This window comes from Streptomyces sp. NPDC004266 (assembly GCF_042874095.1).
GTDB lineage: Bacteria > Actinomycetota > Actinomycetes > Streptomycetales > Streptomycetaceae > Streptomyces.
In genome coordinates, this window is sequence record NZ_JBIAMM010000016.1 from 104,823 (window position 1) to 162,493 (window position 57,671).

Genomic DNA, 57,671 nt, shown 5'->3' on the forward strand with positions numbered 1-57,671 from the left:
GAACGTCGAGCTCCAGGTCATGCCGACCGAGTGCGAGGACAATGCGGGCGTGAACGGGCCGTTCACGGTCGTCACGCGCAAGGACGGAAAGAAGTTCCTCTGCGTCGAGGCGCAGAACACCAGCTCCATGGCAACCGACCCTGAACAGACCGTTCTTGCCTCCGCGCGCTATGGGATCATCCGGTCGCAGGCTCTCGCTCCGCAAGAGTCGCTTGCGTTCATCGAGAAGTTGCTGGGAGAGCTATGAACAACGCCGAGCCCCTCGCCTGGTTCAAGAGCAGCTACAGCGGAACCGAAGGCGGTCAGTGCATCGAGGTCGCGGCCGGCGCGGGAACCGTTCACATCCGGGACTCCAAGGACGTGGCCCGGCCGGCCCTGCGGGTCTCGCGCGAGGCGTGGGCCGGGTTCGTCGGGCTCGCCTCGGCGGAGTAGTACAGGCCGCCGTTGTACGTGGGGGAGCCCTGCTCGTCCGAGTCGGACGAGCAGGGCTCTCCGGCCGGGCGCCGGTGCGTCAGGCGCGCGCCAGTTCCGCGTTCGCGCGTTCGGTGACCAGGGCCAGGACGCGGCCCGCGACGGCCAGGTCCTCGGCGGGGATGTCCGCGTAGAGGCGGGCGGTGATCTCGGCGGTCTCGGCGGTCGTGGTGTCGAGCAGTTCCTGCCCGGCGGGCGTGAGGCGGAGCCGGGACGCGTCGGTCGGGTCCGTCTCCAGCAGCCGCGCCGCCGTCAGCCCGTCGACGACCTCCCATACGGCCGACTCCTCGATCTTCAGCGAGTGGACGACGTCGGCGACGAGGTGGTCCGGGGTGACGGAGCCGCCCGCCAGGGAGACGGACTTGAGGGTCACGCTCTGCTGGAACGTGGTGTCGTGGCGGGTCAGCACGCTCTCCAGGACCGCGCGGGCGGCGTAGTGGGCGAGGGCGATGACGCGGCCGTTGGTGGTGAAGGCGGTGGTGGTCATGACTGCTCCTTCTCGTTCTCGGCGGTGCGGGTCGGATCAAGAGGTACGTCGAGCAGGGTGGCCAGCTCGCGGGCGAACACGTCCGCGCGGGGGCCGTGTCGGCCGCCCAGGGGCTCCAGGAGCTGGTCCAGCAGCGCCTGGATCACCTTGATGGCGCGGCCGGTCACCTCCCGGCCCTGCTCCGTGAGTTCGAGTCGCATGGCGCGCGGGTCGTCCGGGTCCCGGGTGCGGGCGACGAGTCCCGAGCTCTCCAGGGCGCGGGCCAGTTTGGACACGTAGAGCGCTTCGAGCCCCGTGTGATCGGCGAGCTCCCGCTGGCTGGGACGCTGACCGGAGCGGCCCAGGCCGTGCAGCGAGGCCATCACGGCGTACTGCGCGTGGGTCATCCCCAGGGGTGCGAGGGCCCGGTCGACGGCCACCCGCCACTTCACCGACAGGCGCCAGACCAGGAAACCGGCGGTGGCGCTCTCGGCTGCTGAGCTCATGATGAATACAGTACATGGCTACTATGTACATGGCTACTGTTTTCTGGAGGGGGTCGCGGGGAGGAGCGCACGGGGCCCGCGCCTCCTCAGCCGGCCGGGTCCCGGCGAGGCGCCCCCTGCTCCTCTTCCTTCAGGACCGGGAAGCGGCGGGGTGCCAGCGTGAGGAGGGCCAGGAGGGCGAGGGCCGCCGCTGCCGCCGCGCCCCAGTAGACCCGGTCCACCGCCGCGTCGACCGCCCGGCGGATGCGGTCGGTGGCGTCGAGGGAGCGGGCCAGGGTGTCGAGGTCCGTGTCGGCGCCGAGGCGGGAGGCGAGGACGCCGTTCGCGACGGCGCCGAAGAGCGCGGCGCCGACGCTCTGGCCGACCTGGCGGCAGAAGAGGACGGAGGCGGTGGTCGTGCCGCGTTCCTCGTACGGGACGGTCGACTGCACGCCGACGATCAGGGGGAGTTGGAAGAGGCCCAGGGCTCCGCCGAGGAGCAGCATCAGGAGCGCGGGCTGCCAGGGTTCGCCGGGGAACGGCAGGAACGGGAACGCGAGCAGCAGGAGCAGGGCGAGCGAGATGCCCACGATCGCGGTGAGGCGGAAGCCGATGCGGGTGTAGACCCGGTTGGAGAGCGCGGCCGTGATGGGCCAGCTCAGGGTCCACGAGGACAGGACGAAACCGGCGGCGATCGGGCCGAGGCCGAGGACGGACTGCGCGTACGTGGGCAGGAAGACCGTCGGGGCGACCATGAGCAGGCCGAGGGCGCCGAGGGAGAGGTTGACCGCGGCTATCGTGCGGCGGCGCCAGACCCAGCCGGGGATGATCGGTTCGGCCGCGCGCCGCTCGACGGCGACGGTCAGGGCGGCGAGGGCGGCGGCGCCGCCGAGGAGGCCGAGGGACGGGGCGGAGAGCCAGGGCCAGGCGACGCCGCCCTGGACGAGCGCGGTGAGCAGCAGGGCGCCGGTGGCGAAGATGGCGAGGGCGCCGGCCCAGTCGACGCGGACGCGTGCGCGGGGTGCGGTGCGGGCGGGTTCGCGGAGGTGGCGGCCGATGAGCCAGAGGGCGATCAGGCCGACGGGGACGTTGACGAGGAAGATCCAGCGCCAGTCGGCGTAACCGGCGAGGAGGCCGCCGACGGCGGGTCCGGCGACGGAGGAGGCGGCCCACACGGAGGACAGCTTCGCCTGGATCCTGGGGCGTTCCTTCAAGGGGTACAGGTCGGCGGCGATGGTCTGGACGGTGCCCTGGAGGGCGCCGCCGCCGAGGCCCTGGACGACGCGGAAGGCGATCAGGGAGGCCATGTTCCAGGCGGCGGCGCAGAGCAGGGAGCCGACGAGGAAGAGGACGGTCCCGGCGATGAGGACGGGCTTGCGGCCGAAGGTGTCGCTGAGCTTCCCGTACACGGGCAGGGTGACCGTGACGGCGAGCAGGTAGCCGGAGAAGAGCCAGGAGAAGACGGAGAGTCCGCCGAGGTCGCCGACGATCTGGGGGACGGCGGTGGAGACGATCGTCCCGTCGAGGGCGGCGAGCCCCATGGCGAGCATGAGGGCGGCCACGACGGGCCCGCGGCGGGCGGCGGCGGAGGCGGGCGCGGGCGCCGGATCGGCTCCCGCCCGGGTCGTCGACGGTTCCGTCACCGCACACCGTTCCTTTCTTCGTACACCTAAATGTGCGCGGCCAGGGTCTCACTCGACCCCAGGGTGGAGAAACCCCTAGGGGCCCCTCCCCCATGCGGCCCAGGGATCGTTCGTACCGGCGGAGGAGGAGAAGTGCCGTGCCCGCTTCTTAACTTGAACCTACAAACCCACCCATCGCTCCAAGGAGAAATCCGTGACTTCGGCTGTGACCATCCCCAGGCACGGGGGTACTGGCGAGGGGACGGCCGTCGCGGCGCGGGCGCGGCAGGTCGTCAAGGCGTACGGCTCGGGGGAGACCCGGGTCGTCGCGCTGGACTCCGTCGACGTGGACATCGCCCGCGGTCGGTTCACCGCGATCATGGGGCCCTCCGGCTCCGGCAAGTCGACCCTGATGCACTGCCTCGCCGGGCTCGACACCGTCACCGGCGGGCAGATCTTCCTCGACGAGACCGAGATCACCGGCCTCAAGGACAAGAAGCTCACCCGGCTGCGCCGGGACCGGATCGGCTTCATCTTCCAGGCGTTCAACCTGCTGCCCACCCTGAACGCCCTGGAGAACATCACGCTGCCGATGGACATCGCCGGGCGGAAGCCGGACGCCGAGTGGCTGCGGCGGGTCGTCGACACCGTCGGGCTCGGCGAGCGGCTCAAGCACCGTCCGAACCAGCTCTCCGGCGGACAGCAGCAGCGTGTGGCCGTGGCCCGCGCGCTCGCCGCCCGGCCCGAGATCATCTTCGGTGACGAGCCGACCGGAAACCTCGACTCGCGGGCCGGCGCCGAGGTCCTCGGCTTCCTCCGCGCGTCCGTGGACGAGCTGGGGCAGACGATCGTCATGGTCACCCACGACCCCGTCGCCGCCTCCTACGCGGACCGGGTGCTCTACCTCGCCGACGGACGGATCGTGGACGAGATGGAGCGGCCCACCGCCGACGCCGTCCTCGACCGCATGAAGGACTTCGACGCGCGCGGGCGGACGTCGTGACCGTCCTCAAGACCTCGCTGCGCAACTTCTTCGCGCACAAGGGCCGCATGGCGCTCTCCGCCGTCGCCGTCCTCCTCTCCGTCGCCTTCGTCAGTGGGACGCTCGTCTTCACCGACACCATGAACACGACGTTCGACAAGCTCTTCGCGTCGACCGCCTCCGACGTCACCGTCAGCCCGAAGGGCGCGGCCGGCGACGACGAGATCCCGCAGAACGGCCGCCCCGAGTCCCTGCCCGCCTCGCTCGTCGAGAAGGTCAGGAAGGTCGAGGGCGTCAAGGACGCGCAGGGCTCGGTCACCTCCATGAGCGTGACCGTCGTCGACGCGAAGAACCAGAACGTGGGCCCGACCGGCGGCGCGCCCACCATCGCCGTCAACTGGAGCCCCTACGAGCTCCGTTCGGTCGAGCTGGCCTCCGGCCACGAGCCGCGCGGGCCCACCGACGTCGTCGTCGACGCCGGCACCGCCGAGAAGCACCACCTGAGGATCGGCGACACCCTGCGCACGATCGCCGTCACCGGCGACCTCACCGCGAGGATCTCCGGCATCGTCGAGTTCAAGGTCACCAACCCCGGCGCCACCGTCGTCTACTTCGACACCGCCACCGCGCAGCGCGGACTCCTCGGCAAGGAGGGCCTGTTCACCCAGGTCATGGTCGACGCGAAGCCCGGTGTCGGCGACGACGCCCTCAAGGCGGAGGTGGCCGCCGCCCTCGGCGCCGACGCGAAGCACTACAAGCTGCACACCGCCGCCGAGGTCGCCGACGCGGGCCGCGAGGACATCGCCGGCTTCCTCGACGTCATGAAGTACGCCATGCTCGGCTTCGCCGGGATCGCCTTCCTCGTCGGCATCTTCCTCATCGTCAACACCTTCTCCATGCTGGTCGCCCAGCGGACCCGCGAGATCGGCCTCATGCGGGCCATCGGCTCCAGCCGCAGGCAGGTGAACCGTTCCGTCCTCGTCGAGGCGCTCCTCCTCGGCCTCGTCGGCTCCGTCGCCGGTGTCGCCGCGGGCGTCGGCCTCGCCGTCGGACTCATGAAGATCATGTCCTCGATGGGCATGGAGCTCTCCACCCGCGACCTCACCGTGGCGTGGACGACGCCGGCCGTCGGCCTCGCCCTCGGCATCGTCGTCACCGTCCTCGCCGCGTACGTCCCCGCCCGCCGCGCCGGCAAGGTCTCCCCGATGGCGGCCCTCCGCGACGCGGGCACCCCCGCCGACGGCAAGGCGGGGCGCGTACGGGGCGTGCTCGGGACCGTCCTCACCGGCGCCGGAGCGGCCGCCCTGGTCGCGGCGGCCCGCGCCGCCGAGGCCGGCCCCGGCTCCCTCTGGCTCGGACTCGGAGTCGTCCTCTCCCTCCTCGGCTTCGTCGTCGTCGGCCCGCTCCTCGCCGGCGGGGTCGTCCGCGCCCTCGGCGCCGTCGTCCTGCGGATCTTCGGACCCGTCGGCCGCATGGCCGAGCGCAACGCGCTGCGCAACCCGCGCCGCACCGGCGCCACCGCCGCCGCCCTGATGATCGGCCTCGCGCTCGTCGCCGCCCTCTCGGTGGTCGGCTCGTCCATGGTCGCCTCGGCCACCGAGGAACTGGACCGCTCCGTCGGCGCCGACTTCATCGTGCGGTCCGCCACCGGACAGCCGATCGTGCCGCAGGCACAGGCCGCGCTGGAGAGGACGCCCGGCCTGGACCACGTCACCGAGTACAAGTGGGTCGACGCCGAGGTCACCGACCCGCACGGCAAGGTCTCCACCGCCGACCTGGCCGCCACCGACCCGACGTACACGAAGGACCTGCGCCGCGAGACCACCGCCGGCACCCTCGCCGACGCGTACGGCAAGGACGCGATGTCCGTCGGCAGCGACTACGCCGCCGAGCACCGCGTCAAGGTCGGCGACGTCCTCACCGTCGCCTTCAAGGGCGGCGACACGGCGAAGCTGAGGGTCGCGGCGATCACGGCGGACGTCGGCCAGGTCGACAAGGGCGCGATGTACACGAACGTCTCCACCGTCGCCCGCCACCTGCCCGCCGAGCGGGTGCCGAACAGCCTGCTCGTCCTGGCCAGCGCCAAGGACGGCCAGGAGGCCCCGGCGTACCGGGCGCTCAAGGACGCCCTCGCGCCGTACCCGCAGTACAAGGTCAGCAACCAGGCCGACTACAAGGAGGAGCTGCAGAACCAGGTCGGGCAGCTGCTCAACATCGTGTACGGGCTCCTCGCGCTGGCGATCGTCGTCGCCGTCCTCGGCGTCGTGAACACCCTGGCGCTCTCGGTGGTCGAGCGGACCCGCGAGATCGGCCTCATGCGGGCCATCGGCCTCTCCCGCCGGCAGCTGCGCCGCATGATCCGGCTGGAATCGGTGGTCATCGCCCTCTTCGGCGCGCTCCTCGGGCTCGGCCTGGGCATGGGCTGGGGAACCGCCGCGCAGAAGCTCCTCGCGCTGGAGGGGCTCGGCGTCCTGGAGATCCCCTGGCCGACGATCGTGACGGTCTTCGTCGGCTCGGCGTTCGTGGGGCTCTTCGCGGCGCTGGTCCCGGCGTTCCGGGCGGGGCGGATGAACGTCCTGGGGGCGATCGCGAGCGAGTAGACGTCCTGAACGCGGCCGCGGGCGAGCGGCGGCCGCGGGACGGAACGGGGGGTGCGGCCCCGGCGGATCCTGCCAGGTCCACCGGGGCCGTACGGCTGTCCGGAGATCGGGCGTGAAAACAGCGGAACCCTCGCGTCGGCGGGAACGCCCGGACCCGCCGTGAATCGGCCGGGCGCGGGCATCGAGCCGGAACTCCTTTCCCCTTCGGGTGTCAGGAATGGAAAAGATTAATTGTTTGTTTCCGCTTCGGATTTGATCATAGGATGCCGGACAACGGGCGTACGACACATGCGACTTCGTCATGCCCCCGCGTCGACTCGGACTGACCACCGAGTTCTGTCATCGACAGGAGAAGCGGGGCCATGACAAATGTAATGGGCCGACCGTGCGGGGGGAATGAAAATCGGTTACGCATGGCACTGCCTCGGCGCGGAACGCGCCACAAGGCTTGAGCACATGAAAACGGACGACTACGAGAACGACGTCGTGATCGACGTGCGTGACGTACGCAGGACCTACGGAGCGGGAAGCCGGTCCGCGTACGAAGCGGTGCGGGGCGTCAGCCTGCAGGTCCGCCGGGGGGAGGTGTTCGCGCTGCTGGGAACGAACGGCGCGGGCAAGACCTCGACGGTGGAGCTGATGGAAGGCCTGGCGCCGGCGGACAGCGGACACGTGCGCGTCCTGGGCCGTGACCCCTACCGGCAGCGGGCCGAAGTCCGCCCGCTGACCGGGGTCATGCTGCAGAGCGGTGGTTTCCCGGCGGACCTGACGGTGGAGGAGGTCACCCGCTTCTGGTCCAGGTGCTCCCCGCCGGCGCGTACGGTCCCCGAGGCGCTGGACCTGGTCGGGCTGACCGGCCGGCGGACGGTGCCGGTCAAGCAGTTGTCGGGCGGCGAGACCCGGCGGCTGGACCTGGCACTCGCCGTCATCGGCGGCCCGCAGGTCCTCTTCCTGGACGAGCCCACGACCGGCATGGACCCCGAAGGGCGCCGCGACACCTGGGACATCGTGCGGCAGCTGAGGCAGGACGGCACGACGGTCCTGCTGACGACGCACTACCTGGAGGAGGCGGAAACGCTCTCCGACCACCTGGCCATCCTGCAGAAGGGCCGCGTGGTCGCCGAAGGAACCGCCTCCGAGGTCATCGCCGGCCAGCCCTCGCGCATCAGCTTCGCCCTCCCCGCAGGACGGGGCCCCGAGTCCATGCCTTCGCTGGAGGGCGTCACGCACCGGGAGACCGACGGCCGGAGCGTCGTGCTCCACACCCGGGACCTGCAGCCCGTCCTCACCCGCCTGCTGAACTGGGCCGCCGAGCAACGCATCGGTCTGGAAGGGCTGGACGCGCGCACCGCCTCGCTGGAGGAAGCCTTCCTCGCCATGACCGTCGGCGCGGAGCCCCACCCCGCGAGGAGCGGCTCATGACCGCCGACGCGTTCCCCGGCCCCGTCTCCCGCAGGAGCAGGATGGGGGCCCTGGGGCACATCGAACTGATCATGCTGCTCCGCAACAGGAGCGCCCTCGTCTCCGCCCTCGTCCTGCCCCTCGGTTCGCTCTGGCTCCTGCACACCGTCACGCCCTCGACGTTCGCCGCCGGGGACGGGGAGCGGGTGGCGGCCGGTCCGGCCCTCGCGACGGGCACGATCGGCATGGTCCTGCTCTTCGTCGTCTATTCGACGCTCGTGGGCGCGTACGTCGCGCGCCGCGAGGCGCTGGTCCTGAAGAGACTGCGCACCGGGGCCCTGACGGACGGCGAGATCCTGGTGGGGACGGCGCTGCCGGCGGCGGGAGTGGCATGGGCCCAGTGCGCCCTGGTGATCGGCGTCGGCATGACGATGCTGGACGTGCGGGCGCCGGCGAGCCCGGAGCTGTTGGTCGTCGGGGTGGCCGTCGGGACGGTCCTCGTGGCGGCGCTGGCCGCGTGCTCCGCCGTGTTCACGAGGACGGTGGAGATGGCACAGCTGACCACGATGCCCTTGATCCTGGTCTCGGTCGCCGGCTCGGGACTGGCGATGCCGCTGGAGGCCATGCCGTCCTGGGCCGCAGAGGCGTGCCGTTTCCTCCCGTTGACCCCGGTGATGGAAGTGGTGCGGCTCGGCTGGCTCGGCACGGACGGCGGCGCGGCCGCGTGGTCCGCGGCGCTGCCCCAGCTCGGGGGCGCCCTGCTGTGGACGGGCGCCGCGGTGTGGGGCGCACGGACCTGGTTCCGCTGGGAGCCGCGTAGATGACCGCCTCACAGGGCCCTCGGGGGGAGTCCCCGCACGGGAAGCGCCGGCAGCGGTGGCGCGGCGCCCTCGCCGCGCGGGGGAGGGTGGAGGGGCAGAGCAGCTCCGAGCGGTTCCACCTCTACACCCGTGCGTCGCTGCACCTGCTGGGTCTGCTCGAACCCGTTCTCGTGGGCATCTGGCTCCTCGACACCCGCGCGGAGCAGACCACCGGCGTGTTGCCCTGGGCGATCGCCGCTGTCTGCGCCGTGCACACGGCCGGGTGCGTGAGCCTGCCGTACTCGCTGCCCGCCCGCCCCGAGCTCCGCAACCGGGCGCGGGTGGGCGGCGCGGCGATCGCGACGGTGGGAGCCTGCGCGGTCGCACTCGGGCTGAACACCGATCCGGCCCGGCTGGGTTCGTCGTCCACCGAGCTGCTGGTGGCCGGGGCCCTGGTCTTCCTCGCGGGCCCCTTGTCGGTCACCTGGCCGCCGAAGGCCACGGCCGCCCTCCTGCTGGGGGTCGCCGCCTGTGTGGCCCTCATCGGCGGTGTCCTGGGGACCGGGACCCGCGTGCTGTCCGGGGCCGGGCTCCTCGCCCTCATCGGCGCGGGCGCTTTCGTACCGGCCTACCGGTTCTCCGCCTGGGCGGTCGGCGTGGTGCGCGAGCTGGGGCGGTCCCAGGAGATCCAGGCCCGTCTCGCGGTCGCCGAGGAGCGGTTGCGGTTCGCCCGTGACCTGCACGACGTCCTAGGGCGCAACCTCACCGTGATCGCGTTGAAGAGCGAGCTCGCGGCGGCCCTGAGCGGTCCTGGCGCACCGGCCGATCAGATGGTCGAGATCCAGCGGATCGCGCACCAGTCGCAGGAAGAGGTGCGTGCCGTGGTGACGGGCTACCGCGCCGCGGACCTGAGCACCGAGCTGGAGGGTGCCCGCGCGGTGCTGCACTCCGCGGGCATCCGATGCCGGGTCAGCGATCCGGAGGGGATCGGGGCGGGGGCCCCGCAGGCCCTGGGGTGGGCGGTGAGGGAGGGCGTGACGAACGTGCTGAGGCACAGCGAGGCACGGCAGTGCCTCGTCGCGCTGTCCTCCCACGAGGACATGGTGACCCTGACCATCGAGAACGACGGTGTGCACGGGCCCCTGGTGCCCGGCACGGGCGGCAACGGTCTGGCCGGCCTGCGCGAGCGGCTCGCGCCGCTCGGCGGCACGGTGCAGGCCCGCGCCGACGACGCGGGCGACTTCCTGCTGACCGTCCGCATGCCGCGGCACACCCGATCGAACCTTCCCACCGACCGTGAAGCGAGAGCATCGTGACGGACCGCATCCGTGTTCTGCTCGCCGACGACGAGCACCTCATCCGCGGAGCCCTGGCCAGCCTGCTGGCACTCAACGACGACATCACCGTGGTGGCCGAGGCCGCCACGGGACCGGAAGCCCTCTCCATGGCCAGGGCGCACCGACCCGACGTGGCCGTGCTGGACCTGCAGATGCCCGGTCACGACGGCATCGAGGTGGCGCAGACGCTGCACAGCGAGATCGAGGGCTGCCGCACCATGATCCTCACCAGTTTCGGCCGGCCCGGGCACCTGAAGCGGGCGCTGGCAGCCGGTGTCCGCGGGTTCCTGCCCAAGACCGTCTCCGCGCACGACCTCGCCGACATCATCCGCACCGTCCACTCGGGCCGGCGCTACATCGCCTCGGAGCTCGCGGCCGACGCCATCAGCGCGGGGGACTCCCCGCTGACGCCCAGGGAGACGGACGTGCTGAGCCTGGCGGTCGACGGTGCCCCGATCGCCGAGATCGCGCAGCGCGTGGGCCTGTCGGCGGGGACGGTCCGCAACCACATCTCGTCCGCGCTTTCCAAGCTCGGGGCCGACAACCGACACGCGGCGGCCCGGATCGCGAAACAGCATGGCTGGATCTGACAGCCTCCGGCTCCACGAGGCGAGGGCCGGCCCGGCTCGTACGCCTCACCTCCCCTCTGGCAACGCTCTACAAGGATTTCGGAGAAGAAGATGGGACGCCCGGAAATACCGATCAACCCGGCCGACGGCCCCCTGCAGCGCTTCGCCCACGACCTGCGCGAGCTGCGGAAGGCGGCGGGAAGCCCCTCGTACCGTCTGCTCGCCGGCCGGGCCAACTACTCGGGGACGTCGTTGTCCGAAGCCGCCCGCGGTGTCTCCCTGCCCAGTCTCGACGTGACCCTCTCCTACGTCTCCGCCTGTCAGGGCGACGTCGAGTACTGGGAGAGGTACTGGAAGCGCACCGCGGCCGAGCTGTCGGCCGATTCCGCGTACGAGGAACCACCACAGGCGCGGATCGAGCGGACGCCCCGCCGTCACGGCCGTACCGCGCCGGCCACCCGGCCCGTCGCCCCGGCGGCGGCCTCCACGCGGTCCGGCCGTCCCGGCCGCCGCCCCGGGACGAGCTACGCGCGGATGGTCAGCCGGGCCGGGTCGGTGCTGAGGAAACCGGAGACCGTGTTCGCCCTGATGGCGGGCAGCTGGGCCCTGGCCACGGGTTTACGAGTGAGGAGGAGCGCTCATGGTGCGTGACGATATCCACGGCGGCGTCGAGGCCGGCGCGATGCCCCGGCGGTCGGCCCTCACCTGGTCGGGGACCATGCTCCGCGATCTCGGCGACTGGCTGACGCGCAAGCCCGTCGCGCTGCACGGCGCGCACCGCTCGATTCCGCACTCCGCCGATTCCCGGATGGTCGTCTGGGCGGTGACAGCGGCCGATCTCGTCACCAGCGTCGTCGTGGACGCGATCGTTCCCGCGGCCTACCGCCCCCTGCACCTCGCCTGGGTGATCCTCACGATCGTCCTGTCCGTCGGGTTCTGCGCGATGACCGCGCGCACCCCCCACCTGGTCGACGACCGGGCGCTGTACCTGCGCACCGGTCCCTTCCGGGCGCTCGTCGTCCCGATCGACCACATCCGGACCGTGCGCACCGCGCACGGCATGACCACCGGTCACGGGCTGCGCCGCCCGCTGGACCAGGACGACGCGGTGGCCTGTTCGGTCAGCAGCGCCACGACCCTGACCCTCGAACTCACGGAGCCGCTCCTGGTGCGGCTCCGCAAGGGCGACCCGGTCATGGCCCGCCGCGTCCACTTCGGCGCCGACCAGCCCGCGAAAGCGGTCGAAACCATCAGGAGCGCGATGAGCAGGGACATCCAGTCATGACGGTCACGCACCACGGTGCCGCGTCCGTACCGGCCACGGACGACGCGGCGCTCCGGGAGGTGGACGACTTCCTCGTACGTCTGGGGCTGGGGACGCTCGCCGGGCAGCCCGACCGCAGGTCCCTGCCCGGCCGCAACACCAACGTGAGCGGCACCACGGACACCGGCCGGGGCGTCTTCGTCAAGAAGCTGGAGGGCCCGCCGGACGTGGTCGCGACACGCATCCGGCAGTGCCTGGCCTTCGAGCAGCTCCTTCGGCAGAGTCCGGAACCCGGGCTCTCCTCGCCGCGCTGCCTGGGCTCCGACCCCGCGTCGCAGCTCATGGTGTTCGAACTGGTCGAGGACGCCGTGACCGCCGTGGAACTGGTCAAGAACCGTGAACTGACGGACGACCTCGCCCGCTCACTGGGCAGAACGGTCGGTCACCTCCACAGCCTGCCGGTCGACCGGCTCCGGCAGACCGAGCGGAAGACGCCGCTGCTTCCCTCCACCGAACTCCTCGACGGCATTCCGATGGCACTGTTCGAGGCATCGTCCGCGGCGGAGCTTCAGGTGTGGAACCTGCTGCAGAACGACGCCCCGCTGGCGGACGCCCTGCGGGTGCTCCTCGCGAGGGAGGCGCGGGCCGAACCGGTGGCCGCCCACTGCGATCTGCGCCTGGACCAGTTCCTGATGTCCGGCGACCGGGTCCACCTCACCGACCTGGAGGAGTTCCAGGCGGGTGACGCGGCCCGTGACCTCGGCGGCGTCGTCGGCGACCTGCTGCACCGGGCGGTGCTGGACGCCGCCACGGCGGAGGACCCCGACCGGGAGGCGGCGCCCTCGCGGGAACGGATGCTGGCGCAGGTCACGTCCGGCATCCGTGCGGCGCGCCCGAGCATCCGCGCGTTCTGGGACGGATACCTGGAGCGGCGGCCCGGGGCGGTCGCCCTGGCGGCGCGGGTGGTGGCGTTCGCCGGCTGGCACCTCCTCGACCGGCTGCTCGCGGGCGCGCGGACGGCCCCACGACTCGCGGCCCTGCCCCGCGCGGCCGCCGGCATCGGGAGAAGAGCGCTGATCACACCGGAGAAGTTCGTCCTGACCCTCGGACTCACGGAGGAGGTCGCATGAGAGACCTGGCCGAATCCCCGCGAACGGAAGGCCGGGAGGGGCGGCAGCCGGCACGGCAGCTGTCCGATCGGCTCCGGGACCTGCTGGACGTGGTGCACGTGGAGGCGGACGGACTCACGGCCGCGGTGGGGGAGAGGACCGTGACCGCGCCCTCCTCCCCGGCACTCGTCTCCCACCTCGCCACCGCCCTCTACCGGGTCGTCCACGTCGGCCGACCGGAGACCGACACCGAAGGGGAGGCCGCCACCGCCCCCGAGAGGGATCTCGAAGCCCTGCTGGCGGGGGCCGTGCCCCACCGTCACACCTCGTACCACGCTCCGGTGCTGTCCGCCGCGGAGGGCGGCCCGGCCGTCATCGGGCTCAGCGGCGTTCGCGTCCGTCTGGATCCGGACCGGCTCGTGTCCACCGGTCGCGACGGACGACAGGCGCACGTGCGCGTCTCGGCCGCCCGCCCCATGCTCTCTCCCGGCTTCTTCCTCGTCGACGGGTCGCTGCCCCTTCCTCCCGATGCCCAGGTCCTCAGGGTGTACCTGCACGTCGAGACGCCCGAGGCCGCCGTGGAGGCCTGGGGCCGGGCGCTGGAATGCCTGGAAGGCCGTGGTGTCGCCTTCCGGGCCAAGGCGTCCTCCTCCAGCGCGGCGCTGCCACGGCGCGACGGCGTGGTGGTCTACCTGGACGGGCTGGACCGGGATCTGCTCGCGTCCCTCGTCGGTGCCGTGGAGGGGATCGCCGGGCTGGGCGCCGGCTCCTCCCCCTTCACCATGCCCCTGGCCGCCGGGGTTGCCGTGGCCTGGGAACCGGACGACGCGCGGCCCGGCATGCGCCACACGAGTCTGGGCGAGCACCGCTCCCGGGCCCTCGCCTCGGGACTGGTCGATCACGCGGTGCGACCGGACGGGCGGACGCGCGCGGAGCGGGTGCGGGACGCCCTCATCGAGGGGGGAATCGACCCGTCCGCCCCTGCCCGCAATCTGTCGTCCCCGCATTTCCCCTGGAATTGACCGGCGCGGGGGCGGAATTGATGAAAAGCGGCGGCGTACAACCGGTCATCAAAAAGATCTTCCATGTTCGAATCATTCACGCCTAGATTCGAACTGTCGCCGGGGGGCATCCGGCCAGGACGTTCTCAGGGACGTTCCGTTCGGGTGGTGCCGGCTTTGTCCATCGAATCCTTTTGAGGAGTTCATCATGAACGAGATCGAACTGGCCGACGGCTTCGACACCTACGCCGACGTGAACGAGATGGTCGCCGAGGTCGCCACCGACGAGGCTCCCTCGCCGCAGACGATCGTCTCCCTGAGCATCGTCGCCAGCATCAAGTGGGGCTGCTGAGCCGGTCCGGCATATGCGTGCACGGCCGGCAGTCGCGACTGCCGGCCGTGCACGGCCTCCCGCGGTACCCATTCATGAGGTCAGGGTATGACGATTTCCATCCTCCTTCCTTTCATGCCGACAGAGGGGAATCAGGTACTTCCCTTCACCGACCTGATCCAGGAGGGCCTCGCCGAACGCCTGTGGACCGGACAGTCGCTGTTGCTCGAACCGCACACGGCACTCGCCCACGCCGCCGGCGCGGGCGCCCGCGTCCCCTTCGGCACCAGCGTGACGCTCCTGCCGCTGCGACACCCCTTCCAGGCCGCCCTCCAGGCACGGTCGCTGGCAGCCCTCAGCGGGCACCCCTACGTCGCCGGACTGGGCGCCGGAGCGCAGCCGTTCGTCCAGGCGCTGCGGGGCCGCCCCTATGCCGGCCCCCTGGGCGCGGTGCGCGAGTACACCACCATCGTCCGGCGCCTGCTGGCCGGTGAGACGGTGGACCTGACCGGCGACCACTACGAGATGCACGGCGCTCTGCCCCCGCTGGAGACCCCGCCCGTCGAACTCGGCCTCGGTGTGCTCAGGCCCAGGATGGCCGAACTCGCCGGAGAGGTCTCCGACGTCGCCATCACCTGGCTGACGCCCCCGAGTTACCTGGCCCGGACCCTGCTGCCCGCACTCGCCCGCGGGGCGGAACGCGCGGGGCGGCCGCGACCGCGGGTGACCGCCGTCGTCCACGTCTCCCTCGACGCCCCGCGGCGCGATCACGCACGCGTCATCCTGGCCGCCACCCACGCCCACCTCCGGGCCCCGCACTACCGGGCCATGCTCGGGCTCGCCGGGATCGAGGTGAACCCCGACGACCTCCTCGCGACGGCCGTGCGGCTCATCGAGAGCGGAACCGTCGCGGTGGGCAGCGTCACGGAGATCCTCCGCACCGTGCGCGCCTACCACGCCGCGGGGGCGGACGAAGTCGTCCTCAGCACGATCGGCCTCCACACCGTGAACGGAACGGACGCGTCCCTGGCCGCACTGAGCGCCGTCGGCCGCGCCGCCCGGGCGGAGGCCCCAGCCCTGGAAGAGAGCCGCAGATGACGGGACGGACAGCACAGGCCCCGGAGTTCTCCGCCCGGCGACTCCTGATCGTCGGCACCGGAGCCCTGGGCGTCTCCTCCCTGCCCGGCTGGCTCGGCTGGCTGCGCGAGACCTACCCCGAGACCGAGACGAAGGTCCTGCTCACCCGGCAGGCCGCCACGTTCGTCTCGCCCGCCGCCCTCACCGCGATCGGAGGCCGGCCCGTGCTCCACGACGTCTGGCCCACCGAGCCCGAGGTCGCCGCCCCCCACGTCCGACTCGGCGAATGGGCGGACGCCATAGCCGTCTACCCCGCGACCTTCCACTTCGTCAGCCGCTTCGCGACGGGACTCGCCGACACCCCGGCGATGCTGGCGCTGCAGTGCACCACCGCGCCGATCGGCATAGCACCCGCACTGCCGCCGGGCGGATACGAGAGCCACGCCTTCCGATCCCACCTGGCCGCACTCGGGCACCGCCCCAACGTCGTGGTCGCCGCGCCGGAGCCGGGCCGCAGCGTCACCAGCGGCCGCGTCGAAGCGTCCACGGCCGCGCCGCTCACCACCCTGCTGCCGCTGATCGAGGAGCTCCGCGCCAAGGCCGGTGGAACCGAAGCGCCATGACCACCCCTCATGACACCGCCCACGACACCGTCGTCGAGCGCTACGGCAGCGGCCACGTGGAGACCGAGGTCAGGCGCTCCCCGAGCGGACGGACCACGTGGATCCGTAGCGCCGGCAAGAAGCGGACCCAGCCGTTCGGACCTCCGCGTCCCGCTCTCGTCACCGCTCTCGAAGCCCTCGCCCCCACCCGCCCGGACGCCCGCTTCGTTCCGCCCCGCCCCCACGGCCAGGCACTGCACTACGCGGTCCCGGGAGCCGCCTCCGCGGCGGACCTCCTCCTCTCGGGCGACCCCCGGCTCCACGCCAGAGCCGCTTCGTCGCTGGAACACCTCGGAGGGCTGCTCCGCTCACTGCACGCCGTACCGACGGCAGCCGTGGACACGGCCCCCGACGCGCCCCTGAGCTGGCTGCGGCTGTCGGGCTGGCTGGACGGCCCGCGCCCCGGCCCCGCGGCCGTCCTGCACACACGCCTTCGGCAAGCCCTCGGCACCACCAGGTGGCAGCTGCTCGCCTCCTGGCTGGAGGGCCTGCGCACCGGCCCCCGGGTGCTGCTGCACGGAACGCCGAGCCTGGGACTGCTCGTCCCCTCCGAGTCGGACGGGGCCGACGCCCTCCTCACCGGGGAGGATCTGGGACGCGGCAGCCGGCAGCAGGACGTCGGCTGGGTGCTGGGCGAACTCCACGAACTGCGTGCCGTGTCGGCGCGGTTGCGGCCGTCGAGGCGCCCCCCTGACTGGGACGACCTCACCGCACGCTTCATCGAGGGCTACGGACTTCCGCCCGACCCGCCGGCCCACCGCGCGGCAACGCTCAAGACCCTGCTCCACCTGCACGATTTCTGCGTCTTCGTGACATGGGACGACGCGGAGATCCTCCGCTGCGCCGCAGACCTCGCCCAACTGGTCGACGAACACGGAAAGGGCTGAGAAGTGCCTGACGACACCCCCCTCGCCTACCCCGCCGCCCGACGCCAGGACCTGGTGGAGAACCTGTTCGGCCACTCCGTCGCCGATCCCTACCGGTGGCTGGAAGAGCACGACAACAGGGAAACCCGGGACTGGCTCACCGGACAGGACGGCCTCACCCGCGCCACGCTCGAGTCGCTGCCCGGCCGGGACCGTCTCCGCGCCCACCTGAACGAACTGATCTCGGTGGGCGTGACCGGCCCGCCCGTCTGGCGCGGCGCCCGGCACTTCTTCATGAAGCGCGAACCGCGACAGGAGCACGCCGCCCTCCACATGACCGACGAGGACGGCACCAGCCGCCTTCTGATCGACCCCGTCGACCTGGACCCCACGGGACGCACGACGCTGGACAGCTGGCACCCGGACGGGACGGGCACCCGACTCGCCTACCAGGTGTCCGTCGAAGGGGACTCCGACAGCCGCCTCTACGTCCTCGACGTCGCGTCGGGCTCCCTGCTCGACGGGCCCGTCACCCGCTGCCGCCACTCCCCGGTCGCGTGGCTGCCCGGCGGCGACGCCTTCTACTACGTGCGCAGCCTTCCCCGGTCCGCCGTGCCCGAGGGGGAGGAGCACTACCACCGGAGGGTCTGCCTCCACCGAGTCGGCACCGACCCCGACGCCGAGGACTCCGTCGTCTTCGGCGCCGACCGCCACAAGGCCACCTCCTACGGCATCGCCGTCGGCCAGGACGGCCGGCGGCTCGTCCTCACCGCGACCACCGGCGCCGTACGCCACAACGAGGTGTGGCTGGCCGACCTCACCGACGGCGACCCCCGCCGCCCGGCCTTCGTGCCCGTGCAGGGGCACTCCCGCGCCCACACGCGCCCCTTCGTCGGCCACGACGGACGGCTGTACCTCCACACCGACCTCGACGCCCCCCGGGGCCGGCTCGCCGTCACCGACCTCGACTCCCCGGTGTCCGGCCCGTGGCGGGACGTCCTGCCCCAGGACCCGGAGGCGCGCCTCGACCACGTCGCCGTCCTCGACAGCCCGGAGCTGGGGCGCCCTCTCGTCCTGGCGGGACGGACCCGGCGCACCTTCGGCGAGATCACGGTCCACGACCTGGCCACGGGCGAACACCTCGGCCGCGTCGAGCTCCCGGGCCACGGCGTCGTCGGCGAGATACGCGGCCGGGGACACGAGGCCTGGTTCACCTATACCGATCCGTTCACCCCGCCGACCGTCTTCCACTGGAACGCCCTCACCCGCACCCGCACCGTCTGGGCGTCGCCCCCCGGACGGAAGGCCGTCCCTTCGAGGCCCCCGGGAACCGTGCACCACCTGGACTGCGCGGCGCCGGACGGCACCCCGGTCCGCGTCACCGTCCTCGCCCCGCACGCGCGACCCGGGCCCCTGCCCACGATCCTCTACGGCTACGGCGGCTTCGGGCTCTCCCTGGCCCCGGTCTACAACCCGGAGATCCTCGCCTGGGTCGAAGCCGGCGGCGTCTACGCCGTGGCCCACGTACGGGGCGGGGACGAGGGCGGAAAGGAGTGGCACGCCGCCGGCGCCGGAGCGAACAAGCAGAAGGCGGTGGACGACTTCCACGCCGTGGCCGAGTCCCTCATCGACGGTGGCTGGACCACCGGCTCACAGCTGGTGATCAGCGGTGAGTCGAACGGCGGGCTGCTGGTCGGCGCGGCGCTCACCCAGCGCCCCGGTCTCTACCGGGCCGTCCTCTGCGGAGCCCCCGTCCTGGACATGGCCCGGTACGAGCGCTCCGGGCTCGGGCCCTCCTGGACCGCCGAATACGGTTCGGCCGAGGTGGAGGAGCAACTCGGATGGCTCATGGGCTATTCGCCGTACCACCACGTCACCGCGGGGACCGTCTACCCCGCAGTGCTGTTCAGCGTCTCCGAAGGAGACGCGATCGTCGATCCGCTGCACGCCCGGAAGATGTGTGCCGCGCTCCAGCACGCCGCCGGTGGCCGTCCGGCCGCCGGCGGCGACGGGATCGTGCTGCTCCGACGCGAACCCGGAGCGGGCCACGGGGCCCGTTCCATGAGCCTCATGGTCGACCTCCTCGTCGACCAGCTCGCCTTCGCCGCCTGGCAGTCCGGACTGCCGCTCACCCCTCACAGCACCGTTCCGCCCCCCGGCTCCGTGCGAGCGTGCACCGTGCCGCACCCACCCACCCGAGAAGAAGGATCCCGAAATGACCCGGTCGCTTCTGCGTAGCTCTGCCCCCGCCGCGGTCCTGGCCGCGGCGGCCGCTCTCCTCCTGGGCGCCTCGCCCGCCTCCGCCTCCGCTCCGGTCCAGCAGCGCGTCGCGTCCACGACGAACGCCTGGCCCCCTCCGGCCGGCTACACCCACCAGGGCTCCTTCTTCGGCGCCGCCGCCTGCCAGACCGCCGGGAAGGACGGCGTCGCGGCCGGCGAATGGAGCGCGTACCTCTGCCGGCAGGAGCTGCCCTTCTCGGTGATCCAGGAGCTGTACGTCAAGAAGTGACGTCCTCGGACGACGTCGGGCGCCCGGGAGCGGACCCTCCCGGGCGCCCCTCTCCTCCGGGCGAGTGACGGTGGCACGTCGTAGGCTGGGGGCGACCGGGTCCCCCAGGGGCCCGGGACCACCCGGCCCGTGACACGTGTCGGGCTGTTCGCGTTGCCCGACCCGTCGTACGAACCCGGGATGGAAGTTCCATGAGCCTGCACGGTCTGCTCGATGTCGTCGTCAAGGACGCCGCCCTCGCCGAGGCGGTGAAGGCCGCCGCCGACGGCAACCGCCCGCACGTGGACCTGGTCGGCCCGGCGGCCGCGCGCCCGTTCGCCGTGGCCGCGCTCGCCCGGGACTCGGGGCGGCCGGTGCTCGCGGTGACCGCGACCGGCCGGGAGGCCGAGGACCTCGCCGCCGCGCTGCGGTCGCTCCTCGACCCGGACACGGTCGTCGAGTACCCCTCCTGGGAGACCCTCCCGCACGAGCGGCTCTCGCCCCGCTCCGACACCGTCGGCCGCCGCCTCGCCGTGCTGCGCCGCCTCGCGCACCCCCGCGACGACGACCCGGCCGCCGGGCCCGTCTCCGTCGTCGTCGCGCCCATCCGGTCCGTGCTCCAGCCGCAGGTCAAGGGGCTCGGGGACCTCGAACCCGTGGCGCTGCGGTCCGGCCAGACCGCCGACCTGAACGAGGTCGTCGAGGGGCTCGCCGCCGCCGCGTACTCCCGTGTCGAGCTCGTCGAGAAGCGCGGCGAGTTCGCCGTGCGCGGCGGCATCCTGGACGTCTTCCCGCCGACCGAGGAGCATCCGCTCCGGATCGAGTTCTGGGGCGACGACGTCGAGGAGATCCGGTACTTCAAGGTCGCCGACCAGCGGTCCCTGGAGGTGGCCGAGCACGGTCTGTGGGCGCCGCCCTGCCGTGAGCTGCTCCTGACCGACGAGGTCCGCGAGCGGGCCGCCGCGCTCGCCGTCGAGCACCCCGAGCTGGGCGAACTCCTTGGCAAGATCGCCGAGGGGATCGCGGTGGAGGGCATGGAGTCCCTCGCGCCGGTCCTCGTCGACGACATGGAGCTGCTCCTCGACGTGCTGCCCAAGGGATCGATGGCCGTGGTCTGCGATCCCGAGCGGGTCCGGACCCGGGCCGCCGACCTCGTCGCCACGAGCCAGGAGTTCCTCCAGGCCTCCTGGGCCGCCACCGCCGGCGGCGGCGAGGCCCCGATCGACGTCGGCGCGGCCTCGCTGTGGGGGATCGCGGACGTACGGGACCGGGCGGCCGAGCTGGGCATGGCCTGGTGGTCGGTGTCGCCGTTCGCGGCGGACGTCGACGAGGCCGCCGACACGCTCACCCTCGGCATGCACGCCCCCGAGTCGTACCGCGGCGACACCGCCCGCGCGCTGGCCGACACGAAGGGCTGGCTGGCCGAGGGCTGGCGGACGGTGTACGTGACGGAGGCGCACGGTCCGGCGTCCCGCACGGTCGAGGTCCTCGGCGGCGAGGGCATCGCCGCCCGGCTCGACGCGGACCTGTCCGAGATCTCGCCGTCCGTCGTGCACGTGGCGTGCGGCTCCATCGACCACGGCTTCGTCGACCCGGCGCTCAGGCTGGCGGTGCTGACGGAGACGGACCTGTCGGGGCAGAAGGCGGCCGGCAAGGACGGGCAGCGGATGCCCGCCAAGCGCCGCAAGACGATCGATCCGCTGACCCTGGAGGTCGGCGACTACATCGTGCACGAGCAGCACGGCGTCGGCCGCTACATCGAGATGGTGCAGCGGACCGTGCAGGGCGCCACCCGCGAGTACCTGCTCGTCGAGTACGCGCCCGCGAAGCGCGGCCAGCCCGGCGACCGCCTCTACATCCCGACCGACCAGCTGGAGCAGGTCACCAAGTACGTGGGCGGCGAGGCGCCGACCCTGCACCGGCTCGGCGGCGCGGACTGGACGAAGACGAAGCAGCGCGCGAAGAAGGCCGTCAAGGAGATCGCGGCCGATCTGATCAAGCTGTACAGCGCCCGCATGGCGGCGCCCGGCCACGCCTTCGGCCCGGACACGCCCTGGCAGCGGGAGCTGGAGGACGCCTTCCCGTACGCGGAGACGCCCGACCAGCTGTCGACGATCGCCGAGGTGAAGGAGGACATGGAGAAGACGGTCCCGATGGACCGTCTGATCTGCGGCGACGTCGGTTACGGCAAGACGGAGATCGCGGTGCGGGCGGCCTTCAAGGCCGTCCAGGACGGCAAGCAGGTCGCGGTCCTCGTGCCGACGACGCTGCTGGTGCAGCAGCACTTCGGCACGTTCAGCGAGCGGTACTCGCAGTTCCCGGTGAAGGTGCGGGCGCTGTCCCGGTTCCAGTCGGAGAGCGAGTCGAAGGCGACGATGGAGGGGCTGCGGGAGGGCTCGGTCGACGTCGTCATCGGCACCCACCGCCTCTTCTCCTCCGAGACGAAGTTCAAGGACCTGGGCCTGGTCATCGTCGACGAGGAGCAGCGCTTCGGCGTCGAGCACAAGGAGCAGCTGAAGAAGCTCCGGGCGAACGTGGACGTCCTGACGATGTCGGCCACGCCGATCCCGCGCACGCTGGAGATGGCGGTGACGGGCATCCGCGAGATGTCGACGATCACGACGCCCCCGGAGGAGCGGCACCCGGTCCTCACCTTCGTCGGGCCGTACGAGGAGAAGCAGATCGGCGCCGCGATCCGGCGCGAACTCCTGCGCGAGGGCCAGGTCTTCTACATCCACAACCGGGTGGACTCGATCGACCGGGCGGCGGCGCGGCTGCGCGAGATCGTCCCGGAGGCGCGGATCGCGACGGCCCACGGCCAGATGTCGGAGCAGGCGCTGGAGCAGGTCGTCGTCGACTTCTGGGAGAAGAAGTTCGACGTGCTCGTCTCGACGACGATCGTCGAGTCCGGCATCGACATCTCCAACGCCAACACCCTGATCGTCGAGCGCGGCGACAACTTCGGGCTGTCGCAGCTCCACCAGCTGCGCGGCCGCGTCGGCCGTGGCCGCGAGCGGGGCTACGCGTACTTCCTGTACCCGCCGGAGAAGCCGCTCACGGAGACCGCGCACGAGCGGCTCGCGACGATCGCCCAGCACACCGAGATGGGCGCCGGCATGTACGTCGCCATGAAGGACCTGGAGATCCGCGGCGCGGGCAATCTGCTGGGCGGCGAGCAGTCCGGTCACATCGCGGGCGTCGGCTTCGACCTGTACGTGCGGATGGTCGGCGAGGCCGTGGCGGACTACCGGGCCTCCCTGGAGGGCGGGGTCGAGGAGGAGCCGCCGCTGGAGGTCAAGATCGAGCTCCCGGTCGACGCCCACATGCCGCACGACTACGCGCCGGGGGAGCGGCTGCGGCTCCAGGCGTACCGTTCGATCGCCTCGGCGAACTCCGAGGAGGACATCAGGGCCGTCCGCGAGGAGCTCACCGACCGGTACGGCAAGCTCCCCGAGCCGGTGGAGAACCTGCTCCTCGTGGCGGGCCTGCGGATGCTGGCGCGTGCGTGCGGGGTCGGCGAGATCGTCCTGCAGGGCTCCAACATCCGCTTCGCGCCGGTGGAGTTGCGCGAGTCGCAGGAGCTGCGGCTGAAGCGCCTCCACCCGCGCACGGTCGTCAAGCCGGCCGTCCACCAGATCCTGGTGCCGCGCCCGACGGCCGGGAAGATCGGCGGGAAGCCGGTGGTGGGCCGCGAACTCCTCGCGTGGACGGGCGAGTTCCTGACGACGATCCTCGGAGGCTGAGGCGGGCGTCAGGGCGTGAAGAGCAGGCCGGCCAGCGAGCGGAAGTACTCCTCGGGGTCCCGGTCGCCGATCGCCGCCGTCACGTTGTGGGTGAGGAGCAGCGTCGCGAAGCCGTGGGCGAGCGACCAGGCGGCGATGCCGGCCTGCCGGGCGTCGGGGACGTCCGGCAGGTCCGCGACGCCCGCGCGGAGTTCGGCGGAGGCGCGTTCTTTCGCGGCGAGGAGGTCCGGGTCGTCGGCGCGCAGCAGCTCGGGCCGGAACATGACCTGGAAGTGCGCGGGGTGGGCGACGGCGAACCGGACGTAGCGCACGCCGCGCTCGCGCAGCGCGGGTGAGCCGTGCTCCGGGTCCGCGAGGGCCGCGGCGAGGAGTTCGTACCCCTCGGTGGCGATGGCCGTGAGCAGTCCGGTGCGGTCCTTGAAGTGGTGGGCGGGGGCGGCGTGCGAGACGCCCGCGCGGCGGGCGAGGTCGCGCAGGCTCAGCGCCCCGGGCCCCTCGGCGGCGATCGCGTCGAGCGCGGCGGCGAGGACGGCCTGCCGCAGGTCGCCGTGGTGGTAGGTGCCGCGGGGTGTCCGCCCGGCCCGGCCGTTCGTCTTGTCGTCGCTCGTCATGGCAGCAGCCTAACCCCAATCTAGTCATTGACAAGTTCGTGGGGGCGCGGACACAATCTTGTCAGTGGCAAGTCGGTGACGATGTGCAGGAGGACCCCGTGGAAACCGCTCGCGTACGTCAGATGTGGCACCTGCTCGAACCCCTGCACTCCGTGCTCTACTACGCCCCCGAGGCCTTCGACGAGGCGGGCGCCCTCGGCTACGGGACGGCCGACCGCTGGCCCTCCTACTTCGCCTGGCGCGCCGCCGCCCTCGGCCCCGTCGGACCGGTCCGCGTCGCCTCCGCCTTCTACGGCTTCAGCCCCGAGAAGGTCGCCCGGCACGTCCCCGCCGCCTGGGAGGTCGCCGCCCCCGCCGACGTGCTCGCCGCCCGGCTCCGCGCCGTCGACCGGATCTACCGCGCCCTCCTCGGCGAGGAGCTGCTCGGCGGCCCCGCGCTGGCCGAGGCGGCCGGGCTCGCCCGCCGCGCCGCCGGGGCGGCCGGCCTCGAAGGCCGCCCGCTCGCCGCGGCCCACGCCGAACTGCCCTGGCCCGACGCCCCGCACCTCGTCCTGTGGCAGGCGGCGACGATCCTGCGCGAGCACCGGGGCGACGGCCACATCGCCGCCCTGGTCGCCGCCGGCCTCGACCCGGCCGAGTCCCTCGTCTCCTTCGCGGCGATCGGGGCCGCGTCGGAACCGGTCTTCGAGAGCCGGGGCTGGAGCGCGGACGAGTGGAACGCCGCCCGCGAGCGCCTGAGGGTCCGGGGGCTCCTGGACGCGAACGGCGCCGCCACGGACGAGGGCCGCGCCCTGCGCGCGGAGGTGGAACGGCGTACGGACGAACTGGCCGCCGGGCCGTGGGACGCCCTCGGCCCCGAGGACACGGCCCGGCTCGCCGACCTCCTGGGCGGCCCCTGGCTCACCGTCATCGGCTCCGGCCTGCTGCCCTCCGAGAACACCCTCGGCATCGGCAAGGTGTGACGGCCCGGGGCCCCGGCTCCGGGCCCCGGTACCGCACCAGGGCCCCGGCTCCGGCTCCGGCCCCGCACCAGGGCCCCGGCTGCGGCTCCGGCCCCGGCTCCGCCGGTGGCCCCGGTCCGGAGCCGCAGCCGGGGCCATCGGTACGAACCGGGCACAACCGTTCGTCCTAGGATTCGAGGGTGCTGACGTACCGAAGGACCCTCGCCGCCTCGACGCTCGCCGTCTCCGTGCTCCTCGCCGCCGCCTGCTCGCCCGGCACCGGCACCCCGGGAGACGCCGGCCGCGGGTCCGCCGCCCCGGGTACGGCGCTCGCCGCCGTGGACACCCTCACGGTCAAGGGCCGGGCACCGAAGACCGGTTACGAGCGGGAGAAGTTCGGCCGGCCCTGGGCGGACGTCGACGGCAACGGCTGCGGCACCCGTGACGACGTGCTCAAGCGGGACCTGACCGGAGTCCGCTTCACGGACGGCCACTGCAAGGTCGCCTCCGGCACCCTCACCGACGACCCGTACACCGGAACCACCGTCCGCTACGTCCGGGGCCGCTCCAAGGTCGACATCGACCATGTCGTCGCGCTCTCCGACGCCTGGCAGAAGGGGGCGCAGACGTGGGACGGCGAGACCCGGCGCCGCTTCGCCAACGACCCGCTCAACCTCCTCGCCGTGGACGCCGCGACCAACCGCCGCAAGTCCGACGGCGACGCCGCCACCTGGCTGCCGCCGAACGGGGCGTACCGCTGCACGTACGTGGCCCGGCAGATCGCGGTGAAGAAGAAGTACGGGGTGTGGGTGACGCCGGGGGAGCGGGACGCGATGAAGCGGGTCCTCGGCACCTGCCCGCAGCAGAGGCTCCCGTAGCGCCGGACCGCCACGAAAAAACGTTTGAGCGGCCGGACGGGCGATCTTTAGCCTGGCCGCATGGACCTGAACGTCACCACCCTCGCCGAACGTCCCGAGCTCGAAGGGGCGATGTGGTCCATGAAGGACCTGTGGCCCGATTTCATGATGTACGACCCGGTCGGGTGGGCCAACATGGGCCGGATCGTCCGGGAGTTCCCGGAGTACGTGCTCGTCGCCACCGACGCCGGGGGCGCGGTCGTCGCCCGCGGCTTCAGCGTGCCCTTCCGGCTCGACGCGGAAGGCCGCCGCGAGCTGCCCTCCCGGGGCTGGGACGAGGTCCTCAACTGGGCCTTCTCCGACCTGCGGCACGGCCGGGAGGCCGACACCGTGAGCGCGATCGAGATCACCGTCCACCTCGACCACCTCGGCAAGGGCCTCTCGCACCGGATGCTCGCCGCCATGCGGGAGAACGCCGGCGGGCGGGGCTTCGCCGAGCTCGTCGCCCCGGTCCGGCCCAACGGCAAGCACCTGGAGGCCGGGGCCTCCATCCACGAGTACGCCTTCCGCACGCGTGAGGCCGACGGCCTGCCGCACGACCCGTGGCTCCGCGTCCACGTGCGCGCGGGCGGTGTCATCGAGTCCGTGGCCCCGGCCTCCATGACGGTCTCCGGCTCCGTCGAGCAGTGGCGGAAGTGGACGGGCCTCCCCTTCGACACGGACGGGCCGGTCGAGGTCCCGGGCGCGCTGGTCCCGGTCCACTGCGAGGCGACGCGCGGCTACGCGGTGTACGTGGAGCCCAACGTGTGGGTCCGCCACCGGATCGCCTGACGGCGCCCACGGGGGACCCCGGGGGCGATCTTCACGGCGGGGGATGTACCGTACGGCGTCCCCTGCCGTACATGCGTACGTGTCCGTGCGCGTACACCCGTGAGAGGTTCCGAGCGTGAACCAGGCCGTCTCCTTGGAGAAGGGCGCGGAAGCCCCGCGCCGAACCGGACTGCCCGGCCGGCGGGCCCGGCTGGCGCTCGCCGCCGTGCCGCTGCTGAGCCTCGGGGTCCTCGGTCTCGTGCCCTCCCTGGTCCTCGCCCTGCGCCGAGGGTCGCGCGGCGACTGGCTGGCCGCGCTGCTGTTCACGGCGGTCTCGGTCGGGTGGTGCTTCCAGATCGCCCTGACCCCGGTGGAGACCAGCGGTGTCCCCTACCTCCTGGATGTCCTGCTCCTCGCGACCTCCACCCTGGGCGCGGCGGTGCACTGCCTCGCGGTGAAGGACGCGAAGGGTGCGGATGCCGCGAAGGACGCGACGGACGCGAAGGACGCGACGGACGCGAAGGACGCGACGGACGCGACGGAGGCCGGTCGGTGAAGCTCCGTCGCACCTGGCGCGTCGCGGAGCGCGAAGCGGCCAGGAAGGAGGCGGCGGAGGCGGGCGTCGACGTCCGCGGCGTGCTCGCCGCGACGGCGGGGGCGCTGCGCGGCCGGGCCGGCTGGGCCCTGGGGTCCGTCCTGGTCATCCTCCTCGGCCTCTTCGGCGTCTGGCGGTTCGCGAACACGGACGACGCGGGCACCCCGCCCGACACGCGGGCCCGCGCCTACAAGGACTACGACGCCTGTCTGCTCACCGACGACAAGGGCATCGTGACGGGCGCGCCGGCGGCCCCGGTCTGGGAGGGGATGCAGGCCGCGTCCCTGGACAAGCGGATCCGGGTGACGTTCGTGCCGGTGATGGGGGAGCAGTCGGTGGCGAACGCCCGTCCGTTCCTCAACGGTCTGGTGCAGCGGGACTGCGAGATCGTCGTCGCGTCGGGCGCGCCGCAGGTGAAGGCGGCCGAGGCGGCGGCCGAAAAGAACCCGGAAGTCCGGTTCGTGACGGTCGGTGAGGGCGGCGGTGCCGCCCACGGCAACGTGGCCCGGGTGGCTCCCGGTGCGTCCCTCAAGGACGACATCACGGCGACGGTGAAGCGGCTGGCGGCCGACAGCTGAGCGGCCCCGGGTCCATTGCAGTCGGAAAGGTCCGGAAGGGTTCCTTCCCTCCGGTAAAGCAAAGGTAAAAACCGGCACCCTGCATGGAACTGGTGCGCGGTCATGAGGCAGTCTCGCGAGGCTTTGTAAGCATCGTGTGAGTAAAGGCTGACCCATGCATATACGCCGGGTCCGTAGCCCTCGACCACAGCCACCGGGTCGCACCGGCAGGCGCAGGTGGAGGGCTACGGCTCTTTCCGTACTGATTGCCATGTTCCTCATGGTCTCCACCGAATCGGCGGTCGCCGCGGGCGTCACGCTCGAACCGGTGAAGATGCCCCAGCTGTCCCTCTCGGGACTGTGGACCTGGCTCCACCAGAATCCGCTCGACACGCCCGACCAGCAGGGCGGCACCGCCCGCGGCAAGAGCCACAAGGCTTCCGCCGACTCGACCAGCAACGAGGGTGGGGCCGGTCGCAAGCCGGGCAAGGGCAAGGGCGAGCTGCCTCCCTTCGCGCGGGAGACCGACGATCCCGCCGACGTCACCACGGGCAAGGCGCCGGGTGGCAAGAACAGTTTCGACGCGCGCACCAGTCGGCGTGACGCGAAGAGGTCGACGGCGACGTCGGACTTCTTCGTCAACGCCGACGGTTCGACGACCGTCCGGCACTACACGGGCCGGGCGAACTTCAAGGCGGCCGACGGCACCTGGAAGCAGATCGACACGAGCCTGACGGAGGACAAGGACGGTCGTCTGCAGCAGACGGCCAACTCCCTGGACGTCGAGTTCGCGCCGACCGCCGCCGACCGGCAGCTGGCCTCGGTGGACTTCGGCTCCGGCCGGTCCCTGGCGTACGCGCTGCGCGGCGCCGCCAAGGCCGAGCCCGTTGTCGGCGGGAACGGGACCGTGACCTACGCGGACGTCCTGCCGGACACCGACGTGCAGCTCGTGCCGCTGGCGGAGGGGTTCAAGGAGAACATCGTCCTGCGCTCTGCGCAGGCCGCGAACTCGTGGATCTTCCCGCTGGAGACCCAGGGGCTCACCGCCCGGGTCGCGGCCGACGGCGACGTCGAGTTCACGGACGCGACGGGCAAGGTCGCCGCGACCATCCCGCACGCGTACATGGAGGACTCGAAGGTCGATCCGCGCTCCGGTGACGCCGCCCAGTCGCGGGACGTGACCTACGAGCTGACGGCCGTCGACGGCAAGCCGGCCCTGCGGATGACCGCCGACCGCGCCTGGCTCGACGCCCCCGAGCGGGTCTACCCGGTCACCGTCGACCCGACCGTGACCGCCTCCAACTCGACGTACACGCAGAACACCATCGGCGGCGACCACTCCACCGAGACGCAGATCAAGGTCGGCTCGTACGACTCGGGCACGAACAAGGCGAACTCCTTCCTGCAGTTCTCCTCCCTGGCCACCACGCTCGCGGGGCAGCGGGTCACCGCCGCCACCCTGAACGTGTACGCCCTGTGGTCCTCGACCTGTGCCGCCGAGTCCTTCTCGGTCCACCCGGTCACCCAGTCCTGGACCCCGTCCGGCGTCACGTCCTACCCGGGACCGACGTACGGCGCGGCCCTCGGCACCGCCACCCCGGCGCCCGGAGCCTCCTGCTCCAACAGCTCCGGCTCGGCGAGCGTCGGTGTCCGGATGCCGGTCACGCTCTCGACGACGTGGTTCAACAACGTCGCCGGCGGCGCGGCCAACTACGGTCTCGCGCTCACCGCGCCGACCAACGACATGCTCCACTGGAAGAAGTTCCACTCGGACAACTCGGCGACCGCCGGCTTCCGCCCGGCCCTCGACCTGACGTACACGCCGAACACGGCGCCGCAGATCAACGCCCAGTACCCGCCGCAGAACTTCCAGGCCAACACCCTCCAGCCGGAGCTGCTCGCCTACGCGACCGACGCCGACAACGGCCCGAGCCCGCTCTCGTACACCTTCGAGATCTACGACGGCGACGCCACCGGCACCCCGGTCCTCGTGGCCACCTCCGGCTCGATCACCAAGAGCAGCTGGAAGGTGCCCGCGGGCAAGCTGAAGTGGTCGAAGAACTACGACTGGTACGTGGCGGCCGACGACGGCACCTCCGAGGTCGTGGAGGAGAGCCGCTTCACCACGGCCGTGCCGCAGCCGCCGGTCACCTCGGGCCTGTCGATGAACAACGACGGCCACGACTTCGACCCGTCCGACGGCAACTACACGACGGACGACACCGACGCCGACGTCCCGGTCATCGGCCCCTCCCTGGAGATCGAGCGCGCGTACAACAGCCTCGACCCGCGGGTGGACAACGCCTTCGGCGCCGGCTGGTCGACGATCGTCGACATGAAGGCCGCCGAGGTCAAGGACAGCACCGGCGCCGTCACCAGCGTGATCATCACCTACCCGGGTGGTGAGCAGGTCGCCTTCGGCCGCAACGGCGACGGCACCTTCGTGCCGCCGCTGGGCCGCTACGCCCGGCTGGAGGCGGTCACCACCGCCCCCATCGGCTACAAGCTGACGGACAAGGACTTCACGGCCTACTCCTTCCAGCAGCCGACGGCGAAGGCCGGGACCTACGCGCTGACCACGATCAAGGACTTCGCCAACCGCACCGAGACGTTCACGTACGACGCGAACAAGCGGCTGACGAAGATCGCCAACGTCACGTCCAAGCGGAACCTGGGCCTGACCTGGATCCAGCCGAGCCCGACCAGTGCCTGGCACGTCGACACGGTCTACACCGACCCGTCCACCGCCGGCGACTCCGCCACGGTCCAGACGTGGAAGTACGGCTACTCCGGCGACCAGCTGACGAGCGTCTGCCCGCCGGCCGACTGGTCGAAGTGCACCACGTACACGTACGCGACCGGCAACCACTACCGCACCACGGTCCTGGACGCCGACCCGTTCGCCTACTGGCGCCTCGGCGAGACGTCCGGCACGCTCGCGCGTGACGCGATCGACTCCAACCAGGGCCAGTACAACGGCACGTACAAGAACGTGACCCTGGGCGGCACCGGCCCGCTCGCCGGCTCCACCCAGAAGGCCGCCGCCTTCAACGGCACGACGTCGTACGTCGAGATGCCGAGCGCCCCCGGCGCGACGCCCTCGTACACGACGGTGTCCCTGTGGTTCAAGACGTCCACCGCGGGCGGCGTCCTCTTCTACTACGCCGACAAGCCGCTCAGCGACCCCAACCCGGTCGCCAACACCCGCTACAACACCCCCGCGGTGTACGTGGGCACGGACGGCAAGCTGCGCGGCTGCCTGGCGATGTCGCCCGGCTGCGGGACGACGATCACGTCGACCCCGACCGTCACCGACGGCAAGTGGCACCAGGCCGTCCTGACCGGCGTCGCCAACGGACAGACCCTGTACCTCGACGGTGCCGTGGTCGGTTCCCTCAGCGGTGCCATCAACGACTGGGTCCAGCCGTACATCTCGCTCGGCGCGGGTGTGAACACCCACGGCTGGCCGGCCATGAACCCGAACGACACGCTCGGGCACTTCAACGGCCAGATGGCCGAGGTCGCCATCTACTCCGAGCCGCTCGCGGCCGACGTGATCGCCACGCAGTACAAGGCCGCCACGCAGGCCGCCGGACTGCTGCAGAAGATCACCACGCCGAACCTGAAGACCCAGGCGTCGGTCGTCTACGACACCACCGACGACCGCGTCCTCCAGGCCACCGACGGCAACGGCGGCACGTGGAAGCTGAACCCGCCGACCATCACGGGCTCGTCCCAGGTCTACCGGTCCGCCGTCATGGGCTCCGCCCCGGCCGGCTACTGGCGCCTGGACGACACCCAGGGCGCGGCCCAGGCCGCCAACCAGGTCCACACCGGATTCGGCACCTACAACAGCGTCATCCAGGGCGTCGAAGGCCCCTTCGGCGCGGACGACGTCTCCGCGGCGACCTTCGACGGCACCGGCTCCTTCGTGGAGATCCCGTACGGGCCGCTGCACGCCAAGCCCGACCGCTCGGTCGAGCTGTGGTTCAAGACGGCCGAGCCGGGCGTCATCATGAGCGACCAGAGCGTCGCCCCGAACAACCCCGGCGGCGTCACCGGCAGCTGGAGCGACCTGCTCTACGTCGGCGCCGACAACAAGCTGCACGGCCACTGGTGGAGCAGCAGCTGCAACGGCACCGCCACGATGGGCTCCACGGGCACCGTGACCGACGACAAGTGGCACCACGCCGTCCTGTCGGCCACCGGTACGACGCAGACCCTGTACCTCGACGGCGCCAAGCAGCAGTCCTGCACCGGGGCCCCGAACGACCAGACGACGTCGCGGACGTTCCTCGGCGCCGGCTTCAGCAAGTGGTACAGCTCGCCCGGTGACGTCTCGTTCTTCACCGGTTCGATCGCCGAGGTCGCGGTCCACGCCAAGGGCCTGACCGAGTCGGACGTCGCCGCCCACTGGTCCGCCTACAAGTCGTCCTCCGGCATCGCCCCGGTCAAGACGGTCACGCTGACCGACCCGACCGACAAGACGCTGACGTACGTGTACGACGCGGAGATGGGCAACCGCCTCCTCGCCGCGATCGACACGAACGGCAACCGGACGACGTACGGGTACGACACCGGCGGCTTCCTGCACACGATCACGGACGCCAACGGCAACCGGTCGATCACCGGCCACGACGTGCGCGGCAACGCGGTCTCCCAGACCACCTGCCAGGACACGGCCGCCAACAAGTGCTCCACGGAGTACTTCACGTTCTACCCGGACTCGACGACCGCGTTCCCGACGATGGACCTGCGCAACGACCTCGTGCTCACCGAGCGCGACGGCCGTTCCTCGGGCCCCACGGACAACGCGTACCTGACGAGCTACTCGTACGACACGGCCGGCAACCTGCTGTCCGTGACGACGCCGCCGGTCGCCGGGTTCCCGAACGGGCGCACGGCCACGACGACGTACACCACCGCCACCACCCCGGCGGCGGAGGGCGGCACGGCCGTGGCCCCGGCGGGACTCATCGCCTCGGTGACGACGCCCGGTGGCCGCAAGACGTCGTACACCTACTTCGTCAACGGTGACCTCGCGCAGGTCACGGACGCCAACGGCGCCACGGTGAAGTACACGTACGACAACATCGGCCGGCAGATCACCAAGACGGAGATCTCCGACGCCAATCCGGCCGGTCTGGTCACCAGCCAGACCTACGACAAGAACGACCAGGTCGTCACCGAGACCACGCCGGCCGTCACCAACCGGGTCACCGGTGCCAAGCACCAGGCGAAGACCACCACGGCCTTCGACCCGGACGGCAACATCCTGTCGCAGACCGTCTCCGACCTCACCGGCGGCGACGCGGCACGCGTGACGTCGATGACGTACGACGCGTACAACCAGATGGCGACCAGGACGGACCCGGGCGGCGACACCACGTCGTTCGAGTACGACGTCTACGGCAACAAGGTGAAGGAGACCGACCCGGCCGGGAACGTCAACACCTACACCTTCGACGGCGAGCAGCGTCCGCTCACCACCAACCTGCTCAACTACACCGGCGACCCGTACAACCCGACGCCTCCGACGACCCTCGTCCAGGAGTCCCGGGCCTACGACCCCGCGGGCCGGCTCGCGTCGATCACGGACGCGATGGGCTGGGTGACGGCGTACACCTACACCGACGACGGCCTGTCGGCGACGGTGGTCCGCAAGGACCCGCAGTCCGGCAAGCAGTTCACGGAGCAGGCGAACACGTACGACGCCGCCGGCAACCTGATCGAGCAGATCACCAACGACGGTCAGACCCGCTCCACCTTCACGGTGGACGCCGCCGACCGCACGGTCTCCGAGATCCTCGACCCCAACGGGCTCGCGCGGACGACGCAGACCAGCTACGACCCGGACGACAACGTGGTGACGGAGACGGAGCGGGACCCGGCGACGGGCGACGTCTCCACGACCGACACCCGCTACGACGCCCTGGGCAACATCACCGGCAACACCGTCCACGACGGCACGACGGCCCCGGTGGCCCGCTACAAGCTGGACGAGACGACGGGCTCCGGCCTGGCGGACTCCTCCGGCGGCAACAGCACCGGCAGCCACGGCACGGGCATGCACTGGAACACCGACCGGGGCGGCAGCGCCGTCTTCGACGGTGACGCCAACTCGTACGCCCAGACCACGGGCCCGGTCGTGAACACGGCCGGCAGCTTCACGGTCTCGGCCTGGGTCAAGCTGACGTCGACGGCGGCCAACCGCACGTTCGTCGCGCAGGACGGCAAGGAGGCCAGCGGCTTCCAGCTGTACTACTCGACGAGCGCCGGCTGGACGTTCAACCGGCACGCCACCGACACCTACGACCCGGTGATCGTCCGGGCGTCGTCCGGCACCGCCGCGGTCACGGTCAACACCTGGACCCACCTGGTGGGCGTCTACGACCAGGCGACCTCGCAGATCCGGCTGTACGTGAACGGCACCCTGGCCCAGGAGACGGCGTTCACCACGCCGTGGGAGTCCACCGGTCCGCTGCAGCTCGGCCGCCGCTGGTACAAGGGCACGTACGCGGAGAACCACCTCGGTGGCCTGGACGACGTCCAGGTCTACCAGGAGGCCCTCACCGCGGCGCAGGTCACCGCCGTCAAGGGCGGCACCCTGCCGGCCGCGACCAGCACGGTGCGCACCACCAACTGGAAGCTGGACCAGCGCGGTCTGCCCACGTCCATGACGGACACGGGCGGCAACGTCACCGACTACGGTTACGACGAGGCCGGACAGCAGACCTCGGTCACCGAGCCGGCCGTCAACGCGGAGCAGAACGGCGGGACCCCGGTCTCCGTCCGTCCCGTGACGATGACCGGCTACAACACCTTCGGCGAGCCGACCGAGGTCTCCGACCCGCTCGGCAACGTCGACACCACGGCGTACGACGCCGAGGGCCAGGAGTCCTCGACCACCTCGCCCGACTACCTGGCGCCCGGGGCCACCACCCCGATCAGGGCGACCTCGTACAACGAGTACAACAAGCTCGGCCAGGTGACCGCGGAGGTCGACCCGCTCGGCAACCGCACCACCTACACCTACACGCAGCTCGGCGACCTGGCCTCGGTCACGGAGCCCGGCGGCGGCACCACCAAGTACACCTACGACACCAACGGCGACCAGCTCTCGGCCACCCGGCCGAACGGCGCCAGGCAGGAGACCACCTACGACTACCTGGGCCGGGAACTGACCAGCACGGACATCGTGCGCCAGCCGACCCAGCGGGCGTACACCGCGATCAACGAGTACAACGCTCCGGGCGGCGAGCTGTCCCGCATGGTCTCGCCGACCGGCGTGAGCGAGTCGTACAAGTACAACGCCGTGGGCGACGTCATCGAGTCCACGGACACCGCGGGCAACGTCTCGAAGTTCACGTACGACATGGACAGCCGACCGCTGACGGTCACCGAGGCCGACGGCACCGGCACCCGCAACACGTACGACGGCTTCGGCCAGCTGATCAAGACCGAGGACCTGGACGAGACGGGCGCGGTCCTGCGCACCGGACGGACGGTGTACGACCGCAACGGCAACATGGTCTCGGCGACCGACCAGCGCGGTCACACGAAGACCTTCACGTACGACCCGACGGGTCTGATCACCAAGGTCGTCGAGCCGGTCTCCGCGACCGAGTCGATCACCACGACCTACGGGTACGACGCGGCGGGCAACCAGACCCGGTTCACCGACGGACGGGGCAACCCGTTCCTCACGACGTACAACACGTGGGGACTGCCGGAGTCGACGATCGAACCGTCGACGCCGACGCACCCGAACCTGGCGGACCGGACGTTCACGGCCGTCTACGACCAGGCCGGACGGATGAAGGAGTCCCGCGCCCCCGGCGGGGTCACGATCTCCTTCGCGTACGACGTGAAGAGCCGTCTCGTGCGCCAGACGGGTACGGGTGCGGAGGCCGCCACGGTCGACCACACGTACACGTACGACGCGGACGACCAGGTCACGGCCGTCGCCGGTGACGGAACGACGGACAACACCTTCACGTACGACGACCGCGGTCAGCTGCTGACGGCGAACGGCCCGTCGGGCTCCTCCTCCTTCGCCTACAACGGCGACGGGGCGGTCACCTCGCGGACCGACGCCTCGGGCACGTCGACCTTCGACTACGACACCGCCGGCCGCCTGAAGACGGTCAACGACGGTGCCACGGGCTCGACGGCGACCTATGCCTACGACGTCAACAACAACGTCACGTCGATCGACTACGGCACCGGGAAGGCGAAGCGCAGCTTCGGCTACGACAAGCTCGAACGCCTGACGAGCGACAAGCTGACGTCGCCGACCGGCAAGACGCTCGCGTCCTTCACCTACGGGTGGGACGAGAACGACAACCTGACGTCGAAGACGACGACGGGCCTCAACGGCTCGACGGCCAACACGTACGCGTACGACTGGGCCGACCGTCTGACCTCCTGGAACAACGGGACGACGACGGAGACCTACGGCTACGACGCGTCCGGCAACCGGACCCGCGTGGGCGGCGACACGTACACGTACGACGCCCGCAACCGGCTCACGTCGGACGGACACAGCGCCTACACGTACACCGCGCGCGGCACGCTGAGCTCGGTGACGGACGAGGCCAGCCGGGTCACGACGATGAAGGTCGACGCCTTCAACCGGGTGATCCAGGAGGGCGACCGGACGTACGCGTACGACGGTCTCGACCGGGTGCTGAACGCGAAGGACGAGACGGGTACCGCCGTCTACGCCTTCCAGTACAGCGGTGTCGGCAACGACGTGGCGTCGGACGGCGTGGCGAAGTACAGCCGCGACGCGGCCGGCTCGCTCGTCGGCGTGAAGACGGCGGCCTCGTCGGTGTTGGCCATGACGGACCTGCACACCGACGTGGTGGCGCAGTTCACCGCGACGGGCGAGGCGCTGACCGGTTCGACGACGTACAGCCCGTTCGGCAAGGTCCTGCAGACCGGCGGAATGGTCGGTGCGCTCGGCTACCAGTCGGGCTGGACCGACCCGGAGACGGCCAAGGTCAACATGGCCGCGCGCTGGTACTCGCCGGAGAGCGGCCAGTTCAACAGCCGTGACACGGTCGCGACCAGCGGGCTGCCCGACTCCGTCGGCGCCAACCGCTACGCGTACGCGAACGACAACCCGATGACGGGCATGGACCCGACGGGCCACTGGCCCGGCTGGGCCGACAAGATCGTCAAGAAGGTCAAGAAGAAGGTCAAGAAGGTCGTCAAGACGGCTTACAAGCACGTCAAGAAGGCCGTGAAGAAGGTCGCCAAGGTCGTCAAGAAGGCCGCCAAGGTCGTCAAGAGGGCCGTGAAGAAGGCGGTGAAGCGCGCCAAGCGGGCGGTCCGGAAGGCCGTGCACTACGTCGCCGACAGCGTCAGAAAGGTCAAGAGATACGTCAAGCGCGTCTACAAGCGCGTGAAACGTGTCGTCCACAAGGTCGTCAAGCACGTCAAGAAGGCCGTACGGAAGGTCGCCAAGGCGGTCAAGAACGTCGCCCACAAGGTGGTCAAGGCAGCCAAGAAGGTGGGCCGGGCCGTCAAGAAGGCGGCGAAGGCGACAGCCAACTTCGTCAAGCAGCACGCCTCGACCATCGCCTCGGTCGCCGTCGGCATCGCCGTCTTCGCGGGCTGCACCGCGATCACGGCCGGTGCGGGCGCGATCGGCTGTGCCGCACTCGCGGGTGCGGCGGGCAACGCGGTCGGCTACGCGATGAGCGACGGACCGAAGACGCTGGGCGGTTTCGCCATGGCCGTCGGCATCGGCGCGCTGACCGGCGCGGCCGGTGGTGTGGGTGGCCGGCTCGCGGCGAGCGCCGCGGGCAAGCTGCTCTCCGGCGCGGCCGGCAGGATCGGCACGAACATCGCCGAGAACGCCGGTGAGGAAGCCCTCTCGGGCGCCGTCGAGTACGGCACCTCCTGTGTGAACAGCGAGGAGGGCTGCTCGGTCGCGGGCGCCGCGAAGGCGGCCACGATCGGCGCGGTCATGGGCGGCGCGTTCGGAGCGAAGGGCAAGGGCAACAGTCCGAAGTCCAAGTCGTCTCCGGATCCGGACGGCGGCTCGGGTCCTGGTTGCCCGATCCGGCGCGGCAGCACCCCGCACAGCTTCACGGGCAAGACGCCGGTGCTGCTGGCGGACGGCAAGGCCAAGGAGATCGCCAAGGTCAAGGTCGGTGACAAGGTCCTCACGGCCGAGCCCGGCAAGAAGACCAAGGAGGTACACGAGGTCAAGCAGGTCATCGTCACCAAGACCGACCGCGACTACGTGGACGTCACCCTCGCGACGAAGACCGGCCGGAAGACAATCCAGACCACCGAGCACCACCAGTTCTACGAGTCCACCCGCAACTCCTGGACGCAGGCGGGCGACCTCAAGGTCGGCCAGAAGCTCCAGAACGGGGAGGGTGCTCCGACGGTGATCATCGACATCAAGGCGTACACGGCCCAGCGGACCACGTACGACCTGAGCGTCGAGGGCCTGCACACGTACTTCGTGGTGGCGGGCGCCTCGGTGTCCTCCGCCGACGTGGCGGCCGGGTCTGGTGGCGACGGTGCGGACTCGAACGCCGCAGTCCTGGTGCACAACTGCAACGTGAACGGCGAGGCCGAGGTCCGCATCCCGCCATGGGCCACGGACGACCAGGCCAGGCAGTTCCAGGACTACGTCGTCGCCGCGAACGACGCGATCGCGAACGGGCAGATGTCGCCCACGGGTCGTGTCTCCACCGCGGGCAAGGTCCGAAAGGATGCCGCCCGTCAGGCCAAGAAGGAGCGCAAGCGGGCCGAAGCAGCCGGCACTCCCTACACTGGTGTCGCCGGGCATGCACCGGACGCCATGTGGCTCGGGCACGGAACACCGCCGACCTGGATCGACATGGATCTGGAGGTGAACAGCAGTCTGTCGGGACAGGGCCAACGCTGTCCGGTCGGCTGCAAGCCCAAGAAGTTCGTCATCGTCGACAACAGAAATCCGAGTACGCCATGACCGACTGGCCTGCCGAGATTCGACGCATGCGGGAAGCCAAGGCACGCGTGCGCGAGTGGGACGCCGAGGAGCTCTGGCGTTTCGAGGAGCCACGACCGCCAGCGAACGCGGAGCAGTTGTACGAGGTGGTCCGAAGGCTTGGACACGACCTCGACAACGAGTACGTCTCGTTCCTGCTCGAAGCGGACGGATGGCCTGCCCTCATGCAGGACGTCGACCTCTTCGGCACCGAAGAGCTCCGGGGCTCTCCTGCTCTGGAGACGGCTCGACGTCTGCTGAAGACGCTCGAACCCGAGGCGCTCGCGAGCGCGGGGCTCGACCTCGACGCGGTGCTGCCGATCGCGGCTTCCACAACCACGATCGACTTCTTCGTGATGCCTGTGCTGCGGGGGAGCGGACCGGCTCCGGTGGTCTGGATCGCCGGAGCGGAGGTGGAGCGCTACTCGTCGTTCACGGATTTCTTCCGGCACATGATCGACGAGAACCTCAGCGAAGCGGACAGCCTCCGAGAGGAGAACGCGGAGGACGGCGGATGAGCAGCCGCTAGCCACGCCGCCGGTTCATGGTCGCGGCCCGTCCCGAGTCTCTCGGGGCGGGCCGCTTCATGCTGTCGGGGCAGGGTGCGATGCGCCTCGTGCCGCGTTCGCAGAGTGGGCGGTTCCGAAGGGTGCCCCTGAAAAGAGGAGACGATGCGACCGTGTCTTTCACGATCACGCATCTGGACGGCGGCATGGACGGGGCGAGCGGCGGGGACACTCGGTGGGTAGGTCCTGACCGCGGCCCTTCTGTCGGTCACGAGCGAGGTGAATCCATGGCCAGGTCGGGCGCCCCCACCGCCGGGCGGGTGACGAAGGAGTGGGCCGCGGAGTTTCCGGACTTCGACGTCTGGAAGCCCCTGCGCCTGCTGCGCCGGATCGGGCCGGTCGTGCAGGGCGTCTGCCTCGACCGGACGACCGGCGGCGACGGGTACCTCCCGACGGCGCACGTGCACGCGCTGACCCGTGAGTTCCCGGTGGTGTCCTTGACGCTGGGCCGGCGCTTGACGCGCCCTTCCGGGACGCCGGACCCGGTGCTCTTCGCACGTCACGAGAGGGATTTCGGCCGCGCGACGGGCGCCCTGCGCGAGCAGAGCGCACTGCCGCTCGACGAGCCGCCGTCGATCGAGGCGATCGTGCGGGAGTACCACGCGGAAGCCCGGCGACGCGTGGAGAAGGGGCACGGTCCCGCCGTGCCGGAGGTGGAGGACGGCATCCTCGTCGCCGCGGCGGCCGGGCAGCACGACCTGGCCGAGGAAGGGCTCTCCCTCGCCCGGGAACTCACGGGAGTCTGGCCCAGGTCGTCGATGCCGCTCGACTGGCCCGGCGCGGAGGCGTGGCTCGACGGCCTCGTCGCCCGCGCGGGCGACCGCGAGGCGCTCGTGGCGGTGGTTCGCGGGCAGACGGTCGCGCACAAGCTCGCAAGGGTGCGTGACCGCTTTCCGTGGGACTGCCGCCTCTAGGATCTCTCTCCATGCCGAAGAGATACGTCGTCCACGAGGACCCGGCGGTCCGTACCGCAAGCCAGCGCATCGCCATGGCCGACCTGGCCCCGTTCGGCTTCCCTGACCTCCAGGAGCAGATCTGGCTCGGCCGCCGTGAGGACGGCCTCTTCGTCGTGCAGTGCGTGCCGTTCCGGATCTACGGCCTCAACCTCTTCGACGTCGTCCGGCTCGACGAGGACGACGTGCTCGTCGAGGTGGTGGAGAAGGGCGGCCACCGCACGCTGAGGGCGCTGCTGGAGGCGGGTCTCGCGCCCCAGGTCTTCGATGAGGTCGCCGGCGGTATCACCGAGCAGGCCCGGAGCGGGGGCTTCGCCGTCGAGTGGAGCGGCGACCGGCACGCGGCGATCGACGTTCCCGCCGACGGGGACGCGGCTTCCCTGGTGGCGTTCATGGACGCGCACGAGGAGGCCGGGCGGCTGTTCTGGGAGTGGAGCGACTCCCAGCCGTTCCAGGGTCCCCAGCGGTGATCCCGGCGCTGACGAGGGCCGTGCCGATCGACCGTTTCGAAGCGCGGCTGGGTGGGCTCGAAGGAGCCTGATCGGCCGCGGAGCGAGCCCCCGAAGGGGCTCCAGAGGTGGGTTGCTCCACCGGCGGAGTCCTGAAGGGCACTCACAGTGCGTCCGCTTCCGGGTCCCTGGGCTGAACCTCTTCGATGTGGCGCGTCGGAAAGTGGCTGGGACGTGACGTTCTCCCGGCCGGTACCTGTGGATGCGGTGGCCGACGCGCGCCGCCAGGTAAAGATCACGCAAATCGATCACTCGTTCGTGGCACAAGTTTGCGCACGTCAGGCAGGATCGTGAGGTTTTGTAAGCGCAGCGTAAGCAAAGGCTGACCCATGAGTGTTCCTCGGGTCCGTAGGCCTCGTCCGCAGCCACCGGGTCGTACCGGTAGGCGCGGACTGAGGGCTACGGCTCTTTTCGTTTTGACCTCCCTCGCGTGCGGGCTCACCACCGAGACGGCGATGGCCTCCGGCGCCACGCTCGAAGCGGTGCGCATGCCCGAACTCTCGCTCTCCGGGCTGTGGGGGTGGGTCTCCGACGGCGGTCCGCTCGACACGCCCGACCAGCAGGGCGGCACCGCCCGCGGCAAGAGCCACAAGGCCTCCGCCGACTCGACCAGCAACGAGGGCGGGGCCGGTCGCAAGCCGGGCAAGGGCAAGGGCGAGCTGCCTCCCTTCGCGCGGGAGACCGACGATCCCGCCGACGTCACCACGGGCAAGGCGCCGGGTGGCAAGAACAGCTTCGACGCGCGCACCAGCAAGCGGGATGCGAAGAGGTCGACGGCGACGTCGGACTTCTTCGTCAACGCCGACGGTTCGACGACCGTCCGGCACTACACGGGCCGGGCGAACTTCAAGGCGGCCGACGGCACCTGGAAGCAGATCGACACGAGCCTGACGGAGGACAAGGACGGTCGTCTGCAGCAGACGGCCAACTCCCTGGACGTCGAGTTCGCGCCGACCGCCGCCGACCGGCAGCTGGCCTCGGTGGACTTCGGCTCCGGCCGGTCCCTGGCGTACGCGCTGCGCGGCGCCGCCAAGGCCGAGCCCGTCGTGGCCGCCGACGGCACGGTGACCTACGCGGACGTCCTGCCGGACACCGACGTGCAGCTCGTGCCGCTGGCGGAGGGGTTCAAGGAGAACATCGTCCTGCGCTCTGCGCAGGCCGCGAACTCGTGGATCTTCCCGCTGGAGACCCAGGGGCTCACCGCCCGGGTCGCGGCCGACGGCGACGTCGAGTTCACGGACGCGACGGGCAAGGTCGCCGCGACCATCCCGCACGCGTACATGGAGGACTCGAAGGTCGATCCGCGCTCCGGTGACGCCGCCCAGTCGCGGGACGTGACCTACGAGCTGACGGCCGTCGACGGCAAGCCGGCCCTGCGGATGACCGCCGACCGCGCCTGGCTCGACGCCCCCGAGCGGGTCTACCCGGTCACCGTCGACCCGACCGTGGCTTCCAGCAACTCCACCTACTCCCAGAACACCATCGGCGGCGACCACTCCACCGAGACGCAGATCAAGGTCGGCTCGTACGACTCGGGCACGAACAAGGCGAACTCCTTCCTGCAGTTCTCCTCGCTCGGCACGACACTGAAGGGCCAGCGGGTCTCCGCCGCCACCCTGAACGTGTACGCCCTATGGTCCTCGACCTGTGCCGCCGAGTCCTTCTCGGTCCACCCGGTCACCCAGTCCTGGACCCCGTCCGGCGTGACCAGCTATCCGGGCCCGGCCTACGGCGATGCCATCGGCACCGCCACCCCCGCGCCCGGGGCGTCCTGCTCGAACGACTCCGGTGCCCCCACCGTGGGCGTGAAGATGCCGGTCAGCCTGACGACCGACTGGTTCACCCAGGTCGCCACCGGCGGTGCGAACCACGGCCTCGCGCTCACCGCGCCGACCGGCGACGCGTTCCACTGGAAGAAGTTCCACTCGGACAACTCGGCGACCGCCGGTTTCCGTCCGGCGCTGGACCTGACCTACACGGCGAACATCAAGCCGCAGGTCAACGCCCAGTACCCGCCGGAGAACTTCCAGGCCCACACCCTCCAGCCGGAGCTGCTCGTCTACGCGAGCGACGCCGACAACTGGCCCGAGAAGGCCCTCACCTACCAGTTCGACGTCTACGACGCGGACTCCACCTCCAGCACCCCCGTCGCGACCTCGGGCGTCATCGCCGAGCGGTCGTGGAAGGTGCCGACGGGCAAGCTCACCTGGTCGAAGAACTACGTCTGGTACGCCAACGTCACCGACGGCTACGACGTCCTGAACTCGGCGAGCCGCTTCACCACGGCCGTGCCGCAGCCGCCGGTCACCTCGGGCCTGGCGATGAACAACGACGGCCACGACTTCGACCCGTCGGACGGCAACTACACGACGGACGACACCGACGCGGACGTGCCGGTGATCGGTCCGTCGCTGGAGATCGAGCGCGCGTACAACAGTCTGGACCCGCGGGTGGACAACGCCTTCGGTGCGGGCTGGTCGACGGTCGTCGACATGAAGGCCGCCGAGGTCAAGGACAGCACCGGCGCCGTCACCAGCGTGATCATCACCTACCCGGGTGGTGAGCAGGTCGCCTTCGGCCGCAACTCCAACGGCACCTTCCAGCCGCCGCTGGGCCGCTACGCCCGGCTGGAGGCGGTCACCACCGCCCCCATCGGCTACAAGCTGACCGACAAGGACTTCACGGCGTACGCGTTCACGCAGCCGACCGCGAAGACCGGCGTCTACGCCGTCTCGTCGATCACCGACTACGCGGGCCGCGCCGAGACGTTCACGTACAACGCCTCGAAGCAGCTCACGAAGATCAGCAACACCACGTCCAAGCGGAACCTGAGCCTGACCTGGTCCACCCCCGCCGGTGCGACCGCCGCCCACGTGGGCACGGTGGCGACGGACCCGGCGGTCGTCGGCGACGCGAGCAGCGCGCAGACGTGGACGTACACCTACACGGGGGACCGGCTCACCGCCGTCTGTCCGCCCGCCGATCCGCTGAAGTGCACGACGTACACGTACGCCACCGGCAACCACCACCGCACCACGGTGCTGGACGCCGACCCGTACGCGTACTGGCGCCTCGGCGAGGCGGCCGGACAGACCGTCTCCGCCGACACGGTCGACATCAACCAGGGCAAGTACAACGGTCTCTACCGGAACGTCACCACCGGCTCGGCCGGCCTCCTCGCGGGCTCGACGCAGACGACGGCGACGTTCAACGGCACGACGTCGTACGTCGAGATGCCGAGCGCCCCCGGCGCGACGCCCTCGTACACGACGATCTCGACGTGGTTCAAGACCACGCAGGCCGGTGGCGTCCTCTTCTACTACGGTGACAAGCCGCTGAGCGACCCCGACCCGGTGGCGAACACCACCTACAACACCCCCGCGCTGTACGTCGGCACGGACGGCAAGCTGCGCGGCTGCCTGGCCACCGGCCTCTGCGGCACGACCCTGACGTCCACCGCCTCCGTCAACGACGGCAAGTGGCACCAGGCCGTCCTCACGGGCGCGGGCACGACGCAGACCCTCTATCTGGACGGCGTGTCGCAGGGCAGCAAGGCCGGTCAGATCAAGGACTGGAACACCCCGTACATCACGCTCGGAGCGGGTGTGAACACCCACGGCTGGCCCGCGATGAGCACGACCGACACCCTCGGTCACTTCTCCGGTCAGCTGGCGGAGACCGCCATCTACACCGAGCCGCTCACCGCGGAGGTGATCACCGCCCAGTTCCAGGCCGCGTCCCGCGCGGCGGGGCTGCTCGGCTCCGTGAAGACGCCCGGCGGCAAGACCCAGGCGTCGGTCGTCTACGGCACCACGGACGACCTGGTCCTCCAGGCGACGGACTCCGACGGCGGCATATGGAAGCTTAATCCGGCGACCGTCACCGGCTCCTCGCAGGTCTACCGTTCGGCGGTGATGGGCTCGGCCCCGGCCGGCTACTGGCGCCTCGGTGACACCGGGGGCGCGGCGCAGGCCGCGAACGAGCTGCACACCGGCTTCGGCACGTACAACACCGTCACGCAGGGTGTGGCCGGGCCGTTCGGCACCGGTGACAACAGCGCGGTGACGTTCAACGGCACCAGCTCGTACCTGGAGCTGCCGTACGCGAACTGGCACGCCAAGCCGGACCGCTCGGTCGAGCTGTGGTTCAAGACCGCCAAGCCCGGCGTGATCATGAGCGACCAGAGCCTGGCGCCGAACAACGCGGGCGGCGCCGCCGGCTCGTGGAGCGACCTGCTCTACGTCGGTGCCGACAACAAGCTGCACGGCCACTGGTGGAGCAGCACCTGCAACGGCAACGCGACCCTCGGGTCGACGGCGACCGTCACGGACAACGCCTGGCACCACGCGGTGCTGGCCGCGTCCGGCACCACCCAGACGCTGTACCTCGACGGCGCCTCGCAGGGCACCTGCACGGGCGCTCCGAACGACCAGACGACGTCGCGCACGTTCGTCGGTGCGGGTTTCGGCAAGTGGTACAGCTCGCCGGGTGACGTCTCGTACTTCACCGGCTCGATCGCCGAGGTCGCCGTCCACCAGGACGGTCTGACCGCCGACGAGGTCGCCCGTCACTGGTCGGCCTACAAGGCGTCCTCCGGCATCGCCCCGGTCAGGACGGTCAAGCTGACCGACCCGAAGGGCAGGACCCTCACCTACGTCTACGACGCCGAGATGGGCAACCGCCTCCTCGCCGCCGTCGACACGGACGGCAACCGCACCACGTACGGGTACGACACGGCGGGCTTCCCGCACACCGTGACCGACCCCAACGGCAACCGCGTCGTCACGGGGCACGACATCCGCGGCAACACGGTCTCCAGCACCACCTGCCAGGACACCCTGGCAGGCCGCTGTTCCACCGAGTACTTCACGCACTACCCGGACGCGACCACCGCGTTCCCGCCGATGGACCCGCGCAACGACCTCGTGCTCACCGAGCGCGACGGCCGCTCCTCGGGCCCCACGGACAACACCTATCTCACCAGTTACAGCTATGACACGGGCGGCAACGTCACCGCCGTGACCACCCCGGCGGTGGCGGGGAGCCCCGCCGGCCGGACCACGACCACGACGTACACCACCACCGCCACCCCGGCGGCGGAGGGCGGCACCGCGAAGGCGCCGGCGGGCCTCGTGGCCCAGGTCGTGACCCCGGGCGGCCGCAGGACCTCGTACTCCTACTTCTCCAACGGCGACCTCGCCGAGACCGTCGACGCCAACGGCGCCAAGGTGAAGTTCACCTACGACAACCTCGGCCGGCAGATCACCACGACCGAGATCTCGGACGCGTACCCGGCGGGTCTGACGACCACGCTGGTGTACGACAGGAACGACCAGGTCGTCAGCGAGACCGCGCCGTCGGTCGTCAACCGGGTCACGGGTGCGACGCACCGCGCCCGGAAGACGACCGCGTTCGACGCCGACGGCAACGTCCTCTCCCAGACGGAGGCGGACCTGACCGGCGGTGACACGGCACGCACGACGTCCATGACGTACGACGCGTTCAACCACGTGAAGACGCAGACGGACGGGGGCGGCGACACCACGTCGTTCGAGTACGACGTCTACGGCAACAAGGTGAAGGAGACCGACCCGGCCGGGAACGTCACCCTGTTCACCTTCGATGCCGAGCAGCGTCCGCTGACGAGCGGGCTGCAGAACTACATCGGCGATCCCAACAGCCCGTCCGCCCCCACCTTCCTCACCGAGGAGTCCAGGGCGTACGACCCCGCGGGCCGGCTCGCGTCGATCACGGACGCGATGGGCTGGGTGACGGCGTACACCTACACCGACGACGGCCTGTCGGCGACGGTGGTCCGCAAGGACCCGCAGTCCGGCAAGCAGTTCACGGAGCAGGCGAACACGTACGACGCGGCCGGCAACCTGATCGAGCAGATCACCGACGACGGCCGGACCCGCACCACCTTCACGGTGGACGCCGCCGACCGCACGACCCGGACGGTCCTCGACCCGAACGGACTCGCCCGCTCGACCACCGTCTCGTACGACCCGGACGACCGGGTCGTGACCGAGGCCGAGACCGACCCGTCGACCGGTGACGTCGACGTGACGGACAAGCGGTACGACCCGCTGGGCAACGTCACGGGGACCACGGTCCACGACGGCACGACGGCCCCGGTGGCCCGCTACAAGCTGGACGAGACGACGGGCTCCGGCCTGGCGGACTCCTCCGGCGGCAACAGCACCGGCAGCCACGGCACGGGCATGCACTGGAACACCGACCGGGGCGGCAGCGCCGTCTTCGACGGTGACGCCAACTCGTACGCCCAGACCACGGGCCCGGTCGTGAACACGGCCGGCAGCTTCAGCGTCTCGGCCTGGGCCAAGCTCGCCGATCTCACCACCAACCGGACCGTGCTCTCCCAGGACGCTGATTCGACGTACGGCTTCGTGCTGTACTACGACGCCGGGGCGGGGTGGACCTTCGCCCGCCCGCGCACGGCCCAAGCCCCGTACTCCTTCGACCGGGTGGTCTCCGCTCCGTCGGCCGCGGTGGCAGGGGCCTGGACCCACCTCGTCGCCGAGTACGACGTTGCGGCCGCCAAGATGCGGCTCTACGTCAACGGCACCTTGGCCCAGGAGGCGGCCGCGACCACGCCGTGGGAGTCGACGGGCCGGTTCCAGATCGGTCGCAACCTCTACAACGGCGTGTACGGCCCCGGCTTCAAGGGGGGCATCGACGACGTCCAGGTCTACCAGGAGGCCCTCACCGCGGCGCAGGTCACGGCCGTGAAGGGCGGCACCCTGCCGGCCGCCGGCAGCGCTGTCCGCACCACCACCTCCCTCCTCGACCAGCGGGGTCTGGCGCTCTCGACGACCGACGAGAACGGCGACACCATGGACTTCGGCTACGACGAGGAGGACCGGCAGACCTCGGTCACCGAGCCGGCCGTCGACGCGGAGCAGAACGGCGGGCCCCCGGTCTCCATCCGGCCCGTCTCGCTCACCGGCTACAACACCTTCGGCGAGAAGACCGAGAACTCCGACCCGCTCGGCAACGTGACGGTCACGGCGTACGACGGGGAGGGCCGGGAGACGTCGACGACGCTGCCGTCCTACACCCCGCCGGGCGCTTCCGCGCCGGTCACGGCCACGTCGTGGAACGAGTACGACGTCCTCGGCCGGCTCACGGCGGAGGTCGACGAGCTCGGCAACCGCACCTCGTACACGTACACGCAGCACGGCGAGGTGGCCTCCACCACCGAGCCGAGCGGCACCACCAGCCGCACCTACACCCCGACCGGCGACCTGCTCTCGACCACCCGGCCGAACGGCGCCCGACAGGAGACCACCTGGGACTACCTCGGCCGCCGCGTGACGGCCACGGACATCGTGCGCCAGCCCGCGCAGCAGGCGTTCACCGTGAAGAACGAGTACGATGCGCCGGGCGGCGAGCTGTCCCGGACGATCTCGGCGGCCGGCGTCCCGGAGTCGTACACGTACAACGCGATCGGTGAGCGGACCGGGGTCGTCGACGCCTCGGGCCACACCACGCGGACCACGTACGACAAGGACGGCCACGTCCTGAAGACGACGGACGCGAGCGGCACCGCCACCCGCAACACGTACGACGGGTTCGGGCAGCTGACCAAGGTCGAGGACCTGGACGCGCAGGGCGCGGTGCTCCGCACCAAGCGCACCACGTACGACCGCGCGGGCAACGCCACCTCGACGACGGACTACCGGGGCCACACCACCTACCTGACGCTGGACTCCTCGGGGTCCGTCACGAAGGCGGTGGAGCCGGTCTCGGCGACCGAGTCGATCACCACCACCTACGGCTACGACGCGGCGGGCAACCGGACGCGCTTCACCGACGGCCGGAACAACGCGTTCCTGACGGCGTACAACAGCTGGGGCATGGTCGAGTCGCAGATCGAGCCGTCCACCCCGGCGCATCCGGACCTCGCCGACCGGACGTTCACCGCGGTGTACGACGCGGCCGGCCGGGTGAAGGAGACCCGGGCCCCGGGCGGGGTCACCGTGGTCAACGAGTACGACGCCAAGGACCGTCTGGTGAAGCAGACGGGTACGGGTGCGGAGGCCGCCACGGCCGACCACACGTACACGTACGACTCCGACGACCGGCTCACGGCCGTCGCGGGCGCCGGTGACGCCAAGGACGCCTTCACCTACGACGACCGGGGTCTGCTCCTGACCGCGACCGGTCCCTCGGGCGACTCGTCCTTCGCCTACAACGCCGACGGGTACATGACGTCGCGGACCGACGCCTCCGGCACGACCGCGTACGGCTACGACTCCGCCGGCCGGCTCAAGACGGCCGCCGACGCGGTCACGGGCACGACCCTGACCTACGGCTACGACGTCGAGGACCGGGTCGAGCGGATCGACTACGGCACGGGCGGGTCCGTGCGGACCTTCTCGTACGACGCGCTGGACCGGACGACGCAGGACAAGCTGACGTCCCCGTCGGGCGCGGTGCTCTCCTCGATCGCCTACGGGTGGGACGAGAACGGCAACGAGACGTCGAAGACGACGACCGGTGTCGCGGGCGCGTCGACCCACACGTACACGTACGACTGGGCCGACCGTCTGACGTCCTGGAACGACGGGACCACGACGGAGGCCTACGGCTACGACGCGTCCGGCAACCGGACCCGGGTCGGCGCCGGCACGTACGCGTACGACGCCCGCAACCGCCTCACCTCGGACGGCCGCAGCGTGTACTCGTACACCGCGCGCGGCACGCTGAGCCAGGTGGCGACCGTCGGCGGCGGCACCGCCGCCGTCAAGGCCGACGCCTTCGACCGCGTGGTCGTGGACGGCGACCGGACGTACACGTACGACGGCAAGGACCGGGTCCTGGCGGCGAAGGACGAGACGGGCACCGACCTGTTCTCGTTCCGGTACAGCGGCATCGGGAACGACGTGGCCTCGGACGGGGTCACGTCCTACAGCCGCAACGCCGACGGTTCGCTGCTCGGCGCGAAGACGGCCGTCTCCTCCGTGCTGACCCTCACGGACCTGCACGACGACGTGGTGGCCCAGTTCACCGCGACGGGCGAGACGCTGGCCGGCTCGCGGACGTACTCGCCGTTCGGCGAGGTGTCCCACACGAGCGGAATGATCGGCAGCCTCGGCTACCAGTCGGGCTGGACCGACCCGGACTCCGGCAAGGTCAACATGGCCGCGCGCTGGTACACCCCCGAGGTCGGCCGGTTCAGCAGCCGGGACTCGGCGAACCTCTCGCCGCTGCCGGATTCGGTGTCCGCGAACCGCTACGCCTACGCGGACGACAACCCGATGTCGGCGACCGACCCGACCGGTCACTGGCCGAGCTTCATCAACAAGGTGAAGAAGGCGGTCAGCGGGATCAAGCGGCACTTCGTGAAGACCGTGCAGCGGATCCACAAGCCGAAGCACCGGGTCGTCAGGGTGGTCCACCACCGCTCGGTCAGGACGTTCGTCTCCCGGGTCCGCGACGGCGTGAAGAAGACGGTGAACCACGTCAAGCGGGTCGCCAAGCGCAAGACGCACGCGGTGCTCAGGATCGTCAAGAGCCCGCAGTACCGGGCCAACCTGGCGAAGGCGAACAGGGCGAAGGCCAAGGCCGCCATGTTGCGCAAGCTGAAGATCAAGATGATCCGGGCGAAGTACCTGAGGGACAAGAAGAAGCGCGAGTACATCGAGGCCTACAGGGCGGCGGACAGGAAGGCGAACCGCTTCGCGTTCGTCTGGCGTGTCGGCGTCCAGAGCATGGCCGACATGCACGGTGGCTGGATGAGCCATTCGAAGCCCCTGGCGCGCCTCCTCATCCCGGGCTCTTCCTGGGGGACGGACAAGGACCCCTCGGCCTTCGACCTCGGCTACGAGTGGCTGAGCGGCAAGGGACCGAAGAACCGGGTCCTCGACGGCGACAGCAGGTTCACCAAGACCCTGAAGGAGCACGAGCACGTCGCGTTCACGAAGAACTCCATCTCCAAGGACCTCGGGAGCGGGAAGCTCAAGGCCGACGGGAAGTGGCACGGGAAGCCGTACCGCCTCGGTGAGGACGACGAGGAGGGTTCGTCGCTGATGAAGCTCGGGCGCGACTTCACCACGAACTCCTCCGCGGCGTACCTCGGTTCGTACACCCTCAAGTACAAGGTCACCGGGGTGAACAAGAAGAAGGGCACGGCGACCGTCGACTTCTCGGTGCGCAACGAGAGCACCATCTTCTCCGCGACGCGCCCGAGTCCCGGCTGGGGCGGTTACAGCCCTTGGTACGCGAAGAAGGTCGGCGACCCCCTCAACAAGCACTACGGTACGGGCCGGTTCTCCGCGAAGAGCCAGGACATCGTGTGGACGGAGGAGGTGCCGATCCGGCGCTGACCTGACGTGACATGAACGAAGGGGAGCCCCGCCGAGTCGCTCGGCGGGGCTTTCCCGTTCTCGGGGCCGGCGGTCCGCGCGTCAGCCCGTCAGCCCGTCAGCCCGTCTTGACCCAGTCGCCGCAGCCCGTGGTCTTGAAGTAGGCGTCGGAGGCGGCGACCTTCACGATGGCCGTGCCCGTCACGTTGTCGTTGGCGATGATCGAGTCCGTGCTGTGGGAGGCGTCCTTCGAGCGCTCCCAGTAGCACTCCGCGTCCTTGTTGCCCGTGGACTTGTACGTGCCGGGGGCGATGTCGACGCCCACCTTCAGCATGCCGCCGTTGCCCTTGGGGGCGCCCTTGGGGGTGCCGGTCGCCTTCGCGTCGACGGCCTCCCACGTCCCGCAGCCGGTGGACTTGAAGAGCTTGTCCGAGGCCTTGATCTCGACGTAGCTGGTGCCCGTCACGTTGTCGTTGGCGAGGATCGAGTCCACGTCCCCGGAGGCGCTCTTGGCGCGCTCCCAGTAGCACTCCGCGTCCTTGTTGCCCGTGGTGCGGTAGAGGCCGGGCTTCACGTCCGAGCCCACCTCGAAGTCGCCGTCGCCGTCGATCGTGACGGCCTTCTTCTCGGGGGCCTTGGACTCCGGGGCCTTCTCGTCGCCGCCCGGCTTCGCGGACTGCTCCTGCTTCGCGCCGGCCTTGGGGGAGCCGGTGTCGTCGCCGCCCCCGCCGACCGCCGCGCCGATCACGACGACGGCGACGATCGCGCCTGCGGCGGTGAGGAGCTTGTGGCGGGCGAACCAGTTGCGCTGCTGCTGAGACTGCTGAGACATGGCTGTGGCACCTTCCGTGGCGCTGCGGGGACTTCGTGTTTCGATGACGTAATCACAGCAGAGCTTGTGAACCGAGTCAACCAGATTCACAAGATTCGAGTCTGCTCACGCCGTGAACCGGTGTGAGCGGTAAGCTCGGTGTGTTCACACACGTACGAGGGGAGACGGACAGGTGCCTGAAGAGAGCGCGACAGAGGTCACCGCCGCCGGCATCGCCCGGCTGGCGGGCGTCGGCAGGGCCGCCGTCAGCAACTGGCGCCGACGCCACGCCGACTTCCCCCGGCCCGTCGGAGGGACGGAGACCAGCCCTTCCTTCGCCCTCGCCGAGGTCGAGCAGTGGCTCCGCGACCAGGGGAAACTCGCCGAAGTCCCGCTCCGTGAGCGTGTCTGGCAGCAGCTCGCCGGCCACGCCGCCGGGACCGTCGCAGGTCTCGTGCACACCGGCTGCGTCCTGCTCCTGCTCCGCGAGCGGCCGGGTGCCTGGACCGGGCTCGCCGGGCTTCCCGACGCCCGGCTCGCCGGCGCCCTGCCCGACGCCCTCGACGAGGTCCTCACCGCCCGCTTCGGCGTGCCGAGGGTCGTCCGCACCCCCACCCCGGCCGAGACGGCCCCCGCCGTCCCCCTGCTGCGTGCCGCCGCCGAGCTGGCGGTCGAGCTGGGCGGCGCGCGGCAGGCCTTCGAGTTCCTGCTCGGTCGCCACCTGGACGCCAACCCGCGCCAGTACACCCTCACCCCGCCTCCGCTCGCCGAACTCATGGCGGAACTCGCGGCCGCCGCGGCCCCCGACGGCCGTCCCCCCGCCACCGTCGTCGATCCGGCCTCCGGCACCGGTGGCCTGCTGCGCGCCGTCCCGCACCCCACCGCGCTGTACGCCCAGGACGCCGATCCCGACCTGGCCGCCCTCACCGCCCTGCGGCTGGCCCTCCACGGCGACGCCGACATCCGCTGCGCCACCGCCGACACCCTCCGCGCCGACGCCTTCCCGGACCTGACCGCCGACGCCGTCCTGTGCCACCCGCCGTTCAACGAACGGACCTGGGGCCACGACGAGCTCGCCTACGACCCGCGCTGGGAGTACGGCTTCCCGGCCCGCACGGAGTCCGAGCTGGCCTGGGTGCAGCACGCCCTCGCCCGGCTCCGTGACGGCGGGGCCGCGGTCCTCCTCATGCCGCCCGCCGTGGCCTCCCGCCGCTCCGGCCGCCGCATCCGCGCCGACCTCCTGCGCCGCGGCGCGCTCCGCGCCGTGATCGCCCTCCCGGCCGGTGCCGCGCCCCCGTACGGCATCCCGCTCCACCTCTGGGTCCTCGTCCGGCCCGGTGCCGGCCGGCGGCCCCCGGCGGAGGCCCTGTTCGTGGACACCGCCGGGCTCGTCCCCGACGCCGGCCGCGACAAGCTCCCCTGGACCACCCTCCGGAACACGGTCCTCGACGCCTGGGCGGCCCGGGGCGGCGAGGAGTCCGTGGCGCGCGCCGTCCCCGTCATCGAACTCCTCGACGACGAGGTCGACCTCGCTCCCGCCCGCTATCTCGCGGCTCCCGCCGCCGGCGGCACCGCCCCCGAACTCTCCGCCGTCCGCGACCGCCTGGACGAGACGCTGCGCCGCACCCGGGGGCTCGCCCCGAATCCCGTTCCCGCGCGCTCCGGTCCCCGCCCGCTCACGACCGTCGGCGAACTGGCCCGCACCGGCGCCCTCCAGCTCCGGAGCGGCGGCTCGGGCACGGTCCCCGAGGGCGGGGACGACGTCGCGGTCCTCACCGAGTACGACGTCCTGTCCGGCACCGCCCCCTCCGGCACCCTCCCCGGCGGCGGCCCGGCCGAGGAGCCCGTCCTCGTCGCCGAGGGCGACGTCGTCGTCCCCGTGCTCGGCGGGGGCTCCGTGGCCCGCGTGGTGGACGCGGCCACGGCCGGTGCCGCGCTCGGCCGCAACCTCCAGCTGCTGCGGCCCGATCCGGCCGCCCTCGACCCCTGGTTCCTCGCCGGGTTCCTGCGCGGAACCGCCAACAACCGGCAGGCGAGCAGCTTCGCCTCGACCGCGACCCGGCTCGACGTGCGCCGCCTCCAGCTGCCCCGGCTGCCCCTCGCCGACCAGCGCCGCCACGGCGCCCACTTCAAGTCCCTCGCGGAGTTCGAGGAGGCCCTGCGCCTCGCCGTCCGCCTGGGCGAGCAGCTGGTCCAGGGCCTGTACGACGGTCTCGCCGACGGCAGCGTGGAGCCCGGGTGACGACAGAGGCGTGGAGACCCGGTGAAGAGCGTCCTATTCTCTTAGCCTGATCATCCGTCTGGGGGAGCGTCGTATGTACGGCCAGGTGCCCACACCCGTACCGCCACGGGCCGCCGGTCCGTCGGCGGCCACGATCACCGTCCGCGTGCTCATCACGGTCCTGGTGGTCCTGTCCCTGGGGTTCCTCGCCTGGGTCGCCATGCTCCGCATCGCGATCATGCGGCGTGCCGGCCGGGACTGGGCGCTCTTCTGGGGTCAGCTGGTCCTCAACGTCGCCTGTGTGGTGCCGCTGGAGCAGCGGTTCGCCGGCACGTGGATGAACACCGCCGGCATGGTGGTCCTCCTCGTGCAGATGGCGCTGGTGGCCTGCTACTTCCTGGTGGTCGACATCCGCCACCATCAGCCCGCCCCGGTCGTGATCATGGTTCCGCCCGCGGGAGCGCCGCCGTACCCGTACGGGGCTCCCGGCTACGGCTATCCGCCGGGCGAGGTCACGGCGCCGCGCCCGGTTCCGGGTCCCGGCCGAGGGCCGGGACCCTACGCGGCCGCCCCGCCGCCGCCGCGGGTCCCGCCGTCGGCGCCCGCCCAGGCGCCCCGCATCGACCAGGTCCGCGCCGAGCTCGACGAGCTGAGCGACCTGCTCAGGAGGGACCCCGGGCACACCGGGGAAGGCGAAGGCGGCAGGTGAACGGGCGGGTCGTCGGCGGGCGTTACGAGCTCGCCACCGTCATCGGCCAGGGCGGCATGGGCCAGGTCTGGACGGCGTACGACGGACGCCTCGACCGCCGGGTCGCGGTGAAGCTGCTCCGGCCGGCCACCATGACGGGCCCCGCCACCGCCGCGGAGGAGCTGCGGCGCCGCTTCGTGCGCGAGTGCCGGGTGACCGCGCAGGTCGACCACCCCGGTCTGGTGACCGTGCACGACGCGGGCAGCGACGGCGACGACCTCTACCTCGTCATGCAGTACGTGGAGGGCGCGGACCTCGCCGACCACCTCGCCGAGCACGACCCGTACCCCTGGGAGTGGGCGGTCAGCGTCGCCGCCCAGCTGTGCGCGGTGCTCGCCGCCGTGCACGCGGTGCCGATCGTGCACCGCGACCTCAAGCCGCGGAACGTGATGATCCGTCCGGACGGCACCGTGACCGTCCTCGACCTGGGCGTCGCCTCCGTCCTGGACACCGACACCACCCGGCTCACGCAGACCGGTTCGCCCATCGGCAGCCCGGCGTACATGGCGCCGGAGCAGGCCATGGGCGGCGCCGTCGGCCCGTCCACCGACCTGTACGCGCTGGGGGTGCTGCTCCACGAACTCCTCAGCGGGAACGTGCCGTTCGCGGGCTCCACCGCGCTCGGCGTGCTGCACCGGCACCTGTACGAGCCGCCCGCCCCGCTCCGGCAGCTGCGGCCCGAGGTCCCCGAGGCGCTCGAAGCGCTGGTCCTGCGGCTGCTCGCCAAGGACCCCCAGGCCCGGCCGTCCGGCGCGCACGAGGCGTACGAGCACCTGCTGCCGCTGCTCCCGGCGCGCGGGGCCCCGACGGGGCCGATGGACCCGACCCGGCCGTTCCTGCGCCCGCACGCGCCCTGGCCGGACCGCGCGACGGCGAGGGCCGTCCCGGTCCCGCCCGTCCCGGTCCCGCCGGTCCCGGTCCCGCCCCTCCCGGTGGCGCCTCCGCGCCCGCAGGCCGATCCCCGGACCGACCCCCGGGTGTACGGGAGCGGGCCGCAGCCCGCGCGCCCGGACGTGGCCGCGGCCGTCGACGAGGTGAAGCGGCTGCTCGCGGAGGGCTCGCTGACCCAGGCCGTGGACATGCTCGGCGCCATCCTGCCCGCCGCGACGGCCGAGCACGGCGAACGGTCGCCGGTCGTCCGGATCCTGCGCAAGCAGTACGCGTCGACGCTCATGGACGACGGCCAGTACCGGCGCGCGCTGCCGGAGCTGCGCCGGCTCGCGGAGGACCGCGGCGCGGAGGCGGGCCCGACGGACCCGCAGTTCCTGCAGTTCCGCTACGACGCGGCCCTCTGCCTGGAGCAGCTGGGGGAGACGGCCGCCGCGCTCGGGGAGTTCCGCGCGGTCCTGCCGTACTACGAGCGGGACCCGGGGCGGGCCTTCGACATCCGGCAGCGGATCGGGCTGCTGCTCCTGGCGGCGGGCGAGCACGCGGCAGGTCAGGAGGAGCTCCAGCGGCTGCTGTTCGACGCGGAGCGCGCCCACGGCCCGTACCACCCGCTTCCGGTGGAGCTGCGGCGGGCGCTCGACCATCAACGGCAGCTGGGGCGGCCCTGAGGAGTCCTGGCGGTGGCCCCCGGGGGTCCTGACGGTGGCTCGACCGTGACCCTGACGAGGCGACAGGATCACGACTCGGCAACTGATCACGCAGTGGATCTTCATGATCCTTTTTGCCGGTTTTGCTGCATGTAACGTTCGCGTCTGATCATGTCCGCGTCCCCCAAGGAATCCCTATGACGACGCCGTCCGCTCCCTTCGCCCCCGAGCAGCAGCCCGCCGCCCCCGCCAAGAAGGGCTCCGCGGTCCTCAAGAAGGTCGGCGGCGTCATCGTCGCGATCGTCGTCGCCGTCGCCGTGAAGCTCGGCCTCCCGCACCTCACGGGCGACGCCCCGGTGCACGCCGAGGCCGGCGAGTGCGTCACCGTCACCGGTCCCGACAACGACCCCAAGGTCGACACCGTGGACTGCTCCTCCGGCAAGCCCGACCTGTTCAAGGTCGTCAAGGTCGTCGACGACACCTTCGACGTGAACAAGTGCGGCGAGGAGCTCTCCGCGCTCGCTCAGCAGCTGGGCTCGGACAAGTTCGTCCTCTGCCTGGACGAGGTCGCCCCGAAGAAGTAGCCGCGCGCCCGCGGGAACGCGAAGGGCCGGAACCCGATGGGTTCCGGCCCTTTCCGCTATCTCAACGTATAGCGCACAGGGGGCCTTGCGGCAAGGCCCCCTTCGTGGCGCAGAATCACTCCTCGAAGCAAGTCAGATGCTACGAAAACGGGGTATCCACCACATGACGTCCCTTATTGCCGGCGTGTTCGACCTCTCCGGCAACCTCTCCCCCAAGGCCGACCCGGCGCTCATCGCCGCGGACGAGCAGCACTTCGCGGCCATCGCGCGGTGCCTCGACGAGACGACCGCCGAACTGTCGGAGCGCCTCGACGCCGAGCGGAAGGCGCCCGGCGGGATCGGCCGGGAGGCGATGGACCGGGACGCGGAGATCCACCGGCTCTCCGGCCGCCTGCGGACGCTGCGCCGCTTCGGCCTGGACCTCTGCCTGGGCCGCGTGGTCGGCGCGGACGACCCCGAGCCCCTCTACGTCGGACGGCTCGGCCTCACCGACAGCACCGGCCGCCGGCTGCTCGTCGACTGGCGCTCCCCCGCGGCGGAGCCGTTCTTCGCGGCCACGCACGCCACCCCCATGGGCCTGGCGAGCCGCCGCCGCTACCGCTGGTCCGGCGGCCGGATCACCGACTACTGGGACGAGGTCTTCACCGCCGAGGGCCTCGAAGGGCACGCCGCGCTCGACGACCAGTCCGCCTTCATCGCCAGCCTGGGCGGCAACCGCTCGTCCCGCATGCGGGACGTGCTCTCCACCATCCAGTCCGACCAGGACGCCATCATC

The 57,671-nt window shown here is 71.3% G+C and carries 39 protein-coding genes (1 of these 39 only partly in view); 34 read left to right on the forward strand and 5 right to left on the reverse strand.

Annotation, left to right across the window (positions count from 1 at the left end):
• Positions 1-247: Scr1 family TA system antitoxin-like transcriptional regulator (locus tag ACFYUZ_RS31650; RefSeq protein WP_389315009.1), on the forward strand; the 247-nt coding region annotated here is incomplete at its 5' end.
• Positions 244-432: a DUF397 domain-containing protein gene (locus ACFYUZ_RS31655; protein ID WP_389315011.1), complete on the forward strand. Its 189-nt coding sequence runs from the start codon at positions 244-246 to the stop codon at positions 430-432. The genes ACFYUZ_RS31650 and ACFYUZ_RS31655, both read left to right, overlap by 4 nt.
• A gap of 79 nt (positions 433-511) precedes the next feature.
• Here ACFYUZ_RS31655 and ACFYUZ_RS31660 read toward each other — a convergent pair whose 3' ends face one another.
• The 3 genes from ACFYUZ_RS31660 to ACFYUZ_RS31670 form a co-directional block, all read right to left on the reverse strand.
• Entirely contained in the window at positions 512-958 is a 447-nt protein-coding gene (locus ACFYUZ_RS31660) for a MarR family winged helix-turn-helix transcriptional regulator (RefSeq protein ID WP_389315013.1), read from the reverse strand.
• On the reverse strand, positions 955-1,443 hold the full coding sequence (locus tag ACFYUZ_RS31665; protein ID WP_389315015.1) for a MarR family winged helix-turn-helix transcriptional regulator: 489 nt from the start codon (positions 1,441-1,443) through the stop codon (positions 955-957). The genes ACFYUZ_RS31660 and ACFYUZ_RS31665 overlap by 4 nt, the downstream gene beginning before the upstream one ends.
• Before the next feature lie 86 nt (positions 1,444-1,529).
• Positions 1,530-3,065 carry an MFS transporter gene (locus tag ACFYUZ_RS31670; RefSeq protein WP_389315017.1) on the reverse strand — a complete coding sequence of 512 codons (1,536 nt, stop codon included), beginning with the start codon at positions 3,063-3,065 and terminating at the stop codon, positions 1,530-1,532.
• 193 nt (positions 3,066-3,258) lie between these two features.
• Between ACFYUZ_RS31670 and ACFYUZ_RS31675 the strand changes: the two genes are divergently transcribed.
• The 17 genes from ACFYUZ_RS31675 to mfd all read left to right on the forward strand — a co-directional run bounded on the left by ACFYUZ_RS31675 (position 3,259) and on the right by mfd (position 23,274).
• Positions 3,259-4,047 (forward strand): ABC transporter ATP-binding protein, encoded by a 789-nt coding sequence (locus ACFYUZ_RS31675; protein WP_389315019.1) that lies wholly within the window; start codon positions 3,259-3,261, stop codon positions 4,045-4,047.
• Positions 4,044-6,626, forward strand: coding sequence for an ABC transporter permease (locus ACFYUZ_RS31680; RefSeq protein ID WP_389315021.1), 2,583 nt, complete (start codon positions 4,044-4,046; stop codon positions 6,624-6,626). Before ACFYUZ_RS31675 ends, ACFYUZ_RS31680 begins: the two co-directional genes overlap by 4 nt.
• 456 nt (positions 6,627-7,082) lie before the next feature.
• On the forward strand, positions 7,083-8,048 hold the full coding sequence (locus tag ACFYUZ_RS31685; protein WP_389315022.1) for an ABC transporter ATP-binding protein: 966 nt from the start codon (positions 7,083-7,085) through the stop codon (positions 8,046-8,048).
• The gene (locus ACFYUZ_RS31690) at positions 8,045-8,851 is read left to right on the forward strand and encodes an ABC transporter permease (RefSeq protein WP_389315024.1); all 807 of its coding nucleotides are present in this window, start codon (positions 8,045-8,047) and stop codon (positions 8,849-8,851) included. Before ACFYUZ_RS31685 ends, ACFYUZ_RS31690 begins: the two co-directional genes overlap by 4 nt.
• Positions 8,848-10,143, forward strand: a complete 1,296-nt coding sequence (locus tag ACFYUZ_RS31695; protein ID WP_389315026.1) for a sensor histidine kinase — start codon at positions 8,848-8,850, stop codon at positions 10,141-10,143. The genes ACFYUZ_RS31690 and ACFYUZ_RS31695 overlap by 4 nt, the downstream gene beginning before the upstream one ends.
• Complete coding sequence (locus ACFYUZ_RS31700; RefSeq protein WP_389315028.1) at positions 10,140-10,754, forward strand: response regulator; 615 nt, start codon at positions 10,140-10,142, stop codon at positions 10,752-10,754. The genes ACFYUZ_RS31695 and ACFYUZ_RS31700 overlap by 4 nt, the downstream gene beginning before the upstream one ends.
• Positions 10,755-10,844: 90 nt before the next feature.
• A complete protein-coding gene (locus tag ACFYUZ_RS31705) occupies positions 10,845-11,384 on the forward strand; it encodes a hypothetical protein (RefSeq protein ID WP_389315030.1) in 540 nt (179 codons plus the stop codon).
• Complete coding sequence (locus ACFYUZ_RS31710) at positions 11,374-12,018, forward strand: hypothetical protein (RefSeq protein ID WP_389315031.1); 645 nt, start codon at positions 11,374-11,376, stop codon at positions 12,016-12,018. The genes ACFYUZ_RS31705 and ACFYUZ_RS31710 overlap by 11 nt, the downstream gene beginning before the upstream one ends.
• Positions 12,015-13,127, forward strand: a complete 1,113-nt coding sequence (gene lxmK, locus ACFYUZ_RS31715; RefSeq protein WP_389315033.1) for a class V lanthionine synthetase subunit LxmK — start codon at positions 12,015-12,017, stop codon at positions 13,125-13,127. Before ACFYUZ_RS31710 ends, lxmK begins: the two co-directional genes overlap by 4 nt.
• Positions 13,124-14,128, forward strand: a complete 1,005-nt coding sequence (locus ACFYUZ_RS31720; RefSeq protein ID WP_389315035.1) for a T3SS effector HopA1 family protein — start codon at positions 13,124-13,126, stop codon at positions 14,126-14,128. The genes lxmK and ACFYUZ_RS31720 overlap by 4 nt, the downstream gene beginning before the upstream one ends.
• Positions 14,129-14,315: 187 nt before the next feature.
• The gene (locus tag ACFYUZ_RS31725; RefSeq protein WP_389315036.1) at positions 14,316-14,459 is read left to right on the forward strand and encodes a hypothetical protein; all 144 of its coding nucleotides are present in this window, start codon (positions 14,316-14,318) and stop codon (positions 14,457-14,459) included.
• Between the two features lie 114 nt (positions 14,460-14,573).
• Positions 14,574-15,536, forward strand: coding sequence for an LLM class flavin-dependent oxidoreductase (locus ACFYUZ_RS31730; RefSeq protein ID WP_389315038.1), 963 nt, complete (start codon positions 14,574-14,576; stop codon positions 15,534-15,536).
• Entirely contained in the window at positions 15,533-16,138 is a 606-nt protein-coding gene (locus ACFYUZ_RS31735) for a flavoprotein (RefSeq protein WP_389315039.1), read from the forward strand. Before ACFYUZ_RS31730 ends, ACFYUZ_RS31735 begins: the two co-directional genes overlap by 4 nt.
• Positions 16,135-17,064 (forward strand): hypothetical protein, encoded by a 930-nt coding sequence (locus tag ACFYUZ_RS31740; protein ID WP_389315041.1) that lies wholly within the window; start codon positions 16,135-16,137, stop codon positions 17,062-17,064. Before ACFYUZ_RS31735 ends, ACFYUZ_RS31740 begins: the two co-directional genes overlap by 4 nt.
• Positions 17,065-17,067: 3 nt before the next feature.
• Positions 17,068-19,281 carry a prolyl oligopeptidase family protein gene (locus ACFYUZ_RS31745; protein ID WP_389315043.1) on the forward strand — a complete coding sequence of 738 codons (2,214 nt, stop codon included), beginning with the start codon at positions 17,068-17,070 and terminating at the stop codon, positions 19,279-19,281.
• Positions 19,259-19,552, forward strand: a complete 294-nt coding sequence (locus ACFYUZ_RS31750) for a hypothetical protein (protein WP_389315044.1) — start codon at positions 19,259-19,261, stop codon at positions 19,550-19,552. The genes ACFYUZ_RS31745 and ACFYUZ_RS31750 overlap by 23 nt, the downstream gene beginning before the upstream one ends.
• A 191-nt stretch (positions 19,553-19,743) precedes the next feature.
• Positions 19,744-23,274, forward strand: coding sequence for a transcription-repair coupling factor (gene mfd / locus ACFYUZ_RS31755; RefSeq protein WP_389315046.1), 3,531 nt, complete (start codon positions 19,744-19,746; stop codon positions 23,272-23,274).
• Positions 23,275-23,282: 8 nt separating this feature from the next.
• Here mfd and ACFYUZ_RS31760 read toward each other — a convergent pair whose 3' ends face one another.
• Positions 23,283-23,885: a TetR/AcrR family transcriptional regulator gene (locus ACFYUZ_RS31760; protein WP_389315047.1), complete on the reverse strand. Its 603-nt coding sequence runs from the start codon at positions 23,883-23,885 to the stop codon at positions 23,283-23,285.
• A 122-nt stretch (positions 23,886-24,007) separates the two neighbouring features.
• On the opposite strand from ACFYUZ_RS31760, the gene ACFYUZ_RS31765 reads away from it, so the two are divergent.
• The 10 genes from ACFYUZ_RS31765 (at position 24,008) to ACFYUZ_RS31810 (ending at position 51,018) form a co-directional block, all read left to right on the forward strand.
• Positions 24,008-24,847, forward strand: a complete 840-nt coding sequence (locus ACFYUZ_RS31765; RefSeq protein WP_389315190.1) for a hypothetical protein — start codon at positions 24,008-24,010, stop codon at positions 24,845-24,847.
• 179 nt (positions 24,848-25,026) lie between these two features.
• Positions 25,027-25,704, forward strand: a complete 678-nt coding sequence (locus tag ACFYUZ_RS31770; RefSeq protein WP_389315049.1) for an HNH endonuclease family protein — start codon at positions 25,027-25,029, stop codon at positions 25,702-25,704.
• 60 nt (positions 25,705-25,764) lie between these two features.
• Positions 25,765-26,514: an N-acetyltransferase gene (locus tag ACFYUZ_RS31775; protein WP_389315051.1), complete on the forward strand. Its 750-nt coding sequence runs from the start codon at positions 25,765-25,767 to the stop codon at positions 26,512-26,514.
• A 115-nt stretch (positions 26,515-26,629) separates the two neighbouring features.
• A complete protein-coding gene (locus tag ACFYUZ_RS31780; protein WP_389315053.1) occupies positions 26,630-27,049 on the forward strand; it encodes a hypothetical protein in 420 nt (139 codons plus the stop codon).
• The gene (locus ACFYUZ_RS31785; RefSeq protein ID WP_389315055.1) at positions 27,046-27,666 is read left to right on the forward strand and encodes a BMP family ABC transporter substrate-binding protein; all 621 of its coding nucleotides are present in this window, start codon (positions 27,046-27,048) and stop codon (positions 27,664-27,666) included. The genes ACFYUZ_RS31780 and ACFYUZ_RS31785 overlap by 4 nt, the downstream gene beginning before the upstream one ends.
• A gap of 259 nt (positions 27,667-27,925) precedes the next feature.
• The gene (locus ACFYUZ_RS31790; RefSeq protein WP_389315056.1) at positions 27,926-38,620 is read left to right on the forward strand and encodes a LamG-like jellyroll fold domain-containing protein; all 10,695 of its coding nucleotides are present in this window, start codon (positions 27,926-27,928) and stop codon (positions 38,618-38,620) included.
• 26 nt (positions 38,621-38,646) lie between these two features.
• Positions 38,647-39,156, forward strand: coding sequence for an SMI1/KNR4 family protein (locus tag ACFYUZ_RS31795; protein WP_389315058.1), 510 nt, complete (start codon positions 38,647-38,649; stop codon positions 39,154-39,156).
• Between the two features lie 275 nt (positions 39,157-39,431).
• Positions 39,432-40,118: a hypothetical protein gene (locus tag ACFYUZ_RS31800; RefSeq protein WP_389315060.1), complete on the forward strand. Its 687-nt coding sequence runs from the start codon at positions 39,432-39,434 to the stop codon at positions 40,116-40,118.
• A gap of 11 nt (positions 40,119-40,129) precedes the next feature.
• Positions 40,130-40,627 carry a DUF4265 domain-containing protein gene (locus tag ACFYUZ_RS31805; protein ID WP_389315062.1) on the forward strand — a complete coding sequence of 166 codons (498 nt, stop codon included), beginning with the start codon at positions 40,130-40,132 and terminating at the stop codon, positions 40,625-40,627.
• Between the two features lie 455 nt (positions 40,628-41,082).
• A complete protein-coding gene (locus tag ACFYUZ_RS31810; RefSeq protein WP_389315064.1) occupies positions 41,083-51,018 on the forward strand; it encodes a LamG-like jellyroll fold domain-containing protein in 9,936 nt (3,311 codons plus the stop codon).
• 97 nt (positions 51,019-51,115) lie between these two features.
• Here ACFYUZ_RS31810 and ACFYUZ_RS31815 read toward each other — a convergent pair whose 3' ends face one another.
• Positions 51,116-51,829 (reverse strand): hypothetical protein, encoded by a 714-nt coding sequence (locus ACFYUZ_RS31815; RefSeq protein WP_389315066.1) that lies wholly within the window; start codon positions 51,827-51,829, stop codon positions 51,116-51,118.
• Positions 51,830-52,001: 172 nt separating this feature from the next.
• Here ACFYUZ_RS31815 and ACFYUZ_RS31820 point away from each other — a divergent pair, with 172 nt between their 5' ends.
• From ACFYUZ_RS31820 to helR, 5 genes are all read left to right on the forward strand, one after another.
• Entirely contained in the window at positions 52,002-54,050 is a 2,049-nt protein-coding gene (locus ACFYUZ_RS31820) for an N-6 DNA methylase (RefSeq protein WP_389315068.1), read from the forward strand.
• A gap of 73 nt (positions 54,051-54,123) precedes the next feature.
• Positions 54,124-54,738 carry a hypothetical protein gene (locus ACFYUZ_RS31825; protein ID WP_389315070.1) on the forward strand — a complete coding sequence of 205 codons (615 nt, stop codon included), beginning with the start codon at positions 54,124-54,126 and terminating at the stop codon, positions 54,736-54,738.
• Positions 54,735-56,333 carry a protein kinase gene (locus tag ACFYUZ_RS31830; protein WP_389315072.1) on the forward strand — a complete coding sequence of 533 codons (1,599 nt, stop codon included), beginning with the start codon at positions 54,735-54,737 and terminating at the stop codon, positions 56,331-56,333. The genes ACFYUZ_RS31825 and ACFYUZ_RS31830 overlap by 4 nt, the downstream gene beginning before the upstream one ends.
• Before the next feature lie 176 nt (positions 56,334-56,509).
• Complete coding sequence (locus ACFYUZ_RS31835; protein WP_389315074.1) at positions 56,510-56,896, forward strand: hypothetical protein; 387 nt, start codon at positions 56,510-56,512, stop codon at positions 56,894-56,896.
• A 163-nt stretch (positions 56,897-57,059) separates the two neighbouring features.
• Positions 57,060-57,671 carry the 5' end (the start) of an RNA polymerase recycling motor ATPase HelR gene (gene helR, locus ACFYUZ_RS31840; RefSeq protein WP_389315076.1) on the forward strand. 1,554 nt of this gene lie beyond the right edge of the window, so only the first 612 of its 2,166 coding nucleotides appear in the window; its start codon is at positions 57,060-57,062; its stop codon lies off the right edge, out of view.

What these genes read in the sequence shown, in the direction of transcription:
- ACFYUZ_RS31735 (WP_389315039.1), top strand. Translation starts at nt 15,533, where the DNA reads ATGACGGGACGGACAGCACAGGCCCCGGAGTTCTCCGCCCGGCGACTC.
- ACFYUZ_RS31705 (WP_389315030.1), top strand. Translation starts at nt 10,845, where the DNA reads ATGGGACGCCCGGAAATACCGATCAACCCGGCCGACGGCCCCCTGCAG.
- ACFYUZ_RS31740 (WP_389315041.1), top strand. Translation starts at nt 16,135, where the DNA reads ATGACCACCCCTCATGACACCGCCCACGACACCGTCGTCGAGCGCTAC.
- ACFYUZ_RS31795 (WP_389315058.1), top strand. Translation starts at nt 38,647, where the DNA reads ATGCGGGAAGCCAAGGCACGCGTGCGCGAGTGGGACGCCGAGGAGCTC.
- ACFYUZ_RS31695 (WP_389315026.1), top strand. Translation starts at nt 8,848, where the DNA reads ATGACCGCCTCACAGGGCCCTCGGGGGGAGTCCCCGCACGGGAAGCGC.
- ACFYUZ_RS31760 (WP_389315047.1), bottom strand. Translation starts at nt 23,885, where the DNA reads ATGACGAGCGACGACAAGACGAACGGCCGGGCCGGGCGGACACCCCGC.
- mfd (WP_389315046.1), top strand. Translation starts at nt 19,744, where the DNA reads ATGAGCCTGCACGGTCTGCTCGATGTCGTCGTCAAGGACGCCGCCCTC.
- ACFYUZ_RS31825 (WP_389315070.1), top strand. Translation starts at nt 54,124, where the DNA reads ATGTACGGCCAGGTGCCCACACCCGTACCGCCACGGGCCGCCGGTCCG.
- ACFYUZ_RS31660 (WP_389315013.1), bottom strand. Translation starts at nt 958, where the DNA reads ATGACCACCACCGCCTTCACCACCAACGGCCGCGTCATCGCCCTCGCC.
- ACFYUZ_RS31835 (WP_389315074.1), top strand. Translation starts at nt 56,510, where the DNA reads ATGACGACGCCGTCCGCTCCCTTCGCCCCCGAGCAGCAGCCCGCCGCC.
- ACFYUZ_RS31750 (WP_389315044.1), top strand. Translation starts at nt 19,259, where the DNA reads ATGACCCGGTCGCTTCTGCGTAGCTCTGCCCCCGCCGCGGTCCTGGCC.
- lxmK (WP_389315033.1), top strand. Translation starts at nt 12,015, where the DNA reads ATGACGGTCACGCACCACGGTGCCGCGTCCGTACCGGCCACGGACGAC.
- ACFYUZ_RS31720 (WP_389315035.1), top strand. Translation starts at nt 13,124, where the DNA reads ATGAGAGACCTGGCCGAATCCCCGCGAACGGAAGGCCGGGAGGGGCGG.
- ACFYUZ_RS31730 (WP_389315038.1), top strand. Translation starts at nt 14,574, where the DNA reads ATGCCGACAGAGGGGAATCAGGTACTTCCCTTCACCGACCTGATCCAG.
- ACFYUZ_RS31685 (WP_389315022.1), top strand. Translation starts at nt 7,083, where the DNA reads ATGAAAACGGACGACTACGAGAACGACGTCGTGATCGACGTGCGTGAC.
- ACFYUZ_RS31800 (WP_389315060.1), top strand. Translation starts at nt 39,432, where the DNA reads ATGGCCAGGTCGGGCGCCCCCACCGCCGGGCGGGTGACGAAGGAGTGG.
- ACFYUZ_RS31765 (WP_389315190.1), top strand. Translation starts at nt 24,008, where the DNA reads ATGTGGCACCTGCTCGAACCCCTGCACTCCGTGCTCTACTACGCCCCC.
- ACFYUZ_RS31710 (WP_389315031.1), top strand. Translation starts at nt 11,374, where the DNA reads ATGGTGCGTGACGATATCCACGGCGGCGTCGAGGCCGGCGCGATGCCC.
- ACFYUZ_RS31790 (WP_389315056.1), top strand. Translation starts at nt 27,926, where the DNA reads ATGGTCTCCACCGAATCGGCGGTCGCCGCGGGCGTCACGCTCGAACCG.
- ACFYUZ_RS31815 (WP_389315066.1), bottom strand. Translation starts at nt 51,829, where the DNA reads ATGTCTCAGCAGTCTCAGCAGCAGCGCAACTGGTTCGCCCGCCACAAG.
- ACFYUZ_RS31655 (WP_389315011.1), top strand. Translation starts at nt 244, where the DNA reads ATGAACAACGCCGAGCCCCTCGCCTGGTTCAAGAGCAGCTACAGCGGA.
- ACFYUZ_RS31725 (WP_389315036.1), top strand. Translation starts at nt 14,316, where the DNA reads ATGAACGAGATCGAACTGGCCGACGGCTTCGACACCTACGCCGACGTG.
- ACFYUZ_RS31775 (WP_389315051.1), top strand. Translation starts at nt 25,765, where the DNA reads ATGGACCTGAACGTCACCACCCTCGCCGAACGTCCCGAGCTCGAAGGG.
- ACFYUZ_RS31690 (WP_389315024.1), top strand. Translation starts at nt 8,045, where the DNA reads ATGACCGCCGACGCGTTCCCCGGCCCCGTCTCCCGCAGGAGCAGGATG.
- ACFYUZ_RS31805 (WP_389315062.1), top strand. Translation starts at nt 40,130, where the DNA reads ATGCCGAAGAGATACGTCGTCCACGAGGACCCGGCGGTCCGTACCGCA.
- ACFYUZ_RS31665 (WP_389315015.1), bottom strand. Translation starts at nt 1,443, where the DNA reads ATGAGCTCAGCAGCCGAGAGCGCCACCGCCGGTTTCCTGGTCTGGCGC.